This window comes from Nocardia sp. NPDC055002 (assembly GCF_053608825.1).
This window is the reverse complement of sequence record NZ_JBSGWE010000015.1, coordinates 1-44,559: the sequence shown is the minus strand read 5'-3', so window position 1 is coordinate 44,559 and position 44,559 is coordinate 1. Positions and strand designations below refer to the sequence as shown.

General features: G+C 67.8%; 40 protein-coding genes. 18 read left to right on the top strand and 22 right to left on the bottom strand.

Features of this window, described 5'->3' with window-relative positions:
* Nucleotides 1-126 precede the first annotated feature (126 nt).
* A complete protein-coding gene (panB, locus tag ACWF99_RS33265) occupies nucleotides 127-981 on the bottom strand; it encodes a 3-methyl-2-oxobutanoate hydroxymethyltransferase (RefSeq protein ID WP_378639174.1) in 855 nt (284 codons plus the stop codon).
* Nucleotides 982-1,180: 199 nt separating this feature from the next.
* On the opposite strand from panB, the gene ACWF99_RS33260 reads away from it, so the two are divergent.
* From ACWF99_RS33260 to ACWF99_RS33250, 3 genes are all read left to right on the top strand, one after another.
* A complete protein-coding gene (locus ACWF99_RS33260; RefSeq protein ID WP_378639176.1) occupies nucleotides 1,181-2,713 on the top strand; it encodes an alpha/beta hydrolase in 1,533 nt (510 codons plus the stop codon).
* 121 nt (nucleotides 2,714-2,834) lie between these two features.
* On the top strand, nucleotides 2,835-4,175 hold the full coding sequence (glnA, locus tag ACWF99_RS33255; protein ID WP_378639179.1) for a type I glutamate--ammonia ligase: 1,341 nt from the start codon (nucleotides 2,835-2,837) through the stop codon (nucleotides 4,173-4,175).
* Nucleotides 4,176-4,261: 86 nt separating this feature from the next.
* Complete coding sequence (locus ACWF99_RS33250) at nucleotides 4,262-7,273, top strand: bifunctional [glutamine synthetase] adenylyltransferase/[glutamine synthetase]-adenylyl-L-tyrosine phosphorylase (RefSeq protein WP_452538335.1); 3,012 nt, start codon at nucleotides 4,262-4,264, stop codon at nucleotides 7,271-7,273.
* Between the two features lie 58 nt (nucleotides 7,274-7,331).
* Here the strand turns inward: ACWF99_RS33250 and ACWF99_RS33245 are convergent, their stop codons facing one another.
* Entirely contained in the window at nucleotides 7,332-7,535 is a 204-nt protein-coding gene (locus tag ACWF99_RS33245) for a cold-shock protein (protein ID WP_056821080.1), read from the bottom strand.
* A 221-nt stretch (nucleotides 7,536-7,756) separates the two neighbouring features.
* Here ACWF99_RS33245 and ACWF99_RS33240 point away from each other — a divergent pair, with 221 nt between their 5' ends.
* The gene (locus tag ACWF99_RS33240) at nucleotides 7,757-8,779 is read left to right on the top strand and encodes a hypothetical protein (RefSeq protein ID WP_378639184.1); all 1,023 of its coding nucleotides are present in this window, start codon (nucleotides 7,757-7,759) and stop codon (nucleotides 8,777-8,779) included.
* Nucleotides 8,780-8,882: 103 nt separating this feature from the next.
* Complete coding sequence (locus ACWF99_RS33235) at nucleotides 8,883-11,396, top strand: GmrSD restriction endonuclease domain-containing protein (protein ID WP_452538334.1); 2,514 nt, start codon at nucleotides 8,883-8,885, stop codon at nucleotides 11,394-11,396.
* Here the strand turns inward: ACWF99_RS33235 and ACWF99_RS33230 are convergent.
* A complete protein-coding gene (locus ACWF99_RS33230; protein ID WP_378639189.1) occupies nucleotides 11,393-11,674 on the bottom strand; it encodes a hypothetical protein in 282 nt (93 codons plus the stop codon). The genes ACWF99_RS33235 and ACWF99_RS33230 overlap by 4 nt on opposite strands.
* A gap of 93 nt (nucleotides 11,675-11,767) precedes the next feature.
* On the opposite strand from ACWF99_RS33230, the gene ACWF99_RS33225 reads away from it, so the two are divergent.
* Both ACWF99_RS33225 and ACWF99_RS33220 read left to right on the top strand, forming a co-directional pair.
* Entirely contained in the window at nucleotides 11,768-12,718 is a 951-nt protein-coding gene (locus ACWF99_RS33225) for an endonuclease/exonuclease/phosphatase family protein (RefSeq protein ID WP_452538333.1), read from the top strand.
* Nucleotides 12,719-12,792: 74 nt separating this feature from the next.
* Nucleotides 12,793-14,238, top strand: a complete 1,446-nt coding sequence (locus tag ACWF99_RS33220) for a metallopeptidase (protein ID WP_452538332.1) — start codon at nucleotides 12,793-12,795, stop codon at nucleotides 14,236-14,238.
* Here ACWF99_RS33220 and ACWF99_RS33215 read toward each other — a convergent pair whose 3' ends face one another.
* The 3 genes from ACWF99_RS33215 to ACWF99_RS33205 are packed head-to-tail and all read right to left on the bottom strand — an operon-like array spanning nucleotide 14,239 to nucleotide 16,988.
* Entirely contained in the window at nucleotides 14,239-14,700 is a 462-nt protein-coding gene (locus tag ACWF99_RS33215; RefSeq protein ID WP_358071185.1) for a 6,7-dimethyl-8-ribityllumazine synthase, read from the bottom strand. It lies immediately after the preceding gene.
* A 36-nt stretch (nucleotides 14,701-14,736) separates the two neighbouring features.
* Nucleotides 14,737-15,573, bottom strand: coding sequence for an alpha/beta hydrolase (locus ACWF99_RS33210; protein ID WP_452538331.1), 837 nt, complete (start codon nucleotides 15,571-15,573; stop codon nucleotides 14,737-14,739).
* A complete protein-coding gene (locus ACWF99_RS33205; RefSeq protein ID WP_378663616.1) occupies nucleotides 15,570-16,988 on the bottom strand; it encodes a M20/M25/M40 family metallo-hydrolase in 1,419 nt (472 codons plus the stop codon). Before ACWF99_RS33205 ends, ACWF99_RS33210 begins: the two co-directional genes overlap by 4 nt.
* 119 nt (nucleotides 16,989-17,107) lie before the next feature.
* Here ACWF99_RS33205 and ACWF99_RS33200 point away from each other — a divergent pair, with 119 nt between their 5' ends.
* Nucleotides 17,108-17,851, top strand: a complete 744-nt coding sequence (locus tag ACWF99_RS33200; RefSeq protein WP_056821069.1) for a DUF4191 domain-containing protein — start codon at nucleotides 17,108-17,110, stop codon at nucleotides 17,849-17,851.
* 52 nt (nucleotides 17,852-17,903) lie between these two features.
* Here ACWF99_RS33200 and ACWF99_RS33195 read toward each other — a convergent pair whose 3' ends face one another.
* Both ACWF99_RS33195 and ACWF99_RS33190 read right to left on the bottom strand, forming a co-directional pair.
* Nucleotides 17,904-18,287, bottom strand: coding sequence for a YrdB family protein (locus tag ACWF99_RS33195; RefSeq protein ID WP_452538330.1), 384 nt, complete (start codon nucleotides 18,285-18,287; stop codon nucleotides 17,904-17,906).
* A 45-nt stretch (nucleotides 18,288-18,332) separates the two neighbouring features.
* A complete protein-coding gene (locus ACWF99_RS33190; protein WP_056821067.1) occupies nucleotides 18,333-18,788 on the bottom strand; it encodes an RDD family protein in 456 nt (151 codons plus the stop codon).
* A 288-nt stretch (nucleotides 18,789-19,076) separates the two neighbouring features.
* Between ACWF99_RS33190 and glnA (ACWF99_RS33185) the strand changes: the two genes are divergently transcribed.
* Nucleotides 19,077-20,513 carry a type I glutamate--ammonia ligase gene (gene glnA / locus ACWF99_RS33185; protein WP_358072623.1) on the top strand — a complete coding sequence of 479 codons (1,437 nt, stop codon included), beginning with the start codon at nucleotides 19,077-19,079 and terminating at the stop codon, nucleotides 20,511-20,513.
* Between the two features lie 162 nt (nucleotides 20,514-20,675).
* On the opposite strand, the gene ACWF99_RS33180 is transcribed toward glnA (ACWF99_RS33185), so the two are convergent.
* Both ACWF99_RS33180 and ACWF99_RS33175 read right to left on the bottom strand, forming a co-directional pair.
* Nucleotides 20,676-21,935 (bottom strand): lipase family protein, encoded by a 1,260-nt coding sequence (locus tag ACWF99_RS33180; protein ID WP_452538329.1) that lies wholly within the window; start codon nucleotides 21,933-21,935, stop codon nucleotides 20,676-20,678.
* 232 nt (nucleotides 21,936-22,167) lie between these two features.
* Nucleotides 22,168-22,755, bottom strand: a complete 588-nt coding sequence (locus ACWF99_RS33175; protein ID WP_452538328.1) for a TetR family transcriptional regulator — start codon at nucleotides 22,753-22,755, stop codon at nucleotides 22,168-22,170.
* Nucleotides 22,756-22,799: 44 nt separating this feature from the next.
* On the opposite strand from ACWF99_RS33175, the gene ACWF99_RS33170 reads away from it, so the two are divergent.
* Together ACWF99_RS33170 and ACWF99_RS33165 are read left to right on the top strand one after the other, a co-directional pair.
* Nucleotides 22,800-23,708, top strand: a complete 909-nt coding sequence (locus tag ACWF99_RS33170) for an SDR family NAD(P)-dependent oxidoreductase (RefSeq protein WP_452538327.1) — start codon at nucleotides 22,800-22,802, stop codon at nucleotides 23,706-23,708.
* A 63-nt stretch (nucleotides 23,709-23,771) separates the two neighbouring features.
* Complete coding sequence (locus ACWF99_RS33165) at nucleotides 23,772-25,424, top strand: CocE/NonD family hydrolase (RefSeq protein ID WP_452538326.1); 1,653 nt, start codon at nucleotides 23,772-23,774, stop codon at nucleotides 25,422-25,424.
* A 31-nt stretch (nucleotides 25,425-25,455) separates the two neighbouring features.
* On the opposite strand, the gene ACWF99_RS33160 is transcribed toward ACWF99_RS33165, so the two are convergent.
* The 3 genes from ACWF99_RS33160 to ACWF99_RS33150 form a co-directional block, all read right to left on the bottom strand.
* Nucleotides 25,456-27,186, bottom strand: a complete 1,731-nt coding sequence (locus ACWF99_RS33160) for an alpha/beta fold hydrolase (protein WP_452538325.1) — start codon at nucleotides 27,184-27,186, stop codon at nucleotides 25,456-25,458.
* 70 nt (nucleotides 27,187-27,256) lie between these two features.
* Complete coding sequence (locus ACWF99_RS33155) at nucleotides 27,257-27,811, bottom strand: TetR/AcrR family transcriptional regulator (RefSeq protein ID WP_378639219.1); 555 nt, start codon at nucleotides 27,809-27,811, stop codon at nucleotides 27,257-27,259.
* A 60-nt stretch (nucleotides 27,812-27,871) separates the two neighbouring features.
* The gene (locus ACWF99_RS33150) at nucleotides 27,872-28,822 is read right to left on the bottom strand and encodes an NAD(P)H-dependent flavin oxidoreductase (protein ID WP_452538324.1); all 951 of its coding nucleotides are present in this window, start codon (nucleotides 28,820-28,822) and stop codon (nucleotides 27,872-27,874) included.
* 244 nt (nucleotides 28,823-29,066) lie between these two features.
* Here ACWF99_RS33150 and ACWF99_RS33145 point away from each other — a divergent pair, with 244 nt between their 5' ends.
* Nucleotides 29,067-29,369, top strand: a complete 303-nt coding sequence (locus ACWF99_RS33145) for a hypothetical protein (RefSeq protein WP_378639225.1) — start codon at nucleotides 29,067-29,069, stop codon at nucleotides 29,367-29,369.
* Here the strand turns inward: ACWF99_RS33145 and ACWF99_RS33140 are convergent.
* Nucleotides 29,305-29,883, bottom strand: coding sequence for a TetR/AcrR family transcriptional regulator (locus tag ACWF99_RS33140; protein ID WP_378663572.1), 579 nt, complete (start codon nucleotides 29,881-29,883; stop codon nucleotides 29,305-29,307). The genes ACWF99_RS33145 and ACWF99_RS33140 overlap by 65 nt on opposite strands.
* Nucleotides 29,884-29,982: 99 nt before the next feature.
* On the opposite strand from ACWF99_RS33140, the gene ACWF99_RS33135 reads away from it, so the two are divergent.
* The gene (locus ACWF99_RS33135) at nucleotides 29,983-30,651 is read left to right on the top strand and encodes a class I SAM-dependent methyltransferase (protein ID WP_452538323.1); all 669 of its coding nucleotides are present in this window, start codon (nucleotides 29,983-29,985) and stop codon (nucleotides 30,649-30,651) included.
* Nucleotides 30,652-30,724: 73 nt separating this feature from the next.
* Nucleotides 30,725-31,366 carry an HD domain-containing protein gene (locus tag ACWF99_RS33130; RefSeq protein WP_452538322.1) on the top strand — a complete coding sequence of 214 codons (642 nt, stop codon included), beginning with the start codon at nucleotides 30,725-30,727 and terminating at the stop codon, nucleotides 31,364-31,366.
* A gap of 25 nt (nucleotides 31,367-31,391) precedes the next feature.
* Here the strand turns inward: ACWF99_RS33130 and ACWF99_RS33125 are convergent, their stop codons facing one another.
* The 6 genes from ACWF99_RS33125 to ACWF99_RS33100 form a co-directional block, all read right to left on the bottom strand.
* Nucleotides 31,392-32,144 (bottom strand): copper homeostasis protein CutC, encoded by a 753-nt coding sequence (locus ACWF99_RS33125; RefSeq protein WP_452538321.1) that lies wholly within the window; start codon nucleotides 32,142-32,144, stop codon nucleotides 31,392-31,394.
* A 1-nt stretch (nucleotide 32,145) separates the two neighbouring features.
* Complete coding sequence (gene nagB, locus ACWF99_RS33120) at nucleotides 32,146-32,925, bottom strand: glucosamine-6-phosphate deaminase (RefSeq protein ID WP_452538320.1); 780 nt, start codon at nucleotides 32,923-32,925, stop codon at nucleotides 32,146-32,148.
* Nucleotides 32,925-34,097, bottom strand: a complete 1,173-nt coding sequence (locus ACWF99_RS33115; protein WP_452538319.1) for an N-acetylglucosamine-6-phosphate deacetylase — start codon at nucleotides 34,095-34,097, stop codon at nucleotides 32,925-32,927. Before ACWF99_RS33115 ends, nagB begins: the two co-directional genes overlap by 1 nt.
* 142 nt (nucleotides 34,098-34,239) lie before the next feature.
* A complete protein-coding gene (gene ptsP / locus ACWF99_RS33110) occupies nucleotides 34,240-35,904 on the bottom strand; it encodes a phosphoenolpyruvate--protein phosphotransferase (RefSeq protein ID WP_452538318.1) in 1,665 nt (554 codons plus the stop codon).
* Nucleotides 35,904-36,167 carry an HPr family phosphocarrier protein gene (locus ACWF99_RS33105; protein WP_378663552.1) on the bottom strand — a complete coding sequence of 88 codons (264 nt, stop codon included), beginning with the start codon at nucleotides 36,165-36,167 and terminating at the stop codon, nucleotides 35,904-35,906. The genes ptsP and ACWF99_RS33105 overlap by 1 nt, the downstream gene beginning before the upstream one ends.
* Nucleotides 36,168-36,171: 4 nt before the next feature.
* The gene (locus ACWF99_RS33100; protein ID WP_378663549.1) at nucleotides 36,172-37,518 is read right to left on the bottom strand and encodes a PTS transporter subunit EIIC; all 1,347 of its coding nucleotides are present in this window, start codon (nucleotides 37,516-37,518) and stop codon (nucleotides 36,172-36,174) included.
* A 228-nt stretch (nucleotides 37,519-37,746) separates the two neighbouring features.
* On the opposite strand from ACWF99_RS33100, the gene ACWF99_RS33095 reads away from it, so the two are divergent.
* From ACWF99_RS33095 to ACWF99_RS33085, 3 genes are all read left to right on the top strand, one after another.
* Nucleotides 37,747-37,977: a glucose PTS transporter subunit EIIB gene (locus ACWF99_RS33095; protein ID WP_101469146.1), complete on the top strand. Its 231-nt coding sequence runs from the start codon at nucleotides 37,747-37,749 to the stop codon at nucleotides 37,975-37,977.
* Nucleotides 37,974-38,429: a PTS sugar transporter subunit IIA gene (locus ACWF99_RS33090; protein WP_452538317.1), complete on the top strand. Its 456-nt coding sequence runs from the start codon at nucleotides 37,974-37,976 to the stop codon at nucleotides 38,427-38,429. The genes ACWF99_RS33095 and ACWF99_RS33090 overlap by 4 nt, the downstream gene beginning before the upstream one ends.
* 97 nt (nucleotides 38,430-38,526) lie before the next feature.
* Complete coding sequence (locus ACWF99_RS33085; protein WP_452538316.1) at nucleotides 38,527-39,585, top strand: class I SAM-dependent methyltransferase; 1,059 nt, start codon at nucleotides 38,527-38,529, stop codon at nucleotides 39,583-39,585.
* On the opposite strand, the gene ACWF99_RS33080 is transcribed toward ACWF99_RS33085, so the two are convergent.
* The gene (locus ACWF99_RS33080) at nucleotides 39,567-42,857 is read right to left on the bottom strand and encodes a DEAD/DEAH box helicase (protein ID WP_452538315.1); all 3,291 of its coding nucleotides are present in this window, start codon (nucleotides 42,855-42,857) and stop codon (nucleotides 39,567-39,569) included. The genes ACWF99_RS33085 and ACWF99_RS33080 overlap by 19 nt on opposite strands.
* Before the next feature lie 208 nt (nucleotides 42,858-43,065).
* Between ACWF99_RS33080 and ACWF99_RS33075 the strand changes: the two genes are divergently transcribed.
* Nucleotides 43,066-43,719 carry a hypothetical protein gene (locus ACWF99_RS33075; protein ID WP_452538314.1) on the top strand — a complete coding sequence of 218 codons (654 nt, stop codon included), beginning with the start codon at nucleotides 43,066-43,068 and terminating at the stop codon, nucleotides 43,717-43,719.
* Here the strand turns inward: ACWF99_RS33075 and ACWF99_RS33070 are convergent.
* On the bottom strand, nucleotides 43,646-44,281 hold the full coding sequence (locus ACWF99_RS33070) for a SanA/YdcF family protein (RefSeq protein ID WP_452538313.1): 636 nt from the start codon (nucleotides 44,279-44,281) through the stop codon (nucleotides 43,646-43,648). The two genes, ACWF99_RS33075 and ACWF99_RS33070, sit on opposite strands and share 74 nt — an antisense overlap.
* Nucleotides 44,282-44,559: the final 278 nt, after the last annotated feature.

Sequence of the window (44,559 nt, the reverse complement as noted above, 5' to 3'; positions counted from 1 at the left end):
CCTGACCGGCGGCCCGGCCGCGGACCGGCCACTTCGTGGCCGTCCCTCCCTAGGGGTCGGGAGTGCGGTGGGTGGGTTGGGTGGGTTGTTGAAGACGGGGACGGGGACGGGTTGTTGTGGGTCCGGTCAGAAGCTGTGTTCTGGGCCGGGGAAGGTGCCTTGGCGGACTTCGGCGGCGTAAGTGGCTGCGGCGGTGCGGAGTTCGTCGCCTACGTTGCCGAAGCGCTTGACGAACTTGGCGGTCTTGCCGCTGGTGTAGCCGGCCATGTCCTGCCAGACCAGCACCTGGGCGTCGCAGTCGGCGCCCGCGCCGATGCCGACGGTCGGGATGGTCAGCTTGCGGGTGACCTGGCCCGCGATCTCGGCGGGGACCATTTCCATGACCACCGAGAACGCACCGGCCTCCTGCACGGCGATCGCGTCGGCGACCAGCTGCTCGGCGCCGTCGCCTCGGCCTTGGACACGGAAACCGCCCAGGGTGTTCACGCTCTGCGGGGTGAACCCGATGTGGGCCATCACGGGGATGCCCGCGGAGGTGATCAGCGCGATCTGCTCGGCGACCCGTTCGCCGCCTTCGAGCTTCACCGCGTGCGCGCCGCCCTCCTTCATGAAGCGGATGGCGGTCGCCAGAGCCTGCTGCGGCGAGGACTCGTAGGTCCCGAACGGCAGATCGGCGACGACCAGCGCGTGCGGGGCGCCGCGCACGACACCGCGCACGAGCGGGATGAGCTCGTCGACGGTGATCGGCACGGTGGTGTCGTAGCCGTAGACGACATTGGCGGCCGAATCGCCGACCAGGAGCACGGGGATACCGGCTTCCTCGAACAGCCGCGCGGACGAGTAGTCGTAGGCCGTCAGCATCGACCAGCGCTCACCGTCGGCCTTCATCTGCTGGAGATGCTGGACGCGGGTCTTGCGGCGTGGCTTGTTGTCGGCGGGAGTGGCACCGTAGGCAGGAGTCTGCTCATCGGATACGGACATCATCGTCCCTTTCGTCTGGTTCCTCGAGGCCCATACCGGGTCCCCGGGCTTTTCTGACCATCTCAGTGTGCCACCTGCGCCCGCACGGGTTTAAGGCCCGGCGCCGGTGTGATCGGTCACACCAGCGATTCGGTTACCGTGATGCGAGCCCATTCGGGCGCATTGTGTGCGCCGCAGGGCGCGGAAAGGTGGGCCCACTGTGCAGCGAGGCCGGCTCGTCGTGCTCCTCGGCGCTGTCTCTGCGTTGATCGTCACCGGATGCGGCACCGGCGGGGACAGCGCACCGCGTGCTGAACTGCCTCCGCCCCCACCGGGCCTGAACAGCTTCTACGACCAGCAGATCGATTGGGGCTCGTGCGAGAGCTACGGCAGCCCGGAGGACCGGCTGCCACCCAAAACCGAGTGCGCGCGGATCACCGTGCCGATCGACTACGCGCGCCCGGACGGCCCGACCGCCCAGATCGCCCTCTCCCGGATCCCGGCCACCGGCGAGAAGGTCGGCTCGCTGCTGATGAACCCGGGCGGGCCCGGCGTCTCCGGCCTGTCGATGGTCGGTGTCGGCAACCGCACCGAACTGGCGGAGAAGTTCGATCGGGTCGGGTTCGATCCGCGCGGTGTCGGCTCGTCGCTGCCCTCGATCGTCTGCCTCACCCCGCAGCAGGCCGACGCCGAACGTGCCGAGCCGCCCACCGACAACACGCCGGCGGGTATCGCCGAGGCCGAGGCCGACAACCGTGAGTACGCCGACCGCTGCGCCCAGCGTTCCGGCGTCGACCTGCTCGGTCACGTCGGTACCCGCGAGGTGATCCAGGACATGGATGTCATGCGGGCCGTGCTCGGCGACGCGAAACTGAGCTACCTCGGCTACTCCTACGGCACCCGCCTCGGTTCGGCCTACGCCGAGAAATACCCGCAGAACGTGCGCGCGCTCGTTCTCGACGGCGCCGTCGACTCCTCGCAGGACCCGGTCCAGGAGTCACTGCGTCAGGCGGCGGGCTTCCAGGGCGTGTTCACCGCCTACGCCACCGACTGCGCGAAGAACGCCGACTGCCCGCTCGGCACCGACCCCGCCCAGGCCGTCACCCGTTTCCGCGAGCTGGTCGGACCGCTGGAGAAGACTCCGGCGCCGACCACCGACCCGCGCGGCCTCAGCTACAACGACGCGATCACCGGCGTCCAGCAGGCGCTGTACAGCGACGACCTGTGGCAGATCCTCACCCAGGGCCTCACCGAACTGCGCGCGGGCAGTGGCGACACCCTGCTGCAGCTGGCCGATATGTACGACGGCCGCCGCCAGGACGGCACCTACGCCAACACCCAGGACGCCTTCAACGCGATCCGCTGCGTCGACGATCCGCGCGTCACCGATCCCGCGGTGACCGGCCGTCAGGACACCGAGTACCGCAAGGCCGCCCCGTTCCTCGACGACGGCAAGGGCACCGGCGCCGCCCCGCTGGAACTGTGCGCTGCCTGGCCGGTGCCCAACACCAGCACCCCGCATCGCGTCTCGGCCCCCGGGCTGCCGCCCACCGTCGTGGTCTCCACCACCGACGACCCGGCCACGCCGTATCAGGCCGGTGTCGACCTGGCCGCACAGCTGGGTGCCGACCTGATCACCTTCCGTGGCAATCGGCACACCGCCGCTCTGGTGGCGGGCGATCAGTGTCTCGACACCGCGGTGATCGACTATCTGGTCGATCTCGCCACGCCCGCGCCCGGTCTCACATGCTGAGAGCCACATTTACTCACCGCGCCCCGTCGTGGCCGGTGAGATGTGCGAACGATGTGACGAGATCGCAAACCCGTCTCCGTATGTAACACGGATTTAACGCCGGGTGCTTACGCTCGCCGGTATGGATCGCCAGAAGGAATTCGTGCTGCGGACGCTCGAAGAGCGGGATATCCGCTTCGTCCGTCTCTGGTTCACCGATGTGCTGGGCTACCTCAAGTCCGTCGCCATCGCCCCCGCCGAGCTCGAAGGCGCCTTCGAGGAGGGCATCGGCTTCGACGGCTCGGCCATCGAAGGCTTCGCGCGCGTGTCCGAGGCGGACATGGTCGCGCGGCCCGATCCGTCGACCTTCCAGGTGCTGCCGTGGGCCAGCTCCAAGGGTCACCAGCACTCGGCGCGGATGTTCTGCGACATCACCATGCCCGACGGTTCGCCGTCCTGGGCCGACCCGCGCCACGTGCTGCGCCGTCAGCTGAACAAGGCCGCCGACGCGGGCTTCAGCTGCTACGTGCACCCCGAGATCGAGTTCTTCCTGCTGGAGAACAAGCTCAAGGACGGCTACGAGCCGACCCCGGCCGACAACGGCGGCTTCTTCGACCAGGCCGTGCACGACGCGGCGCCGAACTTCCGCCGCCATGCCATCGACTCGCTCGAATCGATGGGCATCTCGGTCGAGTTCAGCCACCACGAGGGCGCTCCCGGCCAGCAGGAGATCGACCTGCGCTACGCCGACGCGCTCTCGATGGCCGACAACGTGATGACGTTCCGCTACCTGATCAAAGAGGTGGCGATCGACGAGGGCGTGCGCGCGACGTTCATGCCCAAGCCGTTCTCCCAGTACCCCGGCTCGGCCATGCACACTCACATGAGCCTGTTCGAGGGCGAGAACAACGCCTTCGCCGATCCCGACGACCCGAACAACCTCTCGGGCACCGCGCGCTCGTTCATCGCAGGCATCCTCGAGCACGCCCCCGAGATCAGCGCGATCACCAACCAGTGGGTCAACTCCTACAAGCGGCTGATCCACGGTGGCGAAGCCCCGACCGCGGCCTCGTGGGGCCGGTCCAACCGGTCGGCGCTGGTGCGGGTGCCGATGTACACCCCGAACAAGTCGTCGTCGCGGCGCGTCGAGATCCGCAGCCCTGATTCCGCCTGCAATCCGTACCTGACCTTCGCGGTGCTGCTGGCCGCGGGTCTGCGCGGTATCGAAAAGGGCTACACGCTGCCCCCCGAGGCCGAGGACGACGTGTGGTCGCTGACCGACGCCGAGCGTCGCGCCATGGGCTTCCGCACCCTGCCCGGCACCCTCGACGAGGCCCTGCAGGCGATGGAGCGCTCCGAGCTGGTCGCCGAAACCCTCGGCGAACACGTCTTCGACTTCTTCCTGCGCAACAAGCGCCGTGAGTGGGCCGACTACCGCTCACAGGTCACTCCCTGGGAGCTGAAGGAATACCTGAGTCTCTGAGTGATCCCGGGCCGCCTTGATCCGGGCTGACCGGATCAAGGCTTCCAGGCCGAAAGCCCGCGGAGTCAGCCGCTAGGATCACAGCTATGGTCCGGCCACCGACTGCCCGCTCCGCTGTACCCGGCGTCGGCCGGCTCGGTTTACTCGAACCGACAGCGGCGGCTTCCCTGCATCAACTCGGCTGGGACAACGTCGACGGGGTGCCGGTGCTCTGGGCACTCTCGCGTTCGCCCGATGCCGACCTCGCCCTGTCCATGCTGGTGCGGCTGCGCGAATCGCTCGAAGACGAATGGCCCGAACTGGATTCGGCGATCCGTTCCGACACCACATTGCGCGGCAGGCTGTTCGGTTTGCTCGGCTCGTCGACGGCGTTCGGCGACCATCTGGTCGCTGCCCCGGCGGCGTGGAAAGTGCTGCGCGAGAACGAACTTCCCAGCCGTGACGAACTGATCGCCGATCTGCTCGACGCCGTCGACGCGGCGCCGGAGACCGGACCCAACGCGGGGCCGATGCTGTTCCGTGCCGGGATCGCCGGTCCGGAGGCGGTCGCCTTGCTGCGCGGCAGGTACCGCGATCAGCTGATGTTGCTGGCCGCGGTCGACCTCGCCTCCACCGTCGAGAACGAACCGGTGCCGCCGTACCTGGTGGTCGGCAAGCACCTGTCGGATCTGGCCGATGCCGCGCTCACCGCCGCCCTGTCGGTCGCGGTGGCCAGGGTGTGTAAGAACGGCCCGGTGCCGGTGCGTCTCGCGGTGATCGCGATGGGCAAATGTGGTGCGCGAGAACTGAATTACGTCAGCGACGTCGACGTGGTGTTCGTCGCCGAACCGGCCGACGCGACCGCGACCCGGCTCGCCGCGGAGATGATGAGCGTCGCGAGTTCGGCCTTCTTCGAGGTCGACGCCGCACTGCGCCCCGAGGGCAAGGCGGGGGCACTGGTGCGCACCCTCGACTCCCACCTCGCCTACTACAAGCGGTGGGCGCGCACCTGGGAGTTCCAGGCGCTGTTGAAGAACCGGCCGATGACCGGCGATATGGAACTCGGCAAGCAGTACCGCGACGCGCTGATGCCGATGGTCTGGACCGCATCGGAACGCCCCGACTTCGTCGCCGACGTCCAGGCCATGCGCCGCCGGGTCGAGGACCTGGTCCCCGCCGACATGCGCGAGCGCGAGCTCAAGCTCGGCGCGGGCAGCCTGCGCGATGTCGAATTCGCCGTGCAGCTCCTGCAATTGGTGCACGGCCGGGTCGACGAGGCACTGCACGTGACCAATACCGTCGAAGCGCTCACGGCCCTCGCCGCGGGCGGCTACGTCGGCCGTGAGGACGCCGCCAACCTCACCGCCTCCTACGAATTCCTGCGCCTGCTCGAACACCGCCTGCAATTGCAACGGCTCAAGCGCACCCACACCCTGCCCGCGGCCGATGACGAGGAGGGCATGCGCTGGCTGGCCCGCGCCGCCCACATCCGGCCCGACGGCCGCCAGGACGCGGTCGGCGTGCTCGATACCGACATCCGCCGCAACGCCGTGCGAGTCCGGCGGTTGCACGCGAAACTGTTCTATCGCCCGCTGCTGGACGCGGTCGCCCGGATGGACTCCGACGCGCTGCGCCTGAGCCCCGACGCCGCCGTCCGCCAGCTCGCCGCCCTCGGCTACGGCGCACCGGCCAACGCGCTCGGCCATCTCAAAGCGCTCACCGGCGGCGTCTCGCGCAAGGGCCGCATCCAGGCACTGCTGCTGCCCACTCTGCTCGAATGGCTCGGTGACACACCGAATCCCGACGCCGGGCTGCTCGCGTACCGCCGGGTGTCGGAGGGGCTCGACGACCAGATCTGGTTCCTGCGCGTGCTGCGTGACGAGGGCGCGGTGGCCCAGCGTCTGATGATCGTGCTCGGTTCCTCGGAGTACCTGCCCGATCTGCTGATCAACGCGCCCGACACCATCCGGATGTACGCCGACGGGCCCGGCGGTCCGCAGCTGCTCAGCACGAAACCCGAAGACGTCGCCCGCGGCATGCAGACCGCGGCCGCCCGCTATGACGACCCGAAACGTGCTGTCGCGGCGGCACGTTCACTGCGCCGCCACGAACTGGCCAGGGTCGCCTCGGCCGATGTGCTCGGCATGCTGGACGTCCCGCAGGTGTGCGCGGCGCTGTCGTCGGTGTGGGTCGCGGTGCTCGAGGCGGCGCTGAGCGCGGTCATCCGCGCCTCGGAGGCCGAACGCGCAGCGCCCGCGCCCGCCGACTTCGCGGTGATCGGCATGGGCAGGCTCGGCGGGATGGAACTGGGCTACGGCTCCGACGCCGACGTGCTGTTCGTCTGCGATCCGCGCCCCGGTGAAGACGAGGCCACGGCCGTGAAATGGGCCAACGGGATCGCCGAGAAGGTGCAGCGGCTGCTCGGCGCACCGAGCGTCGACCCGCCGCTGCAGGTCGACGCGGGCCTGCGCCCGGAGGGCCGCAACGGGCCCCTCGTGCGAACGCTGACCGCCTATCAGGCCTATTACGCGCAATGGGCCCAGCCGTGGGAGGTGCAGGCGCTGCTGCGCGCGCACCAGGTGGCGGGCGATCAGGATCTGGGCGTGCGCTTCCTGCACGTCATCGACCCGATCCGCTATCCGACCGGCGGGGTGTCGGAGGAATCGGTCCGCGAGATCCGCCGCATCAAGGCGCGCGTCGACTCCGAGCGGCTTCCGCGCGGTGCCAACCCGTCGACCCACACCAAGCTGGGCCGCGGCGGCCTGGCCGATATCGAATGGACCGTCCAGCTCCTGCAACTGCGCCACGCGCACGAGATACCCGCGCTGCACAACACCTCGACCCTGCAGTCGCTCGACGTGATCGAAGCCGAGGGCATCCTCGAGCCCGAGGACGTCGCGCTCCTGCGTGAATCGTGGATCACCGCCACCGCCGCCCGCAACGCCCTCGTCCTGGTCAAGGGCAAGCCGACCGACCAGCTCCCCGGCCCGGGCCAGCTGCTCTCGGCGGTGGCCCGAGTAGCCGGCTGGCCCAACGACGACGGCAGCGAGTTCCTCGACACCTACATGCGCATCACCCGGCGCGCGAAGGCCGTCGTCGAGCGCGTGTTCGGGGGATAGTCCGGACATGAAAAAGCCCCGCACCACTGGTGCGGGGCTTTTTCAGTTCACGCCGAAATCAGATGGCGCGGACGTCCTGGGCCTGAGGGCCCTTCTGGCCCTGGCCGACCTCGAACTCCACCCGCTGTCCCTCTTCGAGGGACTTGAAGCCCGAGCCGCCGATAGCCGAGTAGTGAACGAAGACGTCGGGGCCGCCTCCGTCTTGGGCGATGAAGCCGAAGCCCTTTTCGCCGTTGAACCACTTGACGGTGCCTTGAGTCATGTTTTAAAAGTCTTTTCCGTAGGTGAGCCATGGCGATCACTTGCGATCAGCCCAGTCTCAGCAACCCAGTATGCCATACTCGCCAGCAAACCGCGCCTCGCGATCTGTCACACCGCGATGTGGGCGGCGTATGCCGTGGAAAACCGGCGTGTTGCGTCGGTCGGCAACCAATGCCTGCGCCCCTGTCACATCGCGTCGCGGACTGTGCCAATCTGGGCGGTATGGGTGAGATGAACGCGGGGCGTGGCGGGCACGTCGACCTGGCCATGCGGGTGCTCGACGCGCACGTGGCGTTCACCAAGCAGCAGTTGCGTGAACCCGCCGGGTTCCTCGAGTTCGTCACCGAGGAGATCGACGGCGCGCTCGAGGAGGCCGCGGAGCTGACCCTCGCGCAGGCGGTGACCCGTGAGCAGATCAAAGCGGTCGCGCACAAATTCGCCGTCCAGGTTCCTGTCGAGGGCGCGATTCCCGAACTCGTCGGTGAGATCGCCACCCGCCTGTACAACCATCGCGCCAACGACGAGATCGAGGTCGGTGAGCTCGTCGACAACCGCCGCTTCGACGAGCTGGTCGACGGCGTCGCCGATCTGGATCTCACCCACCGGCTGGTGCGGCTGGTGCTCAACAGCCCGGTGACCGTCGACGCGTGCGTCGAGGCGGTCCAGCGCGCGGTGGTCACCGCGGTCGACGACGGTTTGCACCCCGAAGGCGGCGGCCTGGCCAGGACGCTGCGCGGTGCGCTGTCGCGCCTGGCCGAACCGGCGATGCCCGCGATCGAGCACGGCGTCGGCAGGCTCACCCGCACCGGTGCGCGATTCGTGTTGCGCGGCAACAGCGGTGACGCCGACGAGGTGTTGCTCGACAGCGCGCGCGAGACCTGGCGCAAACACACCGGCGACGCGGTCGGCTCGTTCCGTGATCTGGTCTCGGCCACCGACGTCGAAGACATCGTCGTGCTCGTCTTCGAATTCTGGCGCACCTTCCGCGATACCGACTACTTCCGTGCCCTGCTCGACGAGGGCGTGGACCACGTCTTCGACAAATACGGCGACACCCCCCTTGCCGAATTACTGGCTGAGCTGGGCGTAGGGCGCGCGGAGATGCTCGAGGAGGCGCTGCGTTTCGGCCCGCCGGTCCTCGAAACACTCGACGAGCGTGGTTATCTCGACACCGTGCTGCGTCGCAGGCTGGCGCCGTTCTACGCTTCGGACGCCTTCCGGGCCGCGGTGTCCGGGATGGAGTAATCGCGCCAGTTCCGTTCGGCCGCTGGCATGTCGGGATGTGTCGGTACGATTCGTGCAACGATGGGGCGCTTGTCTGCCACCGGATCTCGATCGAAAGGCTGCCGTGACACGTCTGTCCACCCTGCTCGACCAGATCGACTCCGGTGCTGTGCTGCTGCCCGAATTCCAGCGTGGCTACGTGTGGAACCGCGACCAGGTGCGTGGACTCATGCGGTCGCTGTATCTCGGGTATCCGGTCGGTGGGTTGCTGGTGTGGGAGACCGGGTCCGAGGAGATCGCGGTACGCGGGTCGACGACCGGCTCGGGGCTGCGCCAGTTGCTGCTCGACGGTCAGCAGCGCATCACCACCCTGTACGGGATCATGCGCGGGACAGCGCCGTCGTTCTTCGAAGGCGACGAGATCGCCTTCACCGGTCTGCATTTCGATGTCGAGCGTGAGCTCTTCGAATTCCAGGTGCCCGGCCGCGACACCGCGCCGGCCTGGATCGACATCACCGAACTGTTCGCCCAGGGGCCGATGCACTACCTGGCCAGGTTCCCGGACGAGTCACCGGAAACCCTTGCCCTCTATCTCGATCGGCTGAACAAGGTTCGCGAGGTGGCCAACCGCGAGTTCAACGTCGAGACCATCACCGGATCGGATCGCACGGTCGACGAGGTGGTCGACATCTTCAACCGGGTCAACTCCGGCGGCACCAAACTGTCCAAGGGCGACCTCGCGCTGGCCACCCTGTGCGCGCAGTGGCCGCAGGCCCGCGGCAACCTGCGCGACCACCTGATCCGCTGGGACAAAGACGGCTACACGTTCACCCTGGACTGGTTGCTGCGCAACGTGATCGCCGTCGGCAACGGCCGCGCGCACTTCGACGCACTCGGCGATCTGGCGCCCGCGGAATTCGAGCAGGCCCTGGTGGCCACCACGAAACAGGTCGACACCTTCCTCGACACGGTGGCGGGCCGGCTCGGCCTCGACCACGACCGAGTCCTGATGGGGCGCTACGCGATTCCCGTGATCACTCGCCTGCTGTTCCTCAACGGCGGCCGCTTCGACGACGACCTGCACCGCGACCGGGTGCTGTACTGGTACGTGCATTCCGCGCTCTGGGGCCGGTTCAGCGGCTCCACCGAGACGTTCCTGCAACAGGACTACGACACGCTCGAACGCGGCGGCATCAACGCGCTGATCGGCTCGCTGGAACGGCTGCGCGGTGGCTCGCTCGACCTGTGCGCCGACGATTTCGCCGGTGCCACTCGCGGTTCCCGGTTCTATCCACTGCTGTACATGCTGACCCGCGTCGACGGTTCCCGCGATCTCGGCACCGGGACCGAACTCGGCATCGAGCAGTTCGGCGAGCGCACCCCGGTGCAGGTGCACTACCTGTTCCCGAAAACCCTGCTGCGCGATGCCGGTTACGAACGCAACGAGATCAACGCGATCGCCAACTTCTGCTTCCTCGGCCCCGGCTCCGAGGCCGAGCTCGGCGAGCGTGAGCCCGCCGACTACTTCGCCGAGGTGGAACGGCGCAACCCGGGTGTGCTCGCCTCGCAGTGGATTCCGACCGATCCGTCGCTGTGGCGGGTGGAGAACTACCGTGAGTTCCTGCGGGCCCGCCGCAAGATGCTCTCCGCCTCGGCGGACGCGTTCCTCGAAAAGCTGCGCACCGGCAAACTGCACCGCCCGACCCTGCTGACGGTGGGTGTGGCCGGGGTGACCATCGGCGATCCCGCGGTGGACCAGGTCAACGCGCTCGTCGACGATCTCGTCGCCGACGGCTTCGGCTTCCCGCTGCTCGACAGTGAGGTCTCCGACCCGGTCACCGGCCGCGAACTCGCTGTCGCCGAAGCCTTTTGGCCCGAGGGCCTGCAACCGGGCGTCGGCATGCCGGTGGTGCTCGTGCTCGAGCCGTCCAATGCCGACCTCACCCGTTTCGCACAGCTGGGCTACGCGGTGTTCACCTCTGTCGACGCCCTGCGCGGCTATGTCGACAACCTGCGCGTGGAAGCCTCCGGCGACAGCGGCATCGACGGCCCGGTCGGCGATCTGGCCGCGTTGGCCGACCGTCTGCCCGCCACCTGGGTCGGCAATTCCGAACAGGTCTGGTTCCGCTTCGCCTGGAACCTGCTGGAGCGCGACCGCGCCGAGGGCCCCGACGCGCTGCTCGGTCCCGAACAGCTCGCCCTGCGCTACATCGCTCTGTGGGCGCTCACCCGCACCTTCTACATCCACGCTTTCGACCAGGGCAACCCCGGCGAATGGCGCTACTACCTCGGCGACGCCATCGGCCCGAGCCCGCTGGTCCCACGTGCGTGGCTGGCTCAGCGGGCCGTCGAATCCGGTGCGCTGGCCCCCGGCATGCCGCCCGGCGACGAAGACATCGCGATCGCGCTCGTTCACGGCGTCATCGAGACCGTCGACGAGGTCGCCACCACGCTGTCCCACCTTCTCGGCGGGCCCGGATTGTTCGCCTCGCTGTGGGCGTCGGCGGGCGCGGCCGAACACTACGGCTACCCCCTGTCCACCGATCAGATCAACGACCTCATCAACCAGGTGGTCAACGATCCCGAGTCCCGAAAGATCCAGGCCTACAACTGGATCGAGGCAGGTCTGCCGCTCTAGGGCCTACCGGTCGCGCGCTGGAAGGTCGAGACGAAGTCGGTCAGCGCGGTGCGGTCCTCGAGGTCGGCCGGTCGGTAGCCGCGGTCGGCTTCGACGGTGATCGCGGTGCCCGCGCCGACGCGCAGCTCATCCCAGCAGACCGGGAGAACCGGGAGCTGCACGGTGCGCTCACCGACGGTCAGGGTGATCGCCGAGGTGTACTTGTTCGCGACGGTCATCAGCTCCTCGACGGCCCGCTCGGTGAGTGGACCCGCGGCGGAGAATTCTTCGAGGTACACGGTCACCTCCCTTCCGGCGGCCAGTGTAGGTCCTCGCGGAGTTCCCAAGACAGCCGCAAGCGACCTGAAAGCGGCGCCGCTTAGGGTGACCTCATGATGCGTAAACGGTTGGAACGAGCGTTGCTCGTCCTGGGGTGGGGCGCGGTGGTCGCGGCGGTGGCCGGGATCGTGTTGCATGTCGTGGACTGGCGCCAGAAGTCGATGGTGCTGTTGGCGTCGGGGGCGATGTGGTTGATGCTCGGTGCGGTCGTGGGGCTGTTGCTGTTGCTGCTCGCCCGAGGCTGGCGCAGCTCAGGGGCGGCGGCACTGGTGCTGGCCGGTGCCGCGTGGTTGGTGGTGCCGTCCTACATTCCGGAGGCCAGGGCCGCCGATGGGCCGGAACTGGTGGTGATGCAGTCGAACATCCTGTTCGGCAAGGCCGATCCGGTCGCCGTGGTCGGTGCCGTGCGGGAGAACAACGTCGACGTGCTCACCGTCGAGGAGTTGACCATCGACTCGATCACGGGTCTGCGTGTGGCCGGACTCGAAGAACGACTGCCCTACTCCTACCTGGAACCGGCGCAGTCCGGTGGTGGCGGCACCGGCATCTACAGCCGATACCCGTTGCGCGACACCAAGAAATACGACGGCTTCATCATGAGCAACATCTCCGCGACGATGGAACATCCACAGCGTGGACCGATGCCGGTCTTCGCTTTCCATCCGATTCCGCCGAACCTCGACTTCGGCGCCTGGTCGGCCGAGATGCGCCGGGTCGACGAGATCCTCGCGGCGACCAGCGCACCGGCGATCGTCGGCGCGGATTTCAATGCCACGCACGATCATTCGGCGTATCGCGCGCTGCTCGACGGCGCGTTCGCCTCGGCCGCGGACCAGACCGGCGACGGTGTCCTGCTCACCTACCCGGCGGATCGCCGGTGGGGACCGGTGATCGGGATCGATCACATCCTCGTCGCAGGTGGGGTGGCCGAACAGATCCGCACGCTCACCATCCCCGGCTCCGACCATCGCGCGGTGCTGGCCACGATCCGAATGGACCTGTGACAGCGGTCGTTTACCATGTGAGCGCTCGATCGCGGACCGCTAGGCGTCCGCGTCATTTTTGGGGAGGACAGCGCATGAGAAGACATCGGTTCGGCGCGACCATGGCAGCTTTGATGAGTATCGGCATGCTCGTATCCGGTTGCGGCGCGACAACTGTCGCGAGCGACCAGGCGCAGCCGATCATGGACAATCCATGGGAGGTGGCGGGCGCGGCGTCGTCCACCGGTCCCAGCGGGTCGCGTCCCGGTGTGCCCGACACCGACAAGAAGGCCGACAACGGCGACAACGGCAAGATCGACAAGCTTGCTCTCAACGCCATCGCCGACATCGAAGAGTACTGGCAGACAGAGTATTCCAAGACTTTTCGCGGCAATTTCAAGCCCGCCTCGAAGTACATCTCGTGGTCGGCGAAAGCGCCGGAGTCGGAGTCGGTGCAGTTCTGCAAGAGCAGCACCTACAAGCTGGTGAACGCCGCGTACTGCCCGCTCGACCACACCATCGGCTGGGACCGCACCGTCCTGCTGCCGCTGCTGGTCGACAAGTACAAGGAGATGTCGGTGGTGATGGTGCTCGCCCACGAATACGGGCACGCCATCCAGTCCCAGGCCGACCTGTTGCGCGGGTTCCTCACCGACGCGCTGGTCAAGGAGCAGCAGGCCGACTGCCTGGCCGGTGTGTTCCTTCGCCATGTGGCAGAGGGCAATTCGAAGCACTTCACGCTCAACACCACCGACGGGCTCAACGGTGTGCTCGGCGCGACCGTCGCCGTGCGCGACCGCGACCCCAATGATCCCGACGCCGTGCACGGTTCGGCGTTCGAACGGGTGACGGCGGTGCAGATGGGTTACACCCAGGGCGCCAAGTCGTGCAAGGACATCAACGAGGACGAGATCGAGAAGCGTCGAGCCGGTCTGCCCGTCACCTTCGAAGAGGGGGAGCGCGACGAGCAGCTGCCGGTGAACAAGGAGACCCTGACCACCCTCGCGGCCCAGCTCGGCAAGTCGATGCCGGTGAAGACCGCGCCGAAGTTCGACTACGCCGGCGTCACCCGTAACTGCGCGTCGACGACCACCACCGAGCCGGTGTCCTACTGCCCGGGCTCGAACATCATCGGTACCGATGTCCCGGCCATGGCCAAGCGTGCGGGGGAGGGGTCCAGTGCCAAGGAGGAGCCGCTGTCAGCGGTCGTCACCGGCGACTACAACGCGGCCGCGGTCTTCGTGTCCCGCTATGCCCTCGCGGTGCAGCAGGATCGCAAGCTGTCGCTGTCGGGCGCCGAGTCGGCGGGCCTGCGCACGGCGTGCCTGACGGGCGTGCTCACCACGAAACTCAGTGAGCCGAACAGCGATCCGCGCCTGTCGGCCGGTGACCTCGACGAGGCGGTCTCGGGCCTGCTCGCCGACGGTCTCGCCGCCTCCGACGTCAACGGCAAGGTGGTGCCGAGCGGATATCAGCGCCTCGAGGCGTTCCGCACCGGCGTCCTCAGCGGCGAGCAGGCCTGCCTGAACCAGTTCAAGTAGTCAGCGCGATGTAGGCAGTGACCGCAGGGAGCTGAGGGTGTTCGCCACCGCGCGGGCAGCCTCGGCTCCCTTGGTCACGAAGTGGTTGGTGTAGTAGTCCACGTGCTCGCTGTGCTCGTGGAAGTGGTGCGGGGTGAGCACTACCGAGAACACCGGTACATCGGTGTCGAGCTGCACGCGCATCAGGCCGTCGATCACCGCGGAGGCGACGAAGTCGTGGCGGTAGATGCCGCCGTCGACGACCAGGGCAGCGGCGACGATCGCGTCGTAGCGGCCGGTGCGGGCCAGGCGTTGGGCATGCAGCGGGATCTCGAAGGCGCCGGGGACGTCGAACACTTCGACGACCTCGGGATCGAACCCGAAGCCGGTGTATTCGGCGAGGAAGCCCTCGTGCGCCTTGTTGACGATGGAGCTGTGCCAGCTGGCGCGGATGAAGGCAACGGCGCCGGTAGACGTGGTCATGAGTGGTAAGTCTACTAGTGTCGCCCGAGCAAAAACTTACTGACCGGTAACATGGGTTGACAGCCAGTCGGTGACATCGCCGAGCACCTTCGCGCGCTCGGGCTCGTTGAACACCTCGTGGTAGAGCCCGGGATAGCGCAGCACTGTCACGTCGGTCGAGCCCGCGTCACGTTCGAGCAGATCGGCGCTCGACGGTGACGCGATCACGTCGGCGGTGCCGTGTACTACCAGCAGCGGCGCGGTGAGCGCGCCGAGACGCTGCTTCACCAGCGCGGTGTGCTGCAGGATCTCCACCGCGGTGCGCGCGGGCAGCTTGCCGCGGTACACCAGCGGGTCGTCGTCGTAGGCGCGCACCACCTCGGGATCGCGGCTGATCGTGGACGAATCCAGGGTCAGCACACCGAGATTCGGTGCGAACCGGGTGAGCAGGGGAGCGGCGAGGCGCTGGAGCGGATTGCCGAGCGGGATGTCGAGCGGCGGCGCGGACACGACGATGCCCGCCACGTCGACCGGTCCACGGGTCGCCTGGTGCAGGACCACCAGGCTGCCCATCGAATGCCCGAGCAGGAATCGGGGGACACCGGGATGGGCGGCGCCCGCGAGATCGAGCAGGGTCGCGACATTGTCGGCGGCGCCCTGCATCGAACCGATATTGGCCGCCGGGCCCTCGGACAGGCCGTGCCCGATGTGGTCGAGCGCGTAGACCGCGAAGCCGGCCTCGGCCAGGGTGGTGCCGACGTGTTCGTAGCGGCCCGAGTGTTCGGCGACGCCGTGCACCAGCACCACCACCGCGCGCGGTGCGGACTCCGGTTGCCATGCGCGCCAGGCGATCTTGCCGCCGTGGCCCGCGAACTCGCCGGTGTCGGTCGTCATCGGGGCGCTCCTCCTGCTTCGGGCGCCGCGGCGAGCCGCTCGATGAGACGCCGGTTGAACTCGATCAGCCGAGCGTAGTTGAGTCGCGAGATCCGCTCGTCGGTTCCGTGGATCCGTTCCAGATCCGCCGCGGTCAACACGATCGGCGCGAAGTTGCAGCGGGTCGCGGCCAGGCCGTCGTAGTGGCGTGAATCGGTGGCGCCGGGCACGATCCCGGTGGTGGTCACGATCCCGGGCACCACGCTCGACGCCAGCTCGGCGACCATGTCGAACGCCGGACCCGGCCCGTGGAACCGCGAGGGCTCCGACGCGGGCCCGACGAGGTCGATCGCCACGCCGATATCGCGGATCACCCTGGTGCAGTGCGCCAGCACCGCTGCCACCGAATCACCGGGCAGGATACGGAAATTCACCAGCGCCTCGGCGCTCTGCGGGAGCACATTGGCCTTCACCCCGCCGCTGATCACGGTGGGCGCGGTGGTGGTGCGCACCAGCGCCTCGGTGGTCGGGCCCGTCGCCATGATGCGGGCGACGAGCGGTCCGGCCAGTTTGGACAGCCCGCGTGCGTCGGTGAGCTCGAGCAGCCGGCGTCGTGGTTCGGGCAGCGCCTCGCGCATGCGGGCGAGCATGTCGCTGATCACCGGCGTCAGCCGCAGTGGCATCGGATGGTCCTGCACGCGCGCGACCGCGCGTGCCAGCCGTCCCACCGCGGTCTGCTTGCCGGGCATCGAGGAGTGCCCGCCGGTCTCGGTGACCGAAAGCCGTACCGTCGCATAGCCCTTCTCGCCGAGCATGATGCTGGCCACCGGCCGGTCGACCCCGTCGGCGACGCCGTCGGTGATCACCCCGCCCTCGTCGAGCAGCAGCTCCGCGCGCACGTCCTGGTCGCGCAGGTGCTGGGCCATCCGGACCGCGCCGCCGTCACCGAAGACCTCTTCGTCGTGACCGAAGGCGAGGAACATGGTGTGGCGCGGGCGAATTCCGGTTTCCAGCGCCGACTCGACCGCTTCCAGGACGGCGAGCACGCGGCTCTTGTCGTCGATCGCGCCACGGCCCCAGATGAATTCGTCGTCGACGACACCGTCGAACGGGGGATGGGTCCAGCGTTGCGCGTCGTCGACCGGCACCACGTCCTGGTGGGCGAGCAGGATCGCCGACACCGCACCCGGCTCGGCGCCCTCCCAGCGGTAGAGCCTGCTGTGACCGAAGGTCGTCAAGGTCAGTTCGGCGTGCACGCGGGGGAACGATGTCTCGAGGTGGGTGGCCAGCCGCGCGAACTCCGCGGTGGCGGTGTGCGCGGGATCTTCGGTCGACACCGTCACGCACTGCAGCGCGACAGCCAGCCGCTGGGCGACCTCGTCATCGACGCCCTCGGTGACGGGGGCCGGGGTGGGGTTCTCGGTGATCGGGCGCATCTCAGCCATTGTGGCCCGTGGCGAGGACCCACGCCCGCCGAACGTGCCCGAAACGCCGGGATCGTCGCGCGGTGTGATGCGGTCAGACGCCCCGGCGGCGCGCCATCTAAGCTGACACCATGGCAGGAGGCAAGGGCGGCAAGCCGTCGAAGGAAGCCAGGGCCGCGGCTAAAGCGGCCCGTAAGCAGGCATCACGCGAGCGTCGTCAGCAGTTGTGGCAGGCGTTCAACATGCAGCGCAAGGAAGACAAGGCGCTGCTGCCGCTGATGATCGGCGCACTGGTCGGCACCACGGTGGTCTTCTTCCTCATCGGGCTGATCTTCGACATGCAGTGGTTCCTGCTGCCGCTGGGTCTGCTGCTGGGTGTGCTGCTGGCATTCATCCTGTTCGGGCGCCGCGTGCAGAAGAACGTGTACCGCAAGGCCGAGGGCCAGGCGGGCGCCGCGGCGTGGGTGCTGGAGAACCTGCAGGGCAAGTGGCGGGTCGCCAACGGCGTCGCCGCGACCACCCAGCTCGACGCCGTGCACCGCGTGATCGGCCTGCCCGGGGTGATCTTCGTCGCCGAGGGTTCGCCGCAGCGGGTCAAATCGCTCATTCAGCAGGAGAAGAAGCGCACCGCCCGCCTGGTCGGTGACACCCCCATCTACGAAGTGATCGTCGGCAATGAGGAAGGTCAGACTCCCCTCAAGGAGCTGCAGAAGTACCTCACCAAGCTGCCGCGCAACATCGACGTCAAGCGGATCGACCAGATCGAGGGCAGGCTCTCGGCCCTGAGTTCGCGCAGTGGTCCCGCGATGCCGAAGGGCCCGATGCCCCCCGGTGCGAAGATGAAGGGCATGCAGCGCGCGATCCGTCGCCGCTGACCCACTCCCGCCGCGAGCCCGTCACCTTCTCAGGTGACGGGCTCGCGCCGTTTCAGGCGTTGGGCGAGCGGCCGGTCAGCAGCCACAGAACCCGGTCGTATGCCAGTAGGTGGTAACCGGCGAGAACAGCCGCCGAGATCAACGCCAGGCGCGGCAGCGAAGCGGCCCACAGTGCGGCGGCGCCACCGAAGAGCACCGTGAACTCGACGAGCAGCCGGACCGGGCCGGAGACGGGCACCGGTGAACCGCCGCCGCGTCCCGGATCGTCGGGCAGGGTGAACACGCCCCACAGCGTCGCGGCCGCGATCGGCAGTACCACCACGAGCAGGTACCGCCATGGTGAGTCGAAGGCGCGCCATCCGTAGACGCCGAACGAGGCGATGGCGATCAATTCGAGCAGAAAACGTACGGCCAACATGGCCGGATTCAGTGACACGGCCTGATCGTAGGGCCGCGCGCGGCTACGAGCGGGCCCAACGGCTCAGCGAGCGTTGACCAGCGCCGTCCCGGTCGCCCGGTCGTGCATGCCGCGACCGTCGGCATCGGTGAACAGCGCGGGCACCACGAACACCAGCAGTACCTGCCTGGCCAGCGCGCGCACGAATCCCACCGCCACCGGAGCGTCGATGCGCAGCACCCGCAGCTTCATGAAGTACTGGCCCGGGGTGAACCCGAACAGCGTCACCGCGGCCACGCCGACCACGAACCACACCAGCAGCGGCACCGACGACGACACGAAGCTGCGGGTGATCACCGCGGCGATCCCGACGGCGATGAACCAGTCGATGAACAGCGCGACGACCCGTCGCCACGTCGGGGCGAGCGATCCCGCTCCCTCGCGCGGCAGCCCATACAGCTCACCGGGGTAGCCGGAGATGTCCGAGTCGCCGGGTTCGCCCGGGGATCCGGATAGCCATGTGCCGGTAATACGCGCCATGGGACCCAGGATAGTGGCGCGCGATCGGTCGCCCACGACCGCATTAATGGAGGTCACGTCAGCGTGGGATCACGCGGATGGCAGGATTAGCGTGAAGATCGCGCCCGGATGGCTGACATCACCCAGGCATCCGGCTCGCGTAACACTGGCGAAACATAGCCTTGACTGTTGGGAAACACCGCGTCCTTAGCGTCAGGTCGCGACGAACCCCTTCGTAGCGACTGCGCGCAGGTCGTTCGAAAGGGCCAGCATCGCGACTGGCTGGGAACCGATTCGTAAGGAGAGCAAGTGACGTTCAGCACGGCCGAAGAGGTCATCCAGTACATCAAGGAAGAGGACATCGAATACGTCGATATCCGCTTCTCCGACCTGCCCGGCGTCCAGCAGCACTTCTCGATCCCGGCCAAGGCGTTCACCGCCGACCTGGCGGAAGAGGGTCTGGCGTTCGACGGCTCCTCGGTGCGTGGCTTCCAGTCGATCGACGAGTCGGACATGCTCCTGCTCCCCGACTTCAGCACCGCCCGGATCGACCCGTTCCGCGCCGCGAAGACGCTCAACCTGAACTTCTTCGTGCACGACCCGTTCACCCGTGAGGCGTACTCCCGCGACCCGCGCAACATCGCGCGCAAGGCGGAGGAGTACCTGCGTTCGACCGGTATCGCCGACACCGCCTTCTTCGGCGCCGAGGCCGAGTTCTACATCTTCGACGGCATCCGTTACGGCTCCGGCATGAACGGCTCGTTCTACGAGATCGAGTCCGTCTCCGGTTCGTGGAACACCGGCAAGGAGTTCAACCCGGACGGCAGCCGCAACCTCGGCTACAAGGTCCGCAACAAGGGTGGCTACTTCCCCGTCGCCCCGTACGACCACTACGTCGACCTGCGCGACGAGATCTCGACCAACCTGCAGAACGCGGGCTTCGAGCTCGAGCGCGGCCACCACGAGGTCGGCACCGCCGGTCAGGCCGAGATCAACTACAAGTTCGGCACGCTGCTCTCGGCGGCGGACGACCTGCAGCTGTTCAAGTACATCGTGAAGAACACCGCGTGGAAGGCCGGCAAGTCGGTCACCTTCATGCCGAAGCCCCTCTTCGGCGACAACGGCTCGGGCATGCACGTGCACCAGTCGCTGTGGAAGGACGGCAAGCCGCTGTTCCACGACGAGGCCGGCTACGGTGGCCTGTCGGATCTGGCGCGTCACTACATCGGCGGCATCCTGCACCACGCCCCGTCGCTGCTGGCGTTCACCAACCCGACCGTCAACTCGTACCACCGTCTGGTGCCGGGCTACGAGGCCCCCATCAACCTGGTGTACTCGCAGCGCAACCGCTCGGCCGCCGTGCGTATCCCGGTGACCGGCAACAACCCGAAGGCCAAGCGCATCGAGTTCCGCGCGCCTGACTCCTCGGGCAACCCGTACCTGGCCTTCGCCGCCATGATGATGGCCGGCCTGGACGGCATCAAGAACAAGATCGAGCCGATGGCCCCGGTCGACAAGGACCTCTACGAGCTCCCGCCGGAGGAGGCCAAGAACATCCCCCAGGCCCCCACCAGCCTGGCCACGGTCATCGACCGCCTCGAGGCAGACCACGACTACCTCACCGAGGGCAACGTCTTCACGCCTGACCTCATCGAGACCTGGATCAGCCTCAAGCGTGAGAACGAGATCGCCCCGGTCAACCTGCGTCCGCACCCGTACGAGTTCGAGCTCTACTACGACGTGTGATCCTGACCTGCGGGAACGGGCCTGATCGGTCTGCTCGGTACGCAGTAAGTACGCAGTAAACAGTTTCGAGTCCACCCGTTCCGTGATCACAGAATGCGATCACGGGACGGGTGGACTCGTCTGTATTAAGGCATAGATGCCCGGATGTGTCGAGGTAGTGCGCTATGAACCACCGAGCGACATGGACGTCACCGTGCGCGTCGAGCAACCGTCCGGCGCGGGCTGCCCTGCCAGACGCTCATCGATCCAACGCAGGACCGCGGGAGTCGCGCTGATCGCGAGACTGACGTGCTCGCTCAATTGGTCCCGCGTATACGTGATTCGCGCCCCCGATGCGCACCACTGTGCCACCGCCTTGTCGGGCCCCGCGATGGTGACGATCTCGTCGTGCACGGCGTTGTAGAGGAACAGCGGCGCGGTCTGTGACGAGGGGCTGAAGTCCAGCTCGGTCAACGACTCTTGTATCTGCTCGATGAGTTGCGAAAAAGGAATCGTCAGGTAGTCGTCCATGCGCAGGAACGCGTGCTGAGCCACGTTCGGCGTCACGCATTTGCTGTCCCCCGCAGCCATCAGCGCTTGCCCGGCAGGCGTCAGATATTTGTCGAAGGTCGCCGCCAGACGTGGATCGGCGCGCAGCATGCCCGGCAGGAGCGACGGCAGGAAACCGGAGAACGGACCGGCATCGAGCGTCCCCATGTAGCTGCCGATGGGCGCTGTCCCGCCACCCATGGCGACGCCGACCAGTCGTATTTCGGGAGCGTAGGTCGGCTGCACGTGCGCGACCCAGCTGGTGCCGTACGCACCGCCGGAGTAGCCCATCGCGGCAACCGGAGTATCGGTGCCGGACAGGCCGAGCGGGGCGAATTCCTGGGCCGCGCGCACTCCGTCGAGCGCGGCGTAACCCGGCTGCCTCGGGGCGAACAGCGTCCCCTTCGGCCCCTCCCAGTCGGGTACGGAAATCGCATGACCCGACGACAACATCTGGTCGATCTGAATGAGATCCAGTGAGGAGTCGTACTTGTCAGGCGCTCCTTGTCGGAGCACGTAGGAGGGCGCGCACTGTGGGGCCGAGGCATCCGTGGCAGCCTGATAGGTGATCAATCCTTTGACCTGCCCGGTTCGTGGGCGCAGCACCGTCGTCACGGTTGCCATGGGTCGGCCGTCGGTATCTGTCGTTCGATACAGCAACTGCCAGGCGTCGGCGTGCTGCGCCTGTGGCGTCAGCGAGGCCACCTCGACGGGTCGCGAATTCAGGATGGCGCCCGGTGCCTGCGAGTCCCAGCCCGACGGCGGGGTGTAGAACGGGTCGTTCTGCGGAGTGGTCAGCGGATCCGCACCACCGACCGCCATGGGAGTACCGGTCAAGCACAACACGGCCGACACCGCGATCAGGGCCGAGCGCAGCTGACCGCGCTTGACCACTGAACACGGTGCACCACAGGCTGATACGACACTGTCTACCATTCGGACTTCCCTCCCTGGAGGGGACCGTTCCCGTGAATCCCCCTGAAGGCAGCCAGATTACATCCCCTGATCCGGATGAATACCCGAACTGACGACGAAGTTGGTCCCTCGATCAGTTCGCCCGCAGCGAGCGATCTGGCCGCGTTGTCGGGGGCGCTTGTTTCGTTTGTCTACTCGACTACGAGGCGCGTCACGTGTGTCGAGGAACGGATTCGGCCAACGCCGTTCGGGCGTCGGTCAGATGCTGGGCGAGGTCGCCGCCTTCGTGGAGCCAGACTCGGTACGCGGAGAAGAAGCACGCCATCCCGATTTTCGCCCACAGGGCCGGCCGCACGTCGCTGTCGACAGCGACGCCCAGTTGGCCGGCCAGGTGGTGTTCGATGAGCTTTTCCACGGCGGCCTGTTTGGCCAGGTCGCGGGCTTGTAGCGCCGGCGTGCTGGTGATCAGGGCGTCGCGGGTGCGTGCCTGTGCGAGTTGTTCGCCGCCGAATCTGCTGATCAGTGGGGTGATGACGACGGCGAGGGTGGTTTCGGGATGTTCACCCTCGGGGCGTTCGGCGAGCAGTCGGGCCAGGTCGGCACGCAGGTCATCGTCTTCGGGGAAGACCAGCTCTTCTTTGCTGGTGAAGTAGCGGTGCAGGGTTCGGGTGCCGACTTCCGCGGCCGCCGCGATCTCGGCGACGGTGACGCCGTCGAAGCCTCGTTCGGCGAACAGGCGGAACGCGGTGTCGACGATGGACTGCCTGGTCCGTTCCCGTTTGAGTTCCCGCAGCGACATCGAGACAGTGTCGCACGACGCCTCTATCTGGCAGACTGTGCCATATGACATCAAGTGACAGAACATTCGTGGTCACCGGCGGCACGAGCGGTCTCGGCTACGAATGCGCCAGGAACCTCGCGCTCGACCCGAGCAACACGGTGGTGATCACCGGTCGCGACGCGATGCGAACTCGGGAACTGGCTGCGACGATCGGCGCGCGCGGCATGGCACTCGACCTGTCCTCGCGCGCGTCGGTCAGCGCTTTCGTGGCCGAACTGGTCGCCGCCGACCTACCGCCACTGTCCGGCCTGGTGTGCAACGCGGGCGCGCAGTTCACTCGTCGGACCCTCACCGTCGACGGCATGGAGGCGACTTTCGCCACCAACCACCTGGGTCATCTCGGTCTCGTCATCGATCTTCTCGACCACCTCACCGCACCCGCGCGAATCATCATGGTGTCCTCGGGAACTCATGATCCCGAGCAGTTCACCGGGATGCCGCACCCACTGCGCGCCACCGTCCGCGAACTCGCTTACCCGCCGCCACCGACCGAACCGGCACAGCGCGACGCCCGCCGCCGGTACACCACTTCGAAGTTGGCGAACCTCCAGACCGCCTACCACCTCGCTCGCGAGTTGGCCCCACGCGACATCACTGTGAACGCGTTCGACCCGGGCTTGATGCCTGGAACCGGATTGGCCAGGGACGCGAGCGCTGTCCAGCGACTGGCCTGGAAGACGATCGCCCGCGCCCTCGTCGTGCTCCCCGGTGTTCGCACGCCGCGCGGGTCCGGCGCGGACCTCGCGTGGCTGGTCGCAGCATCGGATCGCGAGGGAATCACCGCTCAGTACCTGGTGGGCCGCACACCGGTCCGATCATCGATGGCGTCCTATGACGAGCCGGTGCAGCAGGCTCTCTACCGGGACAGCCTGGATCTGCTCGCCGAGTTGGATGCTCGGGCCGGCAGCTGATCGGCGACACGCCCCGGATTATCGGGGCTGGACGGCGAAGCGGGGACCGGCAATAGTCCGGGGGTGCGATTGGGTGTTGTGGTGGCGCGGGCGGTGGCCGGTGTGGCGTTGGTGCTCGGGACGGTGGCGCCGGCAACGGCGGAACCGGTGAATGTGGCGTTCACGTGGACGCAGGAGTATCTGACCGCGCCCGACGGGACTCGGCTGCACGCCGATGTCCTCCGTCCGCCGGGGGTGGCCGCCGACGCGCGGACTCCGGTGCTGCTGACGGCCAGTCCCTATCGGGCGCACCTGGCATACCTGTCCCAGCCTCGCCCGGGTGGTGGGCCCTCGACCGACAACTTGCCGGTCGAATGGGCGCTGCGGGCCGGGTACACGTATGTGATCGTCGATCTGCGCGGATTCGGTGGGTCCAACGGGTGCCCGGATTTCGGCGGCCCGGGGGAGCGCTCGGATGTGGCGGCGGCGGTGGAGTGGGCGGCGAGCAGGCCGTGGTCGACGGGGCGGGTCGGCGTGGTCGGCACGTCCTATGAGGGATGGACCGGGATGATGGCGCTGGCCGCGAAGCCGAAGGGGCTGGCGGCGGTGGCGGCGTTCGAACCGGTCGTCGATCCGTACTCCTACCTCTACATGCAGGGCACGGCGTGGAAGTTCGGCGGGAAACCGCTGACCGAGGACGGGATCCGCCCCGCCGACACCGCGGGCGCGGAACACCTGGCCATCGCCTCGACCCCCGGCCACCCCGACGACGGCGACGAGTACAAAGCCAGTGCCGTCCAGATGACCCAGGACTGCGCCGCCCGCTATCTCGCCCTCACCACCGACCACAACGGCGCCGACCCGGACTGGCGCGAGCGCGACATGGTCGAGGCCGTCCGCGGCAACACCACCCCGATGTTCCTCGGCCAGAGCTTCCTCGACTCCAATACCCGTGCCGACCGCATCATCGAGGCGTGGGAAGCCAGAGGTCCCGGCGAGCATCGCGCCTGGTTCGGCCAGTGGGGCCACTCGGACTGCCGCGAGAAGTGCGGCACACCCCACTTCGCCTCGGAGCTCTACGCATTCCTGGACAAACACGTGGCGGGCGCCGATGTCGAGGTACCGGGCCCGCCGGTGACCGTCGGCCAGTTCGACGGTGGGTGGCGCGGTGAAACCGTCTGGCCGCCTACGGATTCCCGGCGCGCGTCGGTCGCGTTGCGCACCGGAGCCTTCAACGATCGTGGTCTACTGCCCGGCGCGGACCGGGAAATCTGGTCGATCTCGTCCCCAGTCGCCGAGCCCGTGCACCTCGCGGGCCGCGCCACTGCCGCGCTGACCCTCAGCGGCCCGCCGGAAGCGACTGTCGCGCTGGAGCTCTACGACATCGCCCCCGACGGACGCGCCACCGTCATCACCCGCGGTATCGCCCCGGTCCGCTCCGAATCCGAGGTCCGGCTGCTCTGGCAGGACGCTCGCCTGGCCACCGGCCACCGACTCGGCGTCCGGATCACCAACGCGGTCGACGACGTGTGGTCGCACACGCCGACGAACGCCGCCGTCACCGTCACTTCGGCCCGCCTCGACCTTCCCTTGCTCACCACCCCGCGGGAACTGGATCTCCCCGGTGGCGTCCCCATCTGGCACGCACGGTGGCGAACCGAGGAAACCATCGCACTCCAGCCGGAGATGGTGAACGACCCCGCACTCCGGATCGAACTCACGGCTCCGGCCGGGTGAGCGTCGCGCGGCAACCTGCCTGTCTGCCCAACTAGCGGCCGCTGCTTGTCGGGTGGTCTTGCGGTGCAGCAGAGACCGATTCGCCCCGCAGGGCGCGCGCGACCAGATCCGGATGGGTCAGCTGCGGGTAGTGCCCGGTGCCGGTGATCGTGGTGACCGGCCGATCGGTCGGCTCGACCAGTGGGTCGTCCGAACCGACGATGATGTCGACCGGAACGGTGACCCGGGTCAGTTTCGCGGCGAGTTCGTCTCGGGAGGCACCGGCGGCGCGCAGGGCCGCCCAAGTGCGCTGGGCGACACCAGGTCGTCGCAGATCCGCGAGAGCGGAGGTGATGGCCGGACCTTCCGGAATGCCCAGTCGCGCGGCCGCTTTCGCGGCGGACATCCGCTTGACGACCTCGGCGGCGATGGGCGAACCCGTCAGCCGGGAGGCGGGCTGCTGGAGGAACGCGGGCGCGATCAGTACCAGCCGTGACACCCGATCGGGGTGGCGCAGCGCGAATTCGATTGCGGCCCAGGAGCCCAGCGAATGACCGACGATGACCGGTCGCGTCCGCACCGGCGCCATCAGTTCCTCCATCCAGTCACCGGTCGACTGCGTGGACACCGCCGAGCGCCCGAGCCCGGGAAGGTCGGCTGCCAGGGTAGGGGCATCCAACTCCCGCACCACGTCGGACCATGATTCGCTGTCGAGCGGAATGCCGTGCAACAGCACATATTCCGGGTCGGTTCGCTCGCCGACCAACCATGTCCCGTCGCGGAATCCGGATTTCGGTGTGGGTGTGACGGTGCCGTTGCGGCCGGCGACGATCCCGTCGGCGTAGGTGCGCAGCAGCTCGTCGACCGGCGGGTGGCCGATGCCGAGACGCCGTGCGATGACGTCGCTTCGGCTGGTGTCGTACCGATCGCTGCTGAGGAAGGACAGCGCTTCGGGATCGGCATGGGTCAGGGCGCGGGGAAGCCGGCGTACCAGCGCGGTCGGCAGCGTGAAGCGCGGTGCGGCGACGTGCAGATGGTCGGCGACGAGCCGGATCAGTTCGGGCAGTACGGGAGTCGCGGCATCCAGCAGCGGATAGGATCTGCCGACCGTATCGGCTTGGGTGGGTAGCCCCACGATGAACCGGGCCACGTAGTCGAGATCGACCACCGGAACGAAGGTGTCAGCCGACCCCGGCAGCGCGGGCAACCGACCCTGCCAGAGATTGTCGATGATGTCGGAAAGCCCGAAGTACTGGCCGGGTCCGAGCACTCCGGCCGGATTCGCCATGGTCAGCGGGATGTCACGCTCGGCCGCGAGCCGCCGCAGCAGGGCATCGGCCTCGACCTTCGACGCCTCGTACGCGCCGTTGCCGTAGTCCTGCTCACCTCCGTCGTCGGCCGCGCGATAGCCGGTGATGTGGACGATGCGCCGCAGATCCGGTTGCCGTGCGGCCCATTCCAGCACGTGCACCGCCCCGTCGAGGTTGACCCGCCGCGCCACCTCCGCATCCAGCCCGAACTTCATCAACGCGGCCGCGTTGTACACATCGCGCACCCCTTCGACGGTGTCGCCCAGCGCGAGATCCGGTTCGCCGATATCGGTGGTGGTGATGGTCAAACCGGCGGTGTCGACACTCTGCCCGTCGAGCCAGGTCCGCAGCCGATCCTGACTACCCGCACGCAGCGCGGCGGTGACGGTGTTCCCGTTTCGCAGCAATTCGGCGACCACGGAGCGGCCGATGAACCCGGCGGCGCCGAAAACGATGGAGTCGGTGTGTGCCATGGTGTCCAACTTTCAGTAGACCGATTTACATATTTTCGGGATAAGACTCGAGCCGTGGGCCGGGAACGGCTCAGATCAGCACGTCGATGGTGTCGGCGAGGTGCTGAAGTGGTTGGCGGGACCGGTGGGTGCGGGCCAGTACCAGCCCGCCTTCGATCAGGGCGAGCGCGACCGTGGTGATCCGTTCGGGTTCGGGATGGCCGAATCCGATCAGTCGTTCCCGGATCGCCTCCTCCCAGAGCCGATAGGTCGCCGAACAGGCCTGCTGCACAGCATCGTTGGTCGATGCGGTGTCCAGCGCGACGGCCGCCACCGGGCACCCGATGGTCCAGTCCGACGCTTCCAGCTGATCGCCCAGCAGGTTCACCATCTTTCGCGCGAAATCTCGCGCGTCCGTCGCCTCGACCGTGCGGATGATCGTCGCGATGTCGGTGCCGCTCTCGGCGAGCGCCGCCGCCACCAATTCGTCCTTACCGCCCGGGAAATGGAAGTACAGCGACCCGCGCGGCGCACCGCTCTCCTGCACGATCTGATTGAGCCCGGCGCCGAAGTATCCGTGCGACTCGATCAGCGATCGCGTCGCCCTGATCAACTTGCACCGCGTCTCGGCTCCCTTTTTGCCCACCCGCTCAAACTAGACCGATCTACATATTTTTGCAACGGATCGCTCCTGTCGCGACCGGCCTTACTCGTGGCGTGACGCCAGCAGCTCGGCCGCGTCCTCGCAGAGCCGGCCGATAATGGCCGCCGCAGGCTCGATATGGGTCACCAATCCGACACCCTGACCCGCATCCACCGGTGCGAGCCGAGGATCGTCCTCCGCGATCGCCGCGCGAAGTCGGTCGGAATCGGGCACGTCGTCGCCTTCGAGTCGTGACCACGGATCCGTGAACTCGTTGCGCAGGACGCGCGCCGGATAGATCGGTGGCCAGGGCAGATCGAGGGCCTCGTCGAACGCGGTGGTGACAGTGGTGCTGCTGGAGTCGGCGGCGAGCATCGCGAGGCGGGCGGATTCGGGCAGCAGTGATTCCTCGGCGGCGGCCAGGCAGGTCCCGAGCCAAGCACCCGCCGCTCCCGCCGCGAGCACGGCCGCGAGCGTGCGCCCGGAGCCGATGCCGCCGGCGGCCAGGACCGGGACGGTCGCGATGTCGAGGACGGCGTCGAGCAGCGGCAGCAAGGCCAGCCGGTCGGCGCCGTGGCCGCCACCTTCGCTGCCGCGCGCCACCAGAATGTCGACACCCGCGTCCTGCGCGCGGTGGGCGCCCGGTGCGTCGTACACCTGGGTGACGGCGAGAATGCCCGCCGCCCGCACCTGGGGGACCCAGGAGAAATCAGTGCCGAAACTGACCGAGATGATCCGTGGACCCGCGGCGATCGCAGCCTCGAGCAGCCCGGTTTCGCGGGCGCGGACCCAGTCGACCAGCCCGATCCCGTCCGGTGCTCCGGCGACAGCCAGTTCGCGGCGCAACGCCGCCACCGACCCCGCACTGCCCATGCCGATCATCCCGAGCCCACCCGCCGCGCTCACCGCCGCCGCGAGCCGTCCACCGGCCGCGCCGCCCATCGGCGCGTTCACCAGCGGCACCCGCAGCCCCAGCGATCGTGACCACTGTGTCGACAGCGTCTGCTCTGACATCGGTGCACCTTTCGCCACGGCTATGACCCATCCATCATGGCAGCTGATCGGCGGAGCATTCCCGAAGCGATGCGTGCCGGGATCGGTGGGCTGGTGGCCGATTCGGAAAGGAATGGGTGACAACGAAATTCGTCACGCGGCTCGCTCCGGCGATCGGTGGCGCGCCGCGGGGAACGAACCTCGGCGCCGGATACGCGGTGGGCGTATGTTCGACGACAATGCCGGACGACGAGACAGGATGGCGATGACGATCAGAGATCGCGTCGAACAGCTGGTGACCGAGCCGCCGATCGTGTTCGGCGAGCCGATCGACACGTCCGGCGGCGCTACGGTCATCACCGTCTCGCGCGGTGGCGGTCCGTTGCGGCACCCTCGTCCGGTCGGTGTGTTCGTCGTCCACGAAGGGCGCGCGCACTGGACGCCCGCGATGGACGCCAATCGCATCGCTCAGCTCGGCGAATGGATCGGCCTGCTCACCGGGGTCATCGCGGCGCTGGCGATTCTGCGTCGCCCGCCGTGGCCGGACCTGCGCCGCCGGAGCCAGTGAGCCCGTACAGCGCGAGCGTTTCGAACCGCTGCCACGCCTGGGCCGGTGGTGTCGGCGCGGTCGGCTCGGTCACCGGACCCAGCACGCCGAGCAATGCCCACGACAGGAACTCGATCGTGCCCGCCGGCTGCTCCCCGAGGAGCTCACCGACCAGTTCGGCGACACACTGCCGGTAGGCGCGCACGACGGTGGCGGTGGCCTTCGGCCCGATCAGCGGGCGATACACCTCGGGATACTGCGCGGCGAGATGGAACATCACGCGCAGCGGCGCGAGCGGAGAACCCGGTGTTGTCGTGCGGATGATCTCGCGGCGCAGGAACTCGGTGCAGCTCACCAGCAGCAGGTCGTCCTTGTCGCGGTAGTGCGCGTAGAAGGTGGATCGCCCCACGTCGGCGCGGCCGATGATGTCGCTCACGGTCACCTTGTCGTAGCCGCGCTCGATCATCAGCTCGATCAGCGCTTTGTGCAGCGTGTCCCTGGTGCGTCGAACCCGGCGATCAGGGTGCTCGGCCATCGCTTCCTCCTGCACGGTTTCCCCGGATCTGTTCGATAACGGACACCTCCGGCGATTCTGCTCCTGGTGACGTGCGCGGCAGCGCCCGACGATGAACTCATGTCCCGAAATCAGCTTCTCACCCCCATGTTCGTCGACGACGCGGGCACCGGCCTGGTCATCGCGGGCCTGCGTCGCTACAACCTCTTCACCACGGTGTTCTTCCTGGGCAGGCACCGTCGTCTGCTCGCCGAATTCGTCACCCGTTCCGGTGCGCGCTCGGGTGCGCGGGCACTCGATATCGGTTGTGGGCCTGGCAAACTGGTCCGCGCGCTCGGCGATGCGGTCGGACCGAACGGCGCCGCGGTCGGTGTTGATCCCTCGGCTACGGCGGTCGCCGGCAACAGTGCCCGGGATCGCGCCACACACCATCGCTACGTGGTGGGCCCGGCACAGTCGCTGCCCCTGCCCGATGCCGAATTCGACGTTGTCACCTGCACTTTCGTCATGCATCACATCCCCGAGCCGCAGCGCGCCGCCGCGATCGCCGAGATGTGGCGGGTGCTGCGACCGGGCGGACATCTGCTGCTCGCCGACGCATCGCCCTCTCCCCGGATGCGGGCCGTGCTCTCCGTGTTTCTCGGACGCGGCGGCGATCCGTTCGCCGACGCCGACATCCGCCACTACGCCGATCGGGTCGAGGCGGTCGGCTTCACCGATCTCGGCTACACCCAGAGCCGCGACCAGACCGGCATCCTGACCGCGCGGAAACCGGTCGCCCATCACTGATCCCGGCAACCTGTCGGTGCCCTCGGCTAGGGTCGATCTCGACACGATCACCAATCGAGCACGGGGGTGCGGCATGGAGTTCGATCAGCGCGAAATCGAAGCACGGGAATTCGCCATCGCGGCACATGGCGACCAGCGCTACGGCGTCCATCCCTACATCACCCATCTCGCGGCCGTTCGGGGTGTCCTCGACGATTTCGGCTACGGCGGTGAACTCGCCCTCGCGGCGTGGCTCCACGACGTCGTCGAAGACACCCCCGTCACGGCGGAAGATGTCGAATCCCGTTTCGGGCGTGCGGTTCTCGATCTGGTCTGGGCGGTCACCGGCATCGGCCCCGATCGCAAGGCGCGAAACCAGAACGCCTACAACAAGATCGCCGCCCACCCCAGAGCCGTGATTCTCAAACTTGCCGACCGCACCGCCAATGCCGAGGCCAGCCCACCCGCCAGCAGCTGGATGGGCATGTACCGCACCGAACATCCCGCCTTCAAGGCCCACCTCGGCGGACTCCTCGCCGATGACCCCACCGTGGCCCGCATGTGGGAACGGCTCGACCGCCGCCTCGACCCGTCGGTGGCCCCGCCCATCGATCTGTGGGCCGACATCGACCAGCTGGTCGCGGCAGGCGAACACGACAAGGCCGTCGCCGCGGTACAGGCGGCTTTCGACTGCGACCCCGGCGAGGCGGAGTTGATCCTGGCCGAGCGCGCCTGATCCGACCGCTCGATCGCGCGCCCGATCAGGCTGTCGGGTCACCGCGGATGGCTGACCGGTCCATGGCCGCCAGTTGAGTGGCCGCGGCCGCGGCGAGTTCCTCGTCCAGTTGCTCGTGGCCGGACGTGCCACCTCCGCCCGGGCCGCCGTCGTCAGCGATGACACGTCGGGCCGAGAGGTGAATCGCGTCCACGCCTGCCCGGTGTAGTGCCGCGATGTCGTCGACGGTGATCCCGCCACCCGCCATGATCTGGATGCGGCCTGCCGCGTGTACAACCATCGCGGCCAGCTCATCGAGTCCCGCGGCGCAAGCAGATGCCCCACCCGAGGTGAGAACCCTGGTCATGCCACCGGCGATCAGGGTGTCCAGCGCGGTCTCGCGGTCGCGAATCTGATCGATCCCACGGTGAAAGGTCAGCTCTATGCCTTCGACAGGAACGTCATCGAGCACACGGCTCAACCCTTCGACGTCGACCCGGTGGTCCGGGGTGAGCGCCCCGATCACCAGCCCGGCGGCACCGGCCGAAATCGCCGCCCGCGCATCGGCGTTCATCACCGCCAGTTCATCGGCGTCAGCGTATATGAAGCCCCCTGCCCGGCACCGGATCAGGACGTGGACGGGAATCCCGGTTCCCACCACAGCCTCGATCGTTCCGATGCTGGGCGTGAGCCCACCCGTACTACCCAGCGCCGCACACAATTCCACCCGATCCGCCCCGACGCGGCGAGCACCGAGCGCGCCCGCCGCGTCCTGCACCGCGAACTCGAGGGCGGTCACGTCAGAACGACTGCCAGGCAGGCTTGTTCGCCAGCGCGTACTTGTAGTAGTCCGCCAGCTTCAACTTGCTCGCCGCGGCCTCGTCGATCACCACGGTGACATGGGGATGCCACTGCATGACCGAGGCCGGGCAGAACGCCGACAAGGGCCCTTCGGCGGCGGCGGCGATCGCATCGGCCTTGCCGGCGCCGAGCGCGATCATCACCAGATGCCCGGCCTCGTTGATGGTGCCGAGGCCCTGGGTGAGGACGTGATGCGGCACATTCTCCGGCCCGTCGAAAAAGCGCGCGTTGTCCTTACGCGTCTGTTCGGTCAGTGTCTTCACGCGCGTGCGCGAGGTGAGCGCCGACCCGGGCTCGTTGAACCCGATGTGCCCATCGGTGCCGATCCCCAGCAACTGCACGTCGACCCCACCCGCGGCGGCGATGGCCGCGTCGTACCGGCGGCCCTCACCCGCGACATCACCGGCCTCCCCGTTCGGGCTCAGCACCCGTGCGGGATCCAGGTTCACATGGTCGACGAACTCCGACCGGATGACCGAGAAATACGACTGCGGATGATCTTTCGGCAAACCGACGTACTCGTCGAGCAGGAAGGCGCTGGCGGTGGTGAAGTCCAGCTCGCCCTCGCGGTACCGGCGCGCCAGCTCCTGATAGCTCCCCAGCGGCGACGACCCGGTAGCCAAGCCGAGGATCGCGTTACCGCCCTGCACATAGCCGCCGACGATATCGGCGACCGTACTCGCCACTTCGTTTTCGTCAGCCCGGATCACGATCTCCATCAGATTCCTTCCGTTCCGGCGACGAGCACGCGCCGCGGCCGCAATGACTGGTCGGTGACAAGAATGTCGGCACGCGCGCCGACGGTGAGACTGCCGCGTTCGCCCTCGAGACCGAGGACACGAGCAGGGGTTCGAGTCGCGGAGACGACCGCATCGGACAGCGGTATGCCCGCGACGTCGACGGTCCAGCGCAGCACGTCGACGAGCCGTGCCGTGCCCCCCGCGATCGCCCCGGGCGAACCGTCGTCGGTGGCCAGCCGGGCAACGCCGTCGTGCACCTGAACATCGAGAGCGCCCAGCCGGTAGTCGCCGTCGCTCATGCCCGCCGCCGCCATCGCATCGGATACCAGCGCGACCTGATCCGGGCCGATGGTATCGAACACCATCGTCACCGTCTCCGGCGCCAAATGCACACCGTCAGCGATCAATTCGACCACCATCTGGCCTCGCCCGGCCGCGGCCAGACAGGCGGCGACCGGCCCGGGGGAGCGGTGATGCAATGCGGGCATCCCGTTGAACAGGTGCGTGGCGGTGACAGGGCCACCACTGGCCTCGGCGATGCGCGCCGCGGTGGTCGCGGCATCGGCATCGGTGTGCCCGAGGCTGGGCAGCACATCATGTCGGCGCATCGCGGCGAGCAGTTCATCGAAATGCGCGGTTTCGGGAGCCACTGTCATCGACCGCACCGTGCCGCGCGCGGCCGCGTAGAGCCGCTCGAACAACGCGGGATCGCCGGGAATGATCGCCGCGGGATCCTGCGCCCCGCAGCGGATCGCATTGATGAACGGGCCCTCGAGATGCACCCCGAGCAATGCCCCGTCCTCGACAAGATCGGCCAGCATCGCCGCCTGTGCGACCAGCACCTCCGGCTGATCCGACACCAAGCTCCCCAGCAGCCCGGTGGTGCCGTGCGCCCGATGATGCGCCGCCGCGACCCGAGCGCCGTCCGCATCAGCATTGGGAAACCCGAACCCGGCTCCACCATGACAGTGCAGATCGATCAATCCCGGAAGTATCAGATCGTCACTGGATGCTGGAAGACTTTCCGGTGCAGAATGATTCGCTACATCGCCGACCCAGGTGATCAGCCCGTCCTCGAATTCGACGACGCCGTCGGCGATGTCACCCTCGACCGTCCCGACGAGACGACCGCGCACGATTCCCGTCACCACGAACCTTCCCCATCACCGCAGCCGTGCCCGGCTCCAACACCTGAACGACCCGATACGGCATCCACCACAGCGATCGCGGACCGCCACCGGACACCGCATCGCGATCCGGCCGACGGCTGGACCGCGTGCACAACAACCTTTTTCACGCCCGCCCGATGATCGCCGCGACCGCCGCACGCCCAACCTGCGGATTCCGTGCCGCACGCGCAGCATCGGCCGCGTCCTGGCACCGCTGCGCATCCACCGCGGCCAACGCAGCCCTTACCGCGGGCAACGCGGGCACCGACATCGACAAACTCGTCACGCCCAGCCCCACCAGCACCGGCGCCAACGTCGGATCCGACGCCGCCTCACCGCACACCCCCACCGATTTACCCGCCGCCGCGCCGGCCGCACCGACCATCGCGATCAGGTCGAGCACCGCGGGCTGCCACGGATCGAGCAGCTGCGCGAGCCCGCCCGCCATTCGATCCACCGCGCACGTGTACTGGCTCAGATCGTTGGTTCCGATGCTGACGAAGTCGAGATGCGCGAGCAGATCAGCGGCACGCAACGCGGCCGCCGGGATCTCGATCATCGCCCCGACCTTGGTCAACCCGGATTCCCTTGCCAGTGACGCGAATCCGGCAGCCTCGTCGGCGGTGGCGACCATGGGCGCCATCACCCACAGGTCGGCGCCCGTGGCCTCGCCCGCACGGGCGAGAGCCGTGAGCTGCGTGGCCAGAGTTTCCGGGAACACCGTGCCGATCCGCAGCCCGCGCACACCGAGCGCCGGATTCTCCTCGGTGCCGAGATCGAGAAACGGCAGCGGCTTGTCCGACCCGGCGTCGAGTGTCCGCACTACGACTCGTCGACCGGCGAACTGTTCGAGAACCGCTGTATACGAGGCGGTCTGCTCCTCCAGCGATGGCGCGGACGTCTTCCCGAGATACATGAACTCGGTGCGGAACAGGCCGACCCCCTCACTGTCGACGGGTCCGGCCTTCGCCGCGTCGTCGACGGTGCCGATGTTCACCAGCAGATGCACCGGCGTCCCATCAGCGGTATGTCCCGGCCCGCTGGCCGCCGCGATCCGCGCTTTGGCCGCCGCTGCCTGTTCGAGAGCTGCCCGCTGATGCTCGGGACTCGGATCGATCACGACCTCACCGGTGGTGCCGTCGAGCAGCACCGGTACACCGTCGACGAGCCGATCGGTATCCGGACAGTTCACCACCGCGGGCAAGGCGAGAGACTTCGCGAGAATCGCGGTGTGGCTGGTCGGCCCGCCCTCGGTGGTGAGCAACCCGACCACATCACTGTCACCCAGCATCGCCGTATCGGCAGGTGCGAGATCCCGTGCCACCAGCACGAACGGATACCCCGGCTCCGGAATGCCCGGCATCGGCAGCCCGAGCAGCACCGCGACGGTCCGCCCGCCGATATCGCGCAGATCGGTCGCCCGCTCGGCCATGTACCCGCCGAGTGCTTCCAGCTTCGCGCAGAATCCCTCGAACGCCAGGTGCACCGCGTGCGCCGTCGGCATCCCGGCGGCGAGCTCCTTCTCCGTGGCGGCGACGATGCCCGGATCACGGGCCATCGTCGCCGACATCGAAAGAATCTCCGCCGCGACACCACTCACCCGCGCGGCCCTGGCGGTCATCTCGTCGGACACGCCACCGAGCGCCTCCTTGACCCGTGCGAGCTCGTCGGCGACCGAGCCGCCGACGGGATCGTGCGCCGACGTCTCGAGCTGCGAACCGAACCGCAACCACGGCGCGCACACCACGCCCGAGCTCACCCCGAGTCCACGGATCACCTGTTCGGCCATCAGGCGGCGTCCAGGTCCGAGGCGATGAGTTCGGCCAGCTGGTCCAGAACGGCATCGGCGCCTTCGGCGTGCAGCGTTACCTCGGCCCCGTGTCCCGCACCCAGCGTCATCACCGCGAGCACGCTGGCCGCATCGACCGGTTCGCCACCTCCCAGCGAGATCCGCACCGGCACCCCCGCGGCTTGCACGGCCTGCGTGAGTTTCGCGGCGGGCCGCGCGTGCAGCCCCACCTCGGATCCGACGATGACGGTGCGGGTGCTCATTGCCTCACTCACCTTCCAGTTTCTTGTCCAGCTTCGTTTCGACTTCGGCGACCGAGGGTGCGTCGGTTCGAGTATCGCCCGTGGCGGTCTGGGCAGCCTCCGCTTCGACCAGGGCCGCGTCGGGCACACCGGCTTCGACATCGGTTTCCGCCTCGCGACCCGGCGTGCGCAGGTTCCACTTCTTGATCACGAAGCTGAAGAGCACGTAGTAGATCACCGCGTAACCCAGCCCGATCGGGATCAGCATCCAGGCATTGGTGGCCTTGCCGAAGTTCAGCAGGTAGTCGATCGCACCGGCGGAGAACGTGAATCCGTCGTGGATACCGAGCGCGTTCACCAGCGCCATCGACGTGCCCGTCAAGATCGCGTGCACCACATACAGCGGCCACGCCACGAACATGAACGAGAACTCCAGCGGCTCGGTGATGCCGGTGACGAACGCGGTCAGACCGGTCGACAGCATGATGCCGCCGACCAGCTTCTTCTGCGACGGCCGCGCGTTGCGCCAAATGGCCAGCGCGGCAGCGGGAAGCGCGAACATCATGATCGGGAAGAAGCCCGTCATGAACGTTCCCGCGGTCGGATCACCGGCGAAGAAGCGGTTGAGGTCACCGCGCACGAGCTGGCCGGAGGCATCGGTGTAGTCGCCGACGAGGAACCAGACCGTGGAGTTCAGGATGTGGTGCAGACCGGTCGGGATGAGCAGGCGGTTGGCCGCGCCGTAGATGCCGCCGCCGACGACCGAGTTGTCCGCGACGGTCTCGCCCACCCAGGTGAGCGCGGAGTTGAAGGCCGGGTACAGGAACGCCATGCCGACGCCGACGACGAGGCCGGTGAACGCGGTCAGGATCGGCACCAGCCGCCTGCCGTTGAAGAAGCCGAGGAAGTCGGGCAGCTTCGTGCGATAGAACCGCTGCCACAGCATCGCCGACAGCAGACCCATCACGATGCCGGCGAGGACGCCGTAGTTGATCAGCGCCTGCGCGCCCTTCGGGTCGGTTTTCCCTTCGAGCACGATCGGTGACATCGCTTCGAACACGCCGTTGATCACCATGTAGCCGACCACCGCGGCCAGCGCCGTCGACCCGTCGGCCTTCTTCGCCCAGCCGATCGCGATACCGACGGCGAAGATCAGCGGCAGCCAGGTGAACACGGCCTGCCCGGCTGCCGAGATGACCGAGGCGGTGCTCTCCAGCGCGGAGAAGCGGCCGAGGAGGTCGTCCTGGCCGATGCGCAGCAGGATGCCCGCCGCGGGGAGCACCGCGATCGGCAGCATGAGGCTGCGACCGAGGCGCTGCAATCCCGCGAACACCTTCGATTCTTGTTTGGGTGTGTCGGTAACGGCAGTCATGTCGACCTTCTTCGTGCCGGCTTTGCGGCGGTCTCGGCGAGGGAGGACCGGCTTGCCCGCCGATCCGGGTTAACTGTTGTGAACCGGTGTACCTGACGGGTACTGTCCGGTCATAACCAGTTGCCAGTTTGACCAGGTGGAGGTCGGATGTCAACCGCTGAATATGATGTGGCGCACATTCGAGACTCCCATACTGGTACTGGCAACCACCGCCGAAAGGGAGAACAGATGTCCAAAGCGGAAGCGATCGTCCAGGGCTTGGGCGGCGCGGACAACATCGTCGAGATCGAGGCCTGCATCACCCGGTTGCGCACCGAGGTGAAGGACGGTAGCAAGGTCGACGAGGCCGCTCTCAAGGCCGCGGGCGCCCACGGCGTCCTCAAGTCGGGCACGGTCGTGCAGGTCGTCGTCGGCCCCGAAGCCGACACCTTGGCCGACGACATCGAGGACATTCTGTGAGCATCCCGGTCATCGCTCCGCTGCCCGGCAAGGTGGTGGCCCTGTCCGAGGTCCCCGATCAGGTCTTCGCCGAGCAGATCGTCGGGTCCGGCATCGCGCTCGACCCCGACCGCACCCGCGGCACCCTGATGGTGACGGCCCCCATCGCAGGCAAGATCCTCAAACTCCACCCCCACGCCTTCGTCATCTTCGGCAACGGTGTCGGCGTCCTGGTCCACCTGGGCATCGACACTGTGAAACTCAAAGGCGAAGGCTTCGAACTGCTCGCCACCGAAGGCGACACCGTGGAAGCCGGCGCCCCCATCGTCACCTTCGACCCGACGAAAACCGCCGCCACCGGCTACTCGGTCATCTGCCCCGTCGTAGTCATGGACTCGGCAAAAGACTCCGTCTACACCGACACCATCGGCACCATCGTCGAATCCGGCAACCTCCTGTTCGATTCGCCGTAGCCACCCTGACCTGCTGCTGAACCTTTCGGCGGGCCGACCCGTAGTCCGTATCAGCGGGTCGGCGTCGATCCGTATCGCGTCGACAGGAGGGTGACCGGTGACCGGGGCTGAGCAATCCAGTGAGCAGTTCGCCGAGCGGTTGTTCGGGGCCGCGCTCGGGGCCATCGATATTCTGGCGGTGCATCTCGGGGATCGGCTCGGCTGGTATCGGGCGTTGGTCGAGGGTGGGCCCGCGGATGCGGGTGAGTTGGTCGCGCGGGCGGGTGGGGATCGCCGGTACGCGCAGGAGTGGCTCGAGCAGCAGGCGGCGACCGGGATTCTGACGGTGGCCGCGGACGGGCGGTTCGCCCTGCCCGCCGGCGCCGCCGAGGTTCTCACCGACCCGAACAGTCTCGATTACCTTGCGCCACTGGCTCGTATGCTGGCCGGTGCCGCCGTCCAGATGCCCGCGTTGGTGCGTGCTTACCGTGATGGCGGTGGCGTGGGCTGGTCCGACTACGGCGCCGACATGCGCGAATCCCAGTCGGACATGAACCGCCCCTGGTTCGAGCGGCGTCTCGCGACAGATCTGGCCGGGGTCACCGATATCCACGCGCTGCTGTCACGCCCCGGTGCCAAGGCTGCCGACATCGGCTCAGGCGGCGGCTGGTCCGCGATCGCCCTTGCCCGCGCCTACCCGGAGCTGGCGGTCGACGGCTACGACATCGATCAGCCCTCGGTGCGGATGGCCACCGAAAATGCCACCGAACTCGGCGATCGCGTCCGTTTCCACCACACCGACGCCGCCACCGACCTCCCCGAATCCGCCTACGACGCGCTGTTCGCGTTCGAGTGCCTGCACGACATGCCACACCCCGTCGCGGTGCTGACCTCGATGCGCAAAGCCCTGCGTCCGGGCGGCGCGGTGATCATCATGGATGAGGCCGTCGCGCCGGAATTCACCGCGCCGGCGAGCGATATCGACCGCCTGATGTACGGGTTCAGCCTGCTGGTCTGCCTGCCGGACGGCATGGCACATCCCGGCTCCGCGGGCACCGGCACCGTCATGCGCACGGCGAAACTGGGGGAGTACGCCGAGAAGGCAGGTTTCACCGCCGTGGACGTCCTCCCGATCGAGAACTTCGGATTCTGGCGGTTCTACCGGCTCACGGTCTGATCGGCGAGCTGTTCGGTCTCGACCGTCCAGCGCCTGGCGAGATCGTCGAAATAGCGCTGGCTGCTCCACAATCGGTAGTTGCCGATCACGTAGACCCGCCGCCGAGCCCGCGACACCGCCGTGTTGAGCACATTCGGATTCGTCGCCGCCCACCGTCGCGACCCGCCCGCCGCGGGTGATGTCCCCAGTATCAGCACCACGACCTCGGCCGAATTGCCGTGCATCGCATGGACAGTGCCCACCTGCCGCTCCGCGAACTCCGCACCGAGCACCTCACGCGCGATCTCCTGCGCGCCATGGGCGACGTCGCGGAACGGGCTGACCACACGGATATCGGCTGCTGCCACCCCGTCCTCGGTCAACCGCGCGAGCAAGGCGGCGAGCGCTTCCCCTTCGCCGGGGATCCAATTGCCTTCGGCCCGTGCGGATCGGACATCGATCCACCGATCGTGCCCGGGAAACTCCGGTCGATCCGGCGTGGCGAACACCAGCAGATCGTCGTCATAGGCAATGTGATGCGTGAGCTCGAAAATCGGCCGGTCACTGCGACGATGGACCCGCAGCGGGGTGCCGACCCACACCGGCGCGACCGAATCGGAGGGCATCAGCCAGGTCCCGTACCGCACCCCACGGTCAGCCGCCTGGCGTGCCGACGCCTGATCCGGCATCCACTCCGCATCGAGCCCGTACTGCTGTACGAATGCCTCCTGCGCCGACGTGGGCAGCACACCGACAGGTCCCAGCTGACGATGATCACCGACGATCACCGCCCGCCGAGCCCGCCACAACCCACCGGCCACCGACTGCGGCGCAGCCTGCCCGGCATCGTCGACGAACAGCCATCCGATGGCCTCGGACCCCAGCCCGGCGAACAGCCGGGGCAGCGCGGTGAAGGTCGTGGTGATCATCGGCACCGCGAAGAACAGCGTCTGCCACGCCGCCGCGACGGTTTCCGGCTTCGGCTCCACCGCGAGCTCACCACGGATCAACGCGATGGCGACGATGAGATTGTCGCGAATCCGCGGGGCCGCGTTGAGCAGAAACGCGCGGTGCAACTTCAATGCCGACAGGAACAGCTCACGCCGCGCGCTCGCGTAGTGCTCGTCCGCCCACGGGTTGCACAGCTGGAACTGCTCGTCGTCGCCCGCCACATCACCGAACGGGATGGTGCGCGACCAGTTCTCGCGCCCCCGCTCGATAACGTCCAGCGCCGCCGCCCGTCGCTCCGTCAGCTCGACGTGTTCGCGAATCAGCGTGCGGCCGTGCTCGGCGGCCTGCGCCCACTGCTCCCGCGTGTACTCGACCTCGGTCTGGCGCCGCCGCATCTCCGCCTCGGCGATATGTCGTTCGCGCAGCAATTCGTTGCTGCGCGCACTCCACCGCCGTCCGGCCCGGAATCCTGTCGAGAGCGACGCCACGAACCCCGGCTTCTGCCCACCGTGCTCGCTGAGGAATTTGCCCGCCCGGTGGTGCGCGGCCTGCGCGGCCCGCAGATGCTCGGTGGCCAGCTGATGACGTTCGCGCCAGTGCGCGTGCGCGTCATCGGCGTTGGCGATCTCGGCCGCCGTCGACTGCAACCCCGCGTTCATGGTCGGCAGCTCGGCGACCGCGTCGGCGACGTTCTGGCGCGCCTGCGCGAGTCTGCGCACCTCGGCGCGGCGAGTGGTGAAATCCCGCACCGCGGTCGGCCAATCGGGAATCGAATCCGGGTCGGCCTCGGCCTGCTTGAGGATGTCGAGCATCCCGCCGTTCGGTGTGCCGGCCTTGCGCTCGGTGGCGAATCGGTCCCCGAACCAGAACTGTTCGGCGAACGTGCGTCGGGTCCCGCCCAGCGCTGCCGCGACCAGCCCCCACGCCGGTGCGCCGCCGACGAGTTCGGCCAGGTCGGTGAAGTGATTGAGCTCGCCATCGATCGCGTCGCGATGCTGGATCTCGGCGACCACATCGGCCGCGGTGGCGTCGCTGCCGGTCGCCAGCACCACTTCGAAGCCGGTCACACAGTTCGCCAATCGGTGCGCGCCCACCGTGTAGTTCTTCGCCACCTGCACCTGCTCGGTGATTCCGGCGAACACCGCCATCGGATCGTCGAACGCCGCCAGCTGCGCGGCCCGCTCGACCAGAATTCCGGCCAGCAGGTCTCGCAGCATCGTCGTCGTCCCGGTGCCCGGCGCGCCGTGCACCGCGAAAATGCCCGCGTCGTCGCGCAATTCGGCCAGTGCGCGATCGACCGCGAACTGCTGTCCGGAGACCAGTGGATCGCCCGGCCAGCGTCCGTCCGGAATGAGGTGCGGGAGCAGGCCCTCGACGACCGCGTCCTGGCGTCGACGGACATCGATCCGGTCATCGAGCGGCAGCGATTCCGCCGCCGCGAGATAGTCACGCAGTGCCGCACCGATATCGCCGCGCTCCACCGCTTTCGCGAGCTCGGCGAGGTCCGTGCCGAGCCCGCTGTTCAGGCGATCCTCGGCGGCATCACTGTCGGCGTCGCGCGCCGCGACCTGGACGCACGCCACCCGCACACCGCCGGCCCGCAATTCCGATCGAATCCCCAACGCGGCACACAGTTCACCGGTGAAGATCTGCAGGTCGCGGCCGGTCAATCGGGGGGCCTCGACCACGTCGTCGTCAGGCCGGACGGCAAACCGTTCCGCGAAGGCCAACGCCGACATCCCGGCGAGACCGGGCGAGATGACGCCATCCGCCCCCGCCGCGAGCACCGAAGCCGCTACCCCGCGGCCCGCCACGTCCAGCGCACGCCACCGCGGCGCCGGACCCATCTGTTCGGCATCGGGGTGAGTTTCTCGCGTCAGCGTGTCGAGCGCGGCGGTGAACGCCGCCGAGTCGTGGTCGAATCCGTCGGCCCAGCCGATGTCGCCGGGCCCCGGTGCGCGCAGCCGGTTCACGGCCCACGCCAGCCCCGACAACGTCGCCGAGCCTTCGACAACCAATCCGCCGTCGGTCAACGTCACCGCGAAAGCCGCTGTGGTCCCGGCCCGTCGGGCGTCGGCCTCCAGCTGATCCTCGCCGAAGGTCCGCACCAGCGCTTCCCGCGCGCGCCCCACCTCGAACAGTCCGCCGTACACGACGAACTGCCACACTCGCCCGGTTTTCAACGCGGGCAGCGCGGCGAGGTTTTCCCATGGCGCGCGGTCGTCGGGCGCGAGATCGACCACCAGTCCGTCGGTCTCGACGTCGGGAACCAGCTGCGGACCGAACAACTCCACGGTCTGCCAGAAACGCACGAGCCGCGCGGCGTGCTCGGAACCGCCCACGATGCACCCCAATCCGGTCGGCGATCATTGCAGACAACCCCGATCACGGTACGCGATCCGGATTCCCCGAGCACGTCACCCCGGCGGTCCCGCCTGCCGTGGCGAGAACATCGGCGCTGGTCCTGCCGCCGCGGCGAGCACCTCGCCGCCCACAACCGCCCCGGAAAACCCTTTGACCCATCAACCTCGCGCCGCGCACGCTGAGACCATGGACGACTTGGCCCACGCCGCAGACCGATTCGTGCTCGGTGAGCTCAACGGCGAGGACCTGTCGATGGCCGCCGCCGAGGCGCTCGCGCGTGGACTCGACAGTCCGGCATTGGTAGCGCTCGCCTGTCTGCACCGGACGGACTGTGGCGCTGCTCCCGAACTGTTCCGCACCGCGATGGCCGAGCTCGGGCTCGTGCACGACTGGAGGGCGTGGGAAGTCGACGTCAGGGTCGGGCTGGCACGAGCTCACGCGACAGCCCTGCTGGCAGATGATGCCGCGCCGGCCGACCACCTGGGTGAGATCACCGGTCAGCTTCGGGAGCTCGCCGGATACCCGGACCCACCCGCACCGGATCTGGAAGACCTGGCCAGGGAGTTCGAGGTGATGTCGGAGTACCTGGAGTTCGCCGACCCCACCACCATCCGCGAACAGATTCGACAGGGGTGCCGCAACCTCATGGCAGGACCGCCTTACGCACTGGTGTCCCCACCTCTCGTCACAGGACCTCCCGTGCGGCGGTCGGCACGGCCCGGCAGATGGCGGCAGTTCATCGCTTCTCTGCGCTCCCGGCACGCTGTCAGCGCAGAAGCATCTCCGCCACGGCTTTCGGCGCTGCCAGCCATTCACGAACGTTGTTGCGTACCTCGGTGACCTGTCTGCACTCGCAATAAGCCACCACCCCGTCGGCCTCGATACCCGCGGCCCGGCACAGCGCGACCGCGCGGGGGAGGTGGTGATACTGGCTCACGATGATCGCCCGGTCGATGCCGAACAGCGACTTCGCCCGCTCGCAGGTCTCCCGAGTGGAAAGGCCGGCACGATCGGATCGGACGATGGCCGGGTCGATGCCGTGGTCGAGCAGATAGCGCGTCATCGACGCGATCTCGTCGCCCGACGAACCGCCGGCATCCCCGGACAACAGAATCTGCTCGGCCTTGCCCGCTTCGACCAACTCGATCGCTACATCGAGACGTCCCCGTAGATAGGCCATCGGAGTTCCGTCCGTCCCGACTTTGGCACCCGGGACGATCACGACGGGTGCGCTGGGCGCGGCCGCCACATCGCTTCTATGGCCGGACGACAAAGTCCACATAGCGATGTTCGCCCCAGCCGTCACCAACACCAGGCCACCCGCCACGACAAGTCCGGCTCTCGCGATGCGACGCAACCGCCGACGCTTCCCGCTATGTTCCTCCGCCATGCGCACTTTCATACATGAACACTGCGAAAATATCCCCTGACTAGGGGATTTGACATCGCAATTGTCGGCACGTAACTTTATTCCAGTCAGAGCGACACGGACACCGACTCAGCCGCCCAGCGGCCGAGACACGAGGTAGGACGATGAGCGCCTGACTGACTGCGTGTTCAGACGGACTCGGTACGGATTTGCTTCCGGCCGGTTGTCTGAGCTAAGTTTGAACCCTTGCCTCACCGAAACCCCGACGAGAAGTTGTGGGTAGAAGTGTGTGCGTGTGTTCTTTGAGAACT

What these genes read in the sequence shown, in the direction of transcription:
- ACWF99_RS33205 (WP_378663616.1), bottom strand. Translation starts at nt 16,988, where the DNA reads ATGCGCCCGATCACCGAGAACCCCACCCCGGCCCCCGTCACCGAGGGC.
- glnA (WP_378639179.1), top strand. Translation starts at nt 2,835, where the DNA reads ATGGATCGCCAGAAGGAATTCGTGCTGCGGACGCTCGAAGAGCGGGAT.
- ACWF99_RS33150 (WP_452538324.1), bottom strand. Translation starts at nt 28,822, where the DNA reads ATGTCAGAGCAGACGCTGTCGACACAGTGGTCACGATCGCTGGGGCTG.
- ACWF99_RS33095 (WP_101469146.1), top strand. Translation starts at nt 37,747, where the DNA reads ATGTCCAAAGCGGAAGCGATCGTCCAGGGCTTGGGCGGCGCGGACAAC.
- ACWF99_RS33130 (WP_452538322.1), top strand. Translation starts at nt 30,725, where the DNA reads ATGGAGTTCGATCAGCGCGAAATCGAAGCACGGGAATTCGCCATCGCG.
- nagB (WP_452538320.1), bottom strand. Translation starts at nt 32,925, where the DNA reads ATGGAGATCGTGATCCGGGCTGACGAAAACGAAGTGGCGAGTACGGTC.
- ACWF99_RS33240 (WP_378639184.1), top strand. Translation starts at nt 7,757, where the DNA reads ATGGGTGAGATGAACGCGGGGCGTGGCGGGCACGTCGACCTGGCCATG.
- ACWF99_RS33250 (WP_452538335.1), top strand. Translation starts at nt 4,262, where the DNA reads ATGGTCCGGCCACCGACTGCCCGCTCCGCTGTACCCGGCGTCGGCCGG.
- ACWF99_RS33245 (WP_056821080.1), bottom strand. Translation starts at nt 7,535, where the DNA reads ATGACTCAAGGCACCGTCAAGTGGTTCAACGGCGAAAAGGGCTTCGGC.
- ACWF99_RS33135 (WP_452538323.1), top strand. Translation starts at nt 29,983, where the DNA reads ATGTCCCGAAATCAGCTTCTCACCCCCATGTTCGTCGACGACGCGGGC.
- ACWF99_RS33075 (WP_452538314.1), top strand. Translation starts at nt 43,066, where the DNA reads ATGGACGACTTGGCCCACGCCGCAGACCGATTCGTGCTCGGTGAGCTC.
- ACWF99_RS33070 (WP_452538313.1), bottom strand. Translation starts at nt 44,281, where the DNA reads ATGAAAGTGCGCATGGCGGAGGAACATAGCGGGAAGCGTCGGCGGTTG.
- ACWF99_RS33215 (WP_358071185.1), bottom strand. Translation starts at nt 14,700, where the DNA reads ATGACCACGTCTACCGGCGCCGTTGCCTTCATCCGCGCCAGCTGGCAC.
- ACWF99_RS33190 (WP_056821067.1), bottom strand. Translation starts at nt 18,788, where the DNA reads ATGGCGCGTATTACCGGCACATGGCTATCCGGATCCCCGGGCGAACCC.
- ACWF99_RS33100 (WP_378663549.1), bottom strand. Translation starts at nt 37,518, where the DNA reads ATGACTGCCGTTACCGACACACCCAAACAAGAATCGAAGGTGTTCGCG.
- ACWF99_RS33175 (WP_452538328.1), bottom strand. Translation starts at nt 22,755, where the DNA reads ATGTCGCTGCGGGAACTCAAACGGGAACGGACCAGGCAGTCCATCGTC.
- ptsP (WP_452538318.1), bottom strand. Translation starts at nt 35,904, where the DNA reads ATGGCCGAACAGGTGATCCGTGGACTCGGGGTGAGCTCGGGCGTGGTG.
- ACWF99_RS33225 (WP_452538333.1), top strand. Translation starts at nt 11,768, where the DNA reads ATGATGCGTAAACGGTTGGAACGAGCGTTGCTCGTCCTGGGGTGGGGC.
- ACWF99_RS33170 (WP_452538327.1), top strand. Translation starts at nt 22,800, where the DNA reads ATGACATCAAGTGACAGAACATTCGTGGTCACCGGCGGCACGAGCGGT.
- ACWF99_RS33105 (WP_378663552.1), bottom strand. Translation starts at nt 36,167, where the DNA reads ATGAGCACCCGCACCGTCATCGTCGGATCCGAGGTGGGGCTGCACGCG.
- ACWF99_RS33140 (WP_378663572.1), bottom strand. Translation starts at nt 29,883, where the DNA reads ATGGCCGAGCACCCTGATCGCCGGGTTCGACGCACCAGGGACACGCTG.
- panB (WP_378639174.1), bottom strand. Translation starts at nt 981, where the DNA reads ATGTCCGTATCCGATGAGCAGACTCCTGCCTACGGTGCCACTCCCGCC.
- ACWF99_RS33145 (WP_378639225.1), top strand. Translation starts at nt 29,067, where the DNA reads ATGACGATCAGAGATCGCGTCGAACAGCTGGTGACCGAGCCGCCGATC.
- ACWF99_RS33200 (WP_056821069.1), top strand. Translation starts at nt 17,108, where the DNA reads ATGGCAGGAGGCAAGGGCGGCAAGCCGTCGAAGGAAGCCAGGGCCGCG.
- ACWF99_RS33160 (WP_452538325.1), bottom strand. Translation starts at nt 27,186, where the DNA reads ATGGCACACACCGACTCCATCGTTTTCGGCGCCGCCGGGTTCATCGGC.
- ACWF99_RS33210 (WP_452538331.1), bottom strand. Translation starts at nt 15,573, where the DNA reads ATGACGACCGACACCGGCGAGTTCGCGGGCCACGGCGGCAAGATCGCC.
- ACWF99_RS33220 (WP_452538332.1), top strand. Translation starts at nt 12,793, where the DNA reads ATGAGAAGACATCGGTTCGGCGCGACCATGGCAGCTTTGATGAGTATC.